The organism is Streptomyces ardesiacus, from assembly GCF_003112575.1.
In the GTDB taxonomy this organism is placed as follows: domain Bacteria; phylum Actinomycetota; class Actinomycetes; order Streptomycetales; family Streptomycetaceae; genus Streptomyces; species Streptomyces ardesiacus.
Genome location: NZ_BEWC01000001.1, coordinates 1,242,910 through 1,300,431, shown reverse-complemented (window position 1 = coordinate 1,300,431; position 57,522 = coordinate 1,242,910). Strand labels below are relative to the sequence as shown.

The 57,522-nt window shown below is 73.5% G+C and carries 44 protein-coding genes (2 of these 44 cut by a window edge); 26 read left to right on the top strand and 18 right to left on the bottom strand.

The genetic code is table 11. The features are described from left to right. From Sdi02f_RS05620 to Sdi02f_RS05605, 4 genes are all read left to right on the top strand, one after another. Positions 1-124 carry the final stretch of a LacI family DNA-binding transcriptional regulator gene (locus Sdi02f_RS05620; protein WP_030401279.1) on the top strand. Its footprint begins 920 nt before the window's first position, so 124 of the gene's 1,044 nt are visible here — the last part of the coding sequence; its start codon lies off the left edge, out of view; its stop codon occupies positions 122-124. A 65-nt stretch (positions 125-189) separates the two neighbouring features. Further along, complete coding sequence (locus tag Sdi02f_RS05615) at positions 190-2,124, top strand: glycoside hydrolase 5 family protein (protein ID WP_108932785.1); 1,935 nt, start codon at positions 190-192, stop codon at positions 2,122-2,124. After that, entirely contained in the window at positions 2,121-4,400 is a 2,280-nt protein-coding gene (locus tag Sdi02f_RS05610) for a glycoside hydrolase family 3 N-terminal domain-containing protein (protein ID WP_055468738.1), read from the top strand. Before Sdi02f_RS05615 ends, Sdi02f_RS05610 begins: the two co-directional genes overlap by 4 nt. A gap of 15 nt (positions 4,401-4,415) precedes the next feature. Then, entirely contained in the window at positions 4,416-5,234 is an 819-nt protein-coding gene (locus Sdi02f_RS05605) for a siderophore-interacting protein (RefSeq protein ID WP_167458123.1), read from the top strand. 61 nt (positions 5,235-5,295) lie between these two features. On the opposite strand, the gene Sdi02f_RS05600 is transcribed toward Sdi02f_RS05605, so the two are convergent. Then, positions 5,296-6,126, bottom strand: coding sequence for an alpha/beta fold hydrolase (locus Sdi02f_RS05600; RefSeq protein WP_053639633.1), 831 nt, complete (start codon positions 6,124-6,126; stop codon positions 5,296-5,298). Positions 6,127-6,250: 124 nt separating this feature from the next. Then, the gene (locus tag Sdi02f_RS05595; protein WP_108932783.1) at positions 6,251-7,222 is read right to left on the bottom strand and encodes a pirin family protein; all 972 of its coding nucleotides are present in this window, start codon (positions 7,220-7,222) and stop codon (positions 6,251-6,253) included. Between the two features lie 98 nt (positions 7,223-7,320). On the opposite strand from Sdi02f_RS05595, the gene Sdi02f_RS05590 reads away from it, so the two are divergent. The 3 genes from Sdi02f_RS05590 (at position 7,321) to Sdi02f_RS05580 (ending at position 9,498) form a co-directional block, all read left to right on the top strand. Further along, positions 7,321-7,833, top strand: a complete 513-nt coding sequence (locus Sdi02f_RS05590; RefSeq protein WP_030401284.1) for a carboxymuconolactone decarboxylase family protein — start codon at positions 7,321-7,323, stop codon at positions 7,831-7,833. A 76-nt stretch (positions 7,834-7,909) separates the two neighbouring features. Beyond that, complete coding sequence (locus Sdi02f_RS05585; RefSeq protein WP_108932782.1) at positions 7,910-9,022, top strand: P1 family peptidase; 1,113 nt, start codon at positions 7,910-7,912, stop codon at positions 9,020-9,022. Positions 9,023-9,105: 83 nt separating this feature from the next. Further along, positions 9,106-9,498: a VOC family protein gene (locus Sdi02f_RS05580; RefSeq protein ID WP_030401286.1), complete on the top strand. Its 393-nt coding sequence runs from the start codon at positions 9,106-9,108 to the stop codon at positions 9,496-9,498. 348 nt (positions 9,499-9,846) lie between these two features. Here the strand turns inward: Sdi02f_RS05580 and Sdi02f_RS05570 are convergent, their stop codons facing one another. Then, positions 9,847-10,920 (bottom strand): ferritin-like domain-containing protein, encoded by a 1,074-nt coding sequence (locus tag Sdi02f_RS05570; RefSeq protein ID WP_051783376.1) that lies wholly within the window; start codon positions 10,918-10,920, stop codon positions 9,847-9,849. A 483-nt stretch (positions 10,921-11,403) separates the two neighbouring features. On the opposite strand from Sdi02f_RS05570, the gene Sdi02f_RS05565 reads away from it, so the two are divergent. Together Sdi02f_RS05565 and Sdi02f_RS05560 are read left to right on the top strand one after the other, a co-directional pair. Then, positions 11,404-11,922, top strand: coding sequence for a lytic polysaccharide monooxygenase auxiliary activity family 9 protein (locus Sdi02f_RS05565; protein ID WP_031083976.1), 519 nt, complete (start codon positions 11,404-11,406; stop codon positions 11,920-11,922). A 121-nt stretch (positions 11,923-12,043) separates the two neighbouring features. Then, the gene (locus tag Sdi02f_RS05560; RefSeq protein ID WP_108932781.1) at positions 12,044-12,787 is read left to right on the top strand and encodes a chitinase; all 744 of its coding nucleotides are present in this window, start codon (positions 12,044-12,046) and stop codon (positions 12,785-12,787) included. On the opposite strand, the gene Sdi02f_RS05555 is transcribed toward Sdi02f_RS05560, so the two are convergent. Then, the gene (locus Sdi02f_RS05555; RefSeq protein WP_053639630.1) at positions 12,777-12,995 is read right to left on the bottom strand and encodes an MbtH family protein; all 219 of its coding nucleotides are present in this window, start codon (positions 12,993-12,995) and stop codon (positions 12,777-12,779) included. The two genes, Sdi02f_RS05560 and Sdi02f_RS05555, sit on opposite strands and share 11 nt — an antisense overlap. Before the next feature lie 88 nt (positions 12,996-13,083). On the opposite strand from Sdi02f_RS05555, the gene Sdi02f_RS05550 reads away from it, so the two are divergent. Further along, positions 13,084-14,196: an alpha/beta hydrolase-fold protein gene (locus Sdi02f_RS05550; RefSeq protein ID WP_108932780.1), complete on the top strand. Its 1,113-nt coding sequence runs from the start codon at positions 13,084-13,086 to the stop codon at positions 14,194-14,196. 46 nt (positions 14,197-14,242) lie between these two features. On the opposite strand, the gene Sdi02f_RS36970 is transcribed toward Sdi02f_RS05550, so the two are convergent. The 9 genes from Sdi02f_RS36970 to Sdi02f_RS05510 form a co-directional block, all read right to left on the bottom strand. Further along, positions 14,243-14,320: a 50S ribosomal protein bL37 gene (locus tag Sdi02f_RS36970; protein WP_370454205.1), complete on the bottom strand. Its 78-nt coding sequence runs from the start codon at positions 14,318-14,320 to the stop codon at positions 14,243-14,245. A 130-nt stretch (positions 14,321-14,450) separates the two neighbouring features. Next, positions 14,451-16,151 (bottom strand): ABC transporter transmembrane domain-containing protein, encoded by a 1,701-nt coding sequence (locus Sdi02f_RS05545; protein ID WP_167458122.1) that lies wholly within the window; start codon positions 16,149-16,151, stop codon positions 14,451-14,453. Continuing rightward, the gene (locus Sdi02f_RS05540) at positions 16,138-27,072 is read right to left on the bottom strand and encodes a non-ribosomal peptide synthetase (RefSeq protein ID WP_108932779.1); all 10,935 of its coding nucleotides are present in this window, start codon (positions 27,070-27,072) and stop codon (positions 16,138-16,140) included. Before Sdi02f_RS05540 ends, Sdi02f_RS05545 begins: the two co-directional genes overlap by 14 nt. Before the next feature lie 61 nt (positions 27,073-27,133). After that, complete coding sequence (locus tag Sdi02f_RS05535; RefSeq protein WP_053639626.1) at positions 27,134-28,933, bottom strand: ABC transporter ATP-binding protein; 1,800 nt, start codon at positions 28,931-28,933, stop codon at positions 27,134-27,136. Next, on the bottom strand, positions 28,930-29,988 hold the full coding sequence (locus Sdi02f_RS05530; RefSeq protein ID WP_030401295.1) for an iron-siderophore ABC transporter substrate-binding protein: 1,059 nt from the start codon (positions 29,986-29,988) through the stop codon (positions 28,930-28,932). Before Sdi02f_RS05530 ends, Sdi02f_RS05535 begins: the two co-directional genes overlap by 4 nt. 83 nt (positions 29,989-30,071) lie before the next feature. Then, a complete protein-coding gene (locus Sdi02f_RS05525; RefSeq protein ID WP_030401296.1) occupies positions 30,072-30,935 on the bottom strand; it encodes an ABC transporter ATP-binding protein in 864 nt (287 codons plus the stop codon). A 38-nt stretch (positions 30,936-30,973) separates the two neighbouring features. Next, entirely contained in the window at positions 30,974-32,065 is a 1,092-nt protein-coding gene (locus Sdi02f_RS05520; RefSeq protein ID WP_174843313.1) for a FecCD family ABC transporter permease, read from the bottom strand. An 11-nt stretch (positions 32,066-32,076) separates the two neighbouring features. Beyond that, positions 32,077-33,141, bottom strand: coding sequence for a FecCD family ABC transporter permease (locus Sdi02f_RS05515; RefSeq protein WP_030401298.1), 1,065 nt, complete (start codon positions 33,139-33,141; stop codon positions 32,077-32,079). 11 nt (positions 33,142-33,152) lie between these two features. Further along, positions 33,153-34,508, bottom strand: coding sequence for a lysine N(6)-hydroxylase/L-ornithine N(5)-oxygenase family protein (locus Sdi02f_RS05510; RefSeq protein ID WP_030401299.1), 1,356 nt, complete (start codon positions 34,506-34,508; stop codon positions 33,153-33,155). 178 nt (positions 34,509-34,686) lie between these two features. On the opposite strand from Sdi02f_RS05510, the gene Sdi02f_RS05505 reads away from it, so the two are divergent. Beyond that, positions 34,687-35,634: a methionyl-tRNA formyltransferase gene (locus Sdi02f_RS05505; protein ID WP_030401300.1), complete on the top strand. Its 948-nt coding sequence runs from the start codon at positions 34,687-34,689 to the stop codon at positions 35,632-35,634. Positions 35,635-35,721: 87 nt separating this feature from the next. Here the strand turns inward: Sdi02f_RS05505 and Sdi02f_RS05500 are convergent, their stop codons facing one another. Both Sdi02f_RS05500 and Sdi02f_RS05495 read right to left on the bottom strand, forming a co-directional pair. Further along, a complete protein-coding gene (locus tag Sdi02f_RS05500) occupies positions 35,722-35,961 on the bottom strand; it encodes a DUF5302 domain-containing protein (RefSeq protein ID WP_030401301.1) in 240 nt (79 codons plus the stop codon). 38 nt (positions 35,962-35,999) lie between these two features. Further along, a complete protein-coding gene (locus Sdi02f_RS05495; protein ID WP_031083998.1) occupies positions 36,000-37,862 on the bottom strand; it encodes a CocE/NonD family hydrolase in 1,863 nt (620 codons plus the stop codon). A gap of 263 nt (positions 37,863-38,125) precedes the next feature. Here Sdi02f_RS05495 and Sdi02f_RS05490 point away from each other — a divergent pair, with 263 nt between their 5' ends. The 11 genes from Sdi02f_RS05490 to Sdi02f_RS05440 all read left to right on the top strand — a co-directional run bounded on the left by Sdi02f_RS05490 (position 38,126) and on the right by Sdi02f_RS05440 (position 51,281). Beyond that, complete coding sequence (locus Sdi02f_RS05490; protein ID WP_108932778.1) at positions 38,126-38,560, top strand: PGPGW domain-containing protein; 435 nt, start codon at positions 38,126-38,128, stop codon at positions 38,558-38,560. Between the two features lie 143 nt (positions 38,561-38,703). Continuing rightward, positions 38,704-40,023 carry a DEAD/DEAH box helicase gene (locus Sdi02f_RS05485; RefSeq protein WP_108932777.1) on the top strand — a complete coding sequence of 440 codons (1,320 nt, stop codon included), beginning with the start codon at positions 38,704-38,706 and terminating at the stop codon, positions 40,021-40,023. 193 nt (positions 40,024-40,216) lie between these two features. After that, complete coding sequence (locus Sdi02f_RS05480) at positions 40,217-43,225, top strand: 3-keto-alpha-glucoside-1,2-lyase-like domain-containing protein (RefSeq protein ID WP_108932776.1); 3,009 nt, start codon at positions 40,217-40,219, stop codon at positions 43,223-43,225. A 135-nt stretch (positions 43,226-43,360) separates the two neighbouring features. Then, the gene (gene nadE, locus Sdi02f_RS05475) at positions 43,361-44,191 is read left to right on the top strand and encodes an NAD(+) synthase (RefSeq protein WP_030401306.1); all 831 of its coding nucleotides are present in this window, start codon (positions 43,361-43,363) and stop codon (positions 44,189-44,191) included. Between the two features lie 143 nt (positions 44,192-44,334). Beyond that, positions 44,335-45,858 carry a glycerol kinase GlpK gene (gene glpK, locus Sdi02f_RS05470; protein WP_030401307.1) on the top strand — a complete coding sequence of 508 codons (1,524 nt, stop codon included), beginning with the start codon at positions 44,335-44,337 and terminating at the stop codon, positions 45,856-45,858. Between the two features lie 49 nt (positions 45,859-45,907). After that, positions 45,908-46,561, top strand: coding sequence for a maleylpyruvate isomerase N-terminal domain-containing protein (locus tag Sdi02f_RS05465; protein WP_031084004.1), 654 nt, complete (start codon positions 45,908-45,910; stop codon positions 46,559-46,561). A gap of 403 nt (positions 46,562-46,964) precedes the next feature. Continuing rightward, positions 46,965-47,618: an ankyrin repeat domain-containing protein gene (locus Sdi02f_RS05460; RefSeq protein ID WP_108932775.1), complete on the top strand. Its 654-nt coding sequence runs from the start codon at positions 46,965-46,967 to the stop codon at positions 47,616-47,618. Further along, positions 47,615-48,790 (top strand): YncE family protein, encoded by a 1,176-nt coding sequence (locus Sdi02f_RS05455; RefSeq protein ID WP_108932774.1) that lies wholly within the window; start codon positions 47,615-47,617, stop codon positions 48,788-48,790. The genes Sdi02f_RS05460 and Sdi02f_RS05455 overlap by 4 nt, the downstream gene beginning before the upstream one ends. 215 nt (positions 48,791-49,005) lie before the next feature. After that, positions 49,006-49,464, top strand: a complete 459-nt coding sequence (locus Sdi02f_RS05450; protein ID WP_030401311.1) for a cyclic nucleotide-binding domain-containing protein — start codon at positions 49,006-49,008, stop codon at positions 49,462-49,464. Between the two features lie 302 nt (positions 49,465-49,766). Then, on the top strand, positions 49,767-50,360 hold the full coding sequence (locus Sdi02f_RS05445; protein ID WP_030401312.1) for a TetR/AcrR family transcriptional regulator: 594 nt from the start codon (positions 49,767-49,769) through the stop codon (positions 50,358-50,360). Between the two features lie 105 nt (positions 50,361-50,465). Continuing rightward, entirely contained in the window at positions 50,466-51,281 is an 816-nt protein-coding gene (locus Sdi02f_RS05440) for an SAM-dependent methyltransferase (protein WP_108932773.1), read from the top strand. A gap of 100 nt (positions 51,282-51,381) precedes the next feature. Here Sdi02f_RS05440 and Sdi02f_RS05435 read toward each other — a convergent pair whose 3' ends face one another. After that, entirely contained in the window at positions 51,382-51,585 is a 204-nt protein-coding gene (locus tag Sdi02f_RS05435; RefSeq protein ID WP_019330262.1) for a cold-shock protein, read from the bottom strand. 331 nt (positions 51,586-51,916) lie between these two features. On the opposite strand from Sdi02f_RS05435, the gene Sdi02f_RS05430 reads away from it, so the two are divergent. Then, positions 51,917-52,669 (top strand): L,D-transpeptidase family protein, encoded by a 753-nt coding sequence (locus Sdi02f_RS05430; RefSeq protein WP_108932772.1) that lies wholly within the window; start codon positions 51,917-51,919, stop codon positions 52,667-52,669. A gap of 36 nt (positions 52,670-52,705) precedes the next feature. On the opposite strand, the gene Sdi02f_RS05425 is transcribed toward Sdi02f_RS05430, so the two are convergent. Both Sdi02f_RS05425 and Sdi02f_RS05420 read right to left on the bottom strand, forming a co-directional pair. After that, positions 52,706-54,127 carry a Gfo/Idh/MocA family protein gene (locus Sdi02f_RS05425; RefSeq protein ID WP_030401315.1) on the bottom strand — a complete coding sequence of 474 codons (1,422 nt, stop codon included), beginning with the start codon at positions 54,125-54,127 and terminating at the stop codon, positions 52,706-52,708. Between the two features lie 203 nt (positions 54,128-54,330). Continuing rightward, positions 54,331-54,552 (bottom strand): hypothetical protein, encoded by a 222-nt coding sequence (locus Sdi02f_RS05420; protein WP_053664279.1) that lies wholly within the window; start codon positions 54,550-54,552, stop codon positions 54,331-54,333. Between the two features lie 372 nt (positions 54,553-54,924). On the opposite strand from Sdi02f_RS05420, the gene Sdi02f_RS05415 reads away from it, so the two are divergent. The 3 genes in view from Sdi02f_RS05415 to Sdi02f_RS05405 are tightly spaced (at most 37 nt apart) and all read left to right on the top strand, a layout consistent with a single transcriptional unit that may run on beyond the window. Next, positions 54,925-55,752 carry an endo alpha-1,4 polygalactosaminidase gene (locus tag Sdi02f_RS05415; RefSeq protein ID WP_030401317.1) on the top strand — a complete coding sequence of 276 codons (828 nt, stop codon included), beginning with the start codon at positions 54,925-54,927 and terminating at the stop codon, positions 55,750-55,752. Positions 55,753-55,789: 37 nt separating this feature from the next. After that, on the top strand, positions 55,790-57,118 hold the full coding sequence (locus Sdi02f_RS05410) for an ABC transporter substrate-binding protein (RefSeq protein WP_030401318.1): 1,329 nt from the start codon (positions 55,790-55,792) through the stop codon (positions 57,116-57,118). Positions 57,119-57,132: 14 nt separating this feature from the next. Next, positions 57,133-57,522, top strand: the 5' end (the start) of a protein-coding gene (locus tag Sdi02f_RS05405) for a carbohydrate ABC transporter permease (RefSeq protein WP_030401319.1). Its footprint extends 561 nt past the window's final position; only the first 390 of its 951 coding nucleotides appear in the window; its start codon is at positions 57,133-57,135; its stop codon lies beyond the right edge, outside the window.

Below are 57,522 nucleotides of genomic sequence, written 5' to 3'. Positions count from 1 at the left end.
GCGGGTCGGCGCGGCCGCCGCCCGCATGCTCCTCGCCCTGTGCGGCGAGGAGGTCGAGGACACCGCCCTCGCCGCACGGCCCCGCCTGGTCGTACGCGAGTCCACGGGGCCCGCCCCCACCTGACCACCACCGGGCCGCGGCGGACCGCGGCCACGCACCCTCCGCACCCCCACCACCCGAGAAGGACCATGCGACGCCACAGCGCCCAGCTCACCCACCAGCCCGACGTCCTGCCCTGGCTCGGCGCCAACTTCTGGTCCCGCACCGGCGGTCCGCTGATGTGGCGGAACTACGACCCGGCCGTCGTCCGTGACGAACTGCGTGTGCTCGCCGAGCACGGCCTGAACACGACCCGTTCCTTCTTCTACTGGCCGGACTTCCACCCGGAGCCGGACCGGATCGACGAGGAACTGTGCGCGCGGTTCGAGGACTTCCTCGACGCCCACGCGCAGGCCGGCATGGGGACCATACCGACCTTCATCGTCGGCCACATGTCGGGCGAGAACTGGGACCCCGCCTGGCGCGGCAACCGGGACCTGTACGAGGACGTGTGGATGGTCGGCCGCCAGGCCTGGTTCGTCTCCCGCATGGCCCGCCGCTTCAAGGACCACCCGGCGGTCACGGGCTGGCTGATCACCAACGAGATGCCCGGGTACGGCCGGATCTACCAGGTGGACCCGCCGTCCTCCGACGTGGTGACCGCGTGGGCGCAGGCCATGTGCAACGCGGTGCGGGCGACGGGCGCGACGCAGCCGGTGTCGCTGGGCGACGGGGCGTGGGGCATCGAGGTCACCGGCCGCGACAACGGCTTCTCGCTGCGGGAGACGGCCGAGTACGTCGACTTCGTCGGCCCGCACGTGTACCGCTCCGACACCGACCGGCCGCGCCAGCACTACCGTGCCGCGTTCGAGTGCGAGCTGGCCTCGGTGACCGGGCAGCCCGTCGTGCTGGAGGAGTTCGGGCTGTCGACCGACACCGTCTCGGCCGCCAACGCGGGCGTCTTCTACCGGCAGACCCTGCACAACTCGCTGCTGGGCGGGGCCACGGGCTGGCTCGCCTGGAACAACACCGACTACGACGACCTGTGGGACCGGTCCCCCTACGACCACCACCCCTTCGAGATGCACTTCGGCATCACCGACTCCGCCGGGGCACCCAAGGCTCCGTTGCGGGAACTGGCGTCCTTCGCCGAGGTGTTGAAGGCGGTGGACTTCACCCGCTGCGTCCGCGCGGACGCCGGCGCGGCCCTGGTCGTGCCCGCCTTCCTCGAACGCGGCTACCCCTACAGCCGCCCCGCCGACCGGCCGCTGATCTTCACGTCCCTGCACCAGGGTTACGTGACGGCGCGCGCCGCCGACCTGCCGGTGGCCCTCACCCGCGAGGCCGACGGACTGCCGGGCGAGGCGTCGCTCTACCTCCTCCCGGCCACCCGGCAGCTCACCACCCGCACCCGCAGGGAGCTGGCCCGCCGGGCCGCCGAGGGCGCCACCGTGTACCTGTCGTTCTGCTCCGGCGAGCACCCGGTCACCCGGGGCCCGTGGTTCGACGACCTCGACGGGCTCTTCGGCGTGGAGCTGCAGTTGTCGTACGGCGTCGCCGAGCCGATCGAGGACGACGAGCTGGAGATGACGTTCACCGAGGACTTCGGCGGCCTGCGCGCCGGCGAGGTGCTGCGCTTCCCGGTCGCCGGGAACGAGGACAGCCGCGCCTACCTGCCCGTCGTACCGCGTGCCGGACGCGTCGTGGCCGTGGACGCGCACGGCCGGCCGGCGCTGATCGTGCACGAGACCGGCGTCGGCCGCACGGTGCTGGCCACCTATCCGCTGGAGCACATGGCGGCCCGCACCGCGCGTGTCAACCCCGATGTCACGCACCGTCTCTACGCGGCGCTGGCCCGGGTGGCGGGCGTGCGGCGGCCCGTCACGGTCGAGGACCCGCACGTCTCGGCGGACGTCCTCGTCCACGCCGACGGCCGCCGTTTCGTGTGGCTGGTCAGCCAGAGTCCCGACCCGCTCGTGGTCCGTCCGGCCGCCGAGGGCACGCTGCACGGCCTGTTCGACGGCGCCCCGGTGCGGGACGTGGCGCTCGACGCGTACGGCGTGGTCGTGCTGGAGCTGCGATGACCCTCCCCCGCTACCGCGATCCGGCGGCCCCCGTGCCGGACCGCGTCCGTGACCTGCTGGACCGCATGACGCTGCCGGAGAAGGTCGGCCAGCTCAACCAGCGCATGTACGGCTGGGACGCCTACGAGCGCGCCGGGGACGGACACCGCCTCACCGACGCCTTCCGCGCGGAGGTCGCCGCCTTCGACGGCATGGGCGCGCTGTACGGGCTGCAGCGGGCCGACGCCTGGTCCGGCGTCGGCTTCGCGGACGGCCTCGACGCGCGGGACGGGGCCCGGGCGGCGGCGGCCGTGCAGCGGTACCTCGTGGACCACACCCGGCTCGGCATCCCGGCCCTGCTGGTGGAGGAGATGCCGCACGGCCACCAGGCGCTGGACGGCACGGTGCTGCCGGTGAACCTCGCGGCCGGTGCCACCTGGGACCCGCGGCTGTACGCCGATGCCGTGGCCGGGGCCGCGGGCGAACTGCGGGCCCGCGGTGCGCACATCGCGCTGGTGTCGGCGCTCGACCTGGTGCGCGACCCGCGCTGGGGACGCAGCGAGGAGTGCTTCGCGGAGGACCCGTACCTGGCGGCGCGGATGACCGAGGCGCTGGTCGAGGGCGCGGGACGGGCGGGGGTGGCCGTGGTCCTCAAGCACTTCGCCGGGCAGGGCGCCACGGTCGGCGGCCGCAACAGCGCGGCGACGGAGCTGGGGACGCGCGAACTGCACGAGGTGCATCTCGCGGCGGCCCGGGCGGGGGTGGCCGCGGGCGCGGCCGGGGTGATGGCCGCCTACAACGAGTTCGACGGCCTGCCCTGCGTCGCCAGCCGGTACCTGCTGACCGACCTGCTGCGCACCCAGTGGGGCTTCGAGGGCGTCGTCATGGCGGACGGCACGGCGGTGGACCGGCTGGTCCGGCTGACCGGCGATCCGGTGGCGGCCGGGGCGCTGGCCCTGGACGCGGGATGCGATCTGAGCCTGTGGGACGACTCCTTCACCCGGCTCGGCGAGGCGGTGGAGCGCGGTCTGGTGTCCGAGCCGGCGCTGGACGCCGCGGTGGCCCGGGTCCTCGCCCTGAAGTTCCGCCTGGGCCTGTTCGAGGCACCCGTGCCGTCGGCCGACGCCGAAGTCCTACCCGATCCTGGGGAGTTGAGCGAGCGTGTCGCCCGTGCCTCGGTGACGCTGCTCTCCCACGAGGGCGGCGTGCTGCCCCTGTCCCGCGGGCTGCGGCGGATCGCGGTCCTCGGGCCGAACGCCGACTCCCTGGCCCAGCAGATCGGCGACTACACGGCACCGCAGCGGCCGGGCTCCGGCATCACCGTTCTGGAGGGCGTCCGCGCGGCGGCCGCGCCGGGAACCGAGGTGGTGCACGGCCGCGGGTGCGACCTCGTGGGCGAGGACGTGTCACAGGTCCCGGCGGCGGTCGCGCTGGCGGCCGGATCCGACGTGGCGGTGCTCGTGCTGGGCGGGTCCAGCGCCCGCTCCCCGGACACGGTCTTCGACGCCAACGGCGCGGCCGTCACGGGGTCCGCACCGGCGACCGGGATGACCTGCGGGGAGGGCGTCGACCTGGCGGACCTGGCGCTGCCGTCGGCGCAACGGGCGCTGCTGGCGGCGGTGTCGGCGACCGGGACCCCGGTCGTGGTGGTGCTGGTCCAGGGCCGCCCGCACGCCCTGCCGGAGGCGGACGCGCCGGCGGCGGTGCTGAGCGCCTGGTACCCGGGCCCGCGCGGTGGGCGCGCCGTGGCCGAGGTGCTGTTCGGCGACGCCGAGCCGCGCGGCCGGCTGCCGGTCTCCGTGCCCCGGTCGGCGGCCCAACTGCCCGTCTTCTACAACGGCAAGGACCACCGCTATCGCGGGTACGTCGACCAGAGCGCCGGGCCTCTCCACGCCTTCGGGCACGGTCTGTCGTACACGAGCGTGGAGTACGGGGAGCCGCGCCTGTCGCACACGCGTGTCGGCGCCCGGGCGCCGCTCGCGACCTGCCGGGTCACGGTCCGCAACACCGGGCCCCGCCGGGCCGAGGAGACGGTCCAGCTCTATGTGCGCCGTCTGTCCGGGGGCACGTCCTGGCCGCGCGTGCGCGAACTGCGCGGTTTCGTCCGCCTGAGCATCGCGCCCGGCGCCGAGGCGGACGCGGTCTTCGAGGTGGGGCCGGACACGCTGGCGTCGGTGGGGCGCGACCTGCGGCTCGCGGTCGAGCCCGGGGTGGTGGAACTGGAGACGGGCCCGGCGTCCGACCGGACCCGGGGTGTCCGCCTGGAGATCACGGACTCGGCATCGCACGCAACTTAGGCTAGCCTTACCTTCATGGCAAAGGTTCGACGGCTCACGCCCCAGCACCCGCAGATGTTCCGCGCCCACGTCGTGCGGACCGAGCGGATCTCCCCGTCCATGCAGCGCGTCACGGTCACCGGTCCCGATCTGGGCGGCTTCCCGTGGCTGGGGTACGACCACTGGTTCCGTCTGTTCTTCCCGCTCTCCCACCAACGCGGCCTGCGGCTGCCGGAGTTCCGCGGTTCCCAGTGGTGGCAGCCGTATCTGGCGATCCCCGAGGAGGAGCGTCCGCACTGCGCCAACTACTCGGTGGCCGACTACCGCAGCGAGGCGGCCGAGCTGGACATCGACTTCGTCGTCCACCGCGGCCCCACGGGCGAGATCGAGGGCAGGGCCGCGATCTGGGCCTGCGCCGCCCGCCCCGGCGACGCGCTCGCCCTGCTCGACCAGGGCGTCCTCTTCGACTGCCCGCCGGGCGCCTCCGAGGTCACCGTGGTGGCCGACGAGACCGGACTGCCCGCCACGGCGAGCATCATGCGTTCGCTCCCCGAGGGCACCGTGGGACGCCTCATCCAGGAGATCCCCACCGACGCCGACCGCCGCGCACTGGACGCCCCGGCCGGGGTGACCGTCTCCTGGGTCGTGCGCCGGGCCGGCGCCTCGGTCCCCGGCGCCGCCGCGCTGCGTGAGCTGCGCCGGCTGACCCGCGCCGACGCGGCCGGATACGCCTTCGTCGTCGGCGAGTCGACCCTGGCCACCGAGGGGCGCAGGCACCTGCACCGCCTGGGCCTGCCGAAGGAGCGCATCACCTTCTCGGGGTTCTGGAAGCACGAGGCGATGGCGGCGGCCTGACGCGCCCGGGGCGGCCGCCCGCCCGGCCGCCCGCCTCCCCCCGGGGGCGCCGTGGCCCGGCTTACGACTTCACGAAGGCCAGGAGGTCGGGGTTGACGACCTCCGGGTGGGTCGAGAGCATCCCGTGCGGAAGTCCTTCGTACGCCTTGAGGGTGCCGTTCGCCAGGAGTTCCACCGACTTCGGAGCGGCGTCGGCGTAGGGCACGACCTGGTCGTCCGTTCCGTGCGCGACGAGGACCGGGACCTCGATCCGCTTGAGGTCCTCGGTGAAGTCGGTCTCCGAGAACGCGGCGATGCACTCGTAGTGCGCGTTGGCCGCGCCCGCCATGCCCTGGAGCCACCAGCGGTCGATCAGCCCCTGGGACACCGTCGCGCCCTCCCGGTTGAAGCCGTAGAAGGGACCGGACGGCACGTCGATGAAGAACTGCGCGCGATTGGCGGCGAGGGCCGTGCGGAACTCGTCGAAGACCTCGATCGGCAGGCCCTCGGGGTTGGACTCGGACCTCACCATCACCGGCGGGACGGCACTGACGAGGACGGCCTTCGCCACCCGGCCCGGCTCGGCGCGCGCCACGTAGCGCGCGACCTCGCCGCCGCCGGTGGAGTGGCCGATGTGCACCGCGTCCCGCAGGTCGAGGGCCTCGGTCAGCGCCGCGACGTCGGCGGCGTAGGTGTCCATGTCGTGGCCGGTGGCGGGCTGGTCCGAGCGTCCGTGGCCACGCCGGTCGTGGGCGATGACGCGAAAGCCGTGGGAGAGGAAGAACAACATCTGGTTGTCCCAGTCGTCGGCGCTGAGCGGCCATCCGTGATGGAAGACGACCGGCTGCGCGTCGCGCGGGCCCCAGTCCTTGTAGAAGAGGGTGGTGCCGTCGGAGGTGGTGACCGTGGCCATGGCTGATCCTTCCGCGTGGGGCACTGATCCGCGTCAGCCACGTTACGCCGATAACCGGCATACCTCATTTTCCGGCGGGCCCGGCCGCTTCGGACTCACGGCCGGCCAGGCCCTCCCGGCACGGTCAGCGCGCCCTGCGCCGCGGCTTGAGAGGCGTGTTCGGCAGCTCGGGTGCGGGCAGCGGAGCGCCGTCGTAACCGTGGACCTCGCCGAAGCGGTCGCCCTTCGTCCAGTCCTCGCGGGCCCGGACGATCTCCTCGTGCGAGCGCCCCACGAAGTTCCACCACATGACGATCTCCTCCGGGAAGGGGGGCCCGCCCAGGACCAGCAGCCGGGCGGGCGCGGGAGCCTCGTTCGTGAGGGCGAGGGTGCCGCGTCCCGGTGCGGTGTACGCCAGTTCGGCGGGGCGTACGGCCGTCCCCTCCAGGCGGACGTCGCCGCTGTCGACGAGGACGCCGTGCTCGAAGCCGGGGTCGACGTCCAGGGTCACGGCGGCGCCCGGGGCGAGGGTCACCTCGGCACCGAGCAGGGGCGTGAAGGTGCCGACCGGCGAGGTGTCCCCGGCGAGCGAGCCGAGGAAGACGCGCACCTCGCCGCCGTCCAGGGGGACCGGGGCGGGCACGTGGTGCTCGAAGGCCGGGGCGGTGTCGCGGTGCTCCGAGGGCAGCGCCACCCAGAGCTGCACGCCGTGCAGGATCGTGGTGTCCGGCGTGGACACCTCCGAGTGGCTGATGCCGAGGCCGCCCGTCATGAGGTTCACCTCGCCCGGCCTGACCAGCGCGTGGCTGCCCACGCTGTCCCGGTGCTCGATCGTCCCGCTGAACAGCCAACTGACGGTCTGCAGACCGATGTGCGGGTGGGGGGCCACGTTCATGCCGCCCGACCGCGAGACCTCGTCGGGACCGTAGTGGTCGGCGAAGCACCAGGCCCCGATCAGGGTCCGGGCCCGCTGGGGCAGCGTCCGGCGCACCGTCATCGCCCGCGGCCCGCCGAGCGGGACGTCCCGCGCGGTGAGGATCTCCACGCCGGCCGCGGGCGTCCCGTTCTCCGGTGCCCCGCACCTGACTTCGGCGGGGCGCGTCTCCGTGTTGCTCACCGCTCGGCCCTCCCACTCGACCCTGAAAGTTTCAATTTCAACTTCTATGGTTCGATGATAGGACGTGACGAACGCGACCGCGCGACGGAGGGCACCCCGTGACACAGACGCCTGTACGCCCCGATGCAGGGACCCCTGGAGGCACCGACGAGCGACGCGTGTTCGTCGACAAGCAGAGCCCCGACGCCTACGCGGCCCTGCGCGCCACGGCAGAGGCGGTCCGGGGCGTCGCCGAAGCGGCGGGACTCGACCGGACCCTCGTGGAACTGGTCAACATCCGCGTCTCCCAGCTCAACGCCTGTGCCTACTGCCTCAACGCGCACACCAGGGCGGCGCTGCGGGCCGGCGAGACGACCCAGCGGCTCGGGGTGCTGCCGGCCTGGCGCGACACCGAGCTGTTCTCGCCCGGGGAACGCGCGGCGCTGGCCCTCGCCGAGGCCACCACACACCCAGCCGACGCGGGCGCGCAGAGCGCCGCGTACTCCGCGGCCCGGGGCGTGCTGTCGGACGACGAGATCTCCGCCGTGATCTGGGTGGCCATCAGCATCAACGCCTTCAACCGGGTCTCCGTCCTGAGCAAGCACCCGGTGCGCGGCCCCTCGCGCGCCTGACCGCCGGCCGGGGCGTTCGCCGCCGACACCCCGCGGCCGTGGCGGGGCCCGTCGCCCGGGGCGTAGCGTCCGGACCATGGGATCACCACCTCGTCCGCCTTCCGCGTCCGGCCCCACCCGGCCCCGGGCGCGTGACCTCGGTGTCGTCGTCGGGTCCTGCGGCACCGGGCCCCTGAACGCCATCACCGACGTGCCGGGCGTCCGCGTCGGGCACACGACCGTGCGCCGGCCGCCGGACGTGCACACCGGGGTCACCGCCGTGGTGCCCGACCTCGCCGGTCCCGGCACGCCGCTGCCCGCCGGGGTGTTCACGGGCAACGGCTACGGCAAGCTGATCGGCACCACCCAGCTCACCGAACTCGGCGCACTGGAGACCCCGGTGCTGCTCACCTCGACGCTGTCGGCGTTCCGGGTGGCCGACGCCCTGGTCGGCTGGGTGCTGGAGCGGCCCGGGTGCGAGGAGGTGCGGAGCCTCAACCCGGTCGTGGGCGAGTGCAACGACGGCTTCCTGTCCGACATCCGGGCCCGGCCCGTCCACGAGGAGCACGTGCGGGGCGCCCTCGACACGGCCTCGGGCGGACCGGTGGCCGAGGGGTGCGTCGGCGCCGGGACCGGCACCGTCGCGCTGGGGTTCAAGGCCGGTGTCGGCACCGCCTCCCGCGTGCCGACGGTGGGGGACCGGCGCCGGACGGTGGGCGTGCTGGTGCAGGCGAACTTCGGCGGCACGCTGCGGGTGCTCGGCCGGCCCCTCGCCCCGCGCTCCCCGGCCGCCGGGCCGGGCGGTACGGGGCCGGACACGGACGTCGGTTCCTGCATGATCGTGGTGGCCACCGACGCGCCCCTCGACGCCCGGCAGCTCACTCGTGTCGCACGGCGCGCCGTGTTCGCGCTGGCCCGCACGGGCGCGGCGTACGGCCACGGCAGTGGTGACTACGCCGTCGCGTTCGGCACGCGCCCGGATGCCGGCCTCCCGGTGGCCGACGCGGATCTGGACCCCCTGTTCGAGGCCGTCCTGGACGGTGTGGAGGAGGCGGTGCTCAACTCCCTGCTGGCGGCGGTCCCGACGACCGGCCCCGGCGGCCGGACGGTGCCGGCGCTGCCGGTGGACGCCCTGGTCGCCGCCCTGGCCGGCCCGGCGCCGGGCTTCGGCGACGCGGGCCCGGCCGTTGCCGGACACGAGGGCACTTGATAGGCAGGTGGTGGCCCGGAGGGTTCCGACCCGCCGAGCACTCGTGGCCGCACGGCCCGGACCCACGCACCGGAGAGATCACCATGAAGATCCACCTGACCAGCGTCTTCGTCGACGACCAGGCCCACGCCCTGCGCTTCTACACCGAGACGCTGGGCTTCGCGAAGAAGCACGACGTGCCCGTGGGGGCGGGAGGGGACCGGTGGCTGACCGTGGTCTCGCCCCAGGCCCCGGACGGGACCGAGCTGCTGCTGGAGCCCGCCGGTCATCCCGCCGTGGGGCCGTACCGGACGGCGCTGGCCCAGGACGGCATCCCGGCCGCCTCGTTCTCCGTGGACGACGTGCGCGCGGAGTACGACCGGCTGCGCGGGCTCGGCGTGCACTTCACCCAGGAGCCGATGGAGATGGGCCCGGTCACCACCGCCGTCCTGGACGACACCTGCGGCAATCTGATCCAGATCATGCAGGTGGGGTAGGCGCGGGCGCCTCCGGCGGCGCGTCCCGGCCCTGCCCGGCCGTCGCGCCGCCGAGGCGGTCGGCCAGGGTCGCGGCGAACTCCTCCGCGCGCGCCAGCTGCGTCCGCAGGTCGGCGACCCGCTGCCGGGCCGCCCGTTCGAAGACGCGGACGCGCTCCAGGAGCCGCTCGCGCTCGCCGGCCGGCCGGCCGGCAGGGGGTCGTCGCCGCGGTCCAGGCGGTCGGTGGCCCCAAGTACGCGCAGCGCGGCAAGCGGGTCGAGATCGTCGGCCCGGACGAGCACAGCACCGTCCTGCGCGAAAGGCTCGCCGGCACCCTCACCGGGAGCCACTGACCCGCCCGGCCGGGGTCAGGCGCGGGGCGGCCGGAACTGGGGACCGTAGGTGCCGGAGCCGCCCCGGACGGGGATTTCCATCAGCTCCAGCGCGGGGGCTTCCAACGACCCCATGGTCCGGACGGCCGAGCGCAGGGTGCGGGCGTCGCCGTCGGTCCAGGCCGCTTCGAGGGTGCTGAGCACCTTGGCGTAGGCGGTGTCGAAGCGGTCGAGCAGGTCCTGGACGCGCTGCGGCGCGCCGCGCCAGCCACCGGCCGGAACCCGGGCCATGGGGCGTGCGTCGGGGAAGGGCACGGGAGCGCCGGTGAACCGCCAGCCGTCGGCCTCCTGGCGCAGTTGCCGGCCGTGGTAGATCTCGCCGAAGGCGTAGTAGTGGGCCGGGTAGTCGTCCCCGAAGGCGTCGTCGGGGGAGCTGGTGGTGCCCTCGCCCTGCTCCTTGATGATCTCGATGGCCCGCTCGACGCCGTCGAGGTCCGTCACGGGTTCCAGGACGTCGGCGCCGATGCGCTCGGACAGCTGCCCGTGGGACGACAGCTCGGGCGCCGTGGCCCGGAAGGCGTTCATGAGGTCGTCGTAGAAGTGGCCGATGCTGGGCGAGCTGTTCAGGCCGCGGGCGAGCGGGGCCTCGGGGGCTTCGATCGCCATCATCACGTCGCGCACGAAGGGCCTGTTGAGACCCGAGAGGTAGACGTTCACCTCCTCGCGCACCCCGCCGGGCAGGGGGCCCGGGTAGGCGAGGGCCGCGTCCGGGATCCGCGGCCGGCCGCCCACGGCCACCAGCAGGTTGCAGACGACGCCCATGTGGTACATCTCGTCGCCGACGATGCGCCGCACGAGCCGTGCGACGTGGCTGGTGCGGTCCCCCACGGACCACCAGCCGCACAGGTAGGGCGGAATGGTGGCGAGTTCGAGGGCCACGGCGACCTGGAGGGCCTCCCGCAGCCACTCCACGCCGCGGCCGGCGTGCGGGACGGCGAGCAGTCCCGCCACGGACCGGCAGCCGGGCACGGTGCCCTCGGTCCCGGCGGCCGCCCGTGCGGGTGCGGCGGCCGCGACGGGAGCGGCGGCCGTCAGGACGGCCGACGCCATGAAGGTCCTTCGCCCGAACGGGGCGCCCGTCCCCGACGATTCCTCGCGCACTCCAGTCACCCGTACTCCCTCTGCAAGCGATGCCCGCCTCCGACCGAGGCGTCCGCGTTTGTCCGACGGCTGGCGAAACTAGCAGCGTCGAGGCCGATTCCCGGGCGGGCGGCGCGGAGCGGGGCATCCTGTACCCGGTCGGCCCTACCGGCGGGGGCCGGCGATCACCTCCCCGGCACGGTCCCCGGACGCGTCGCCGACACACTCTTGACACGGTCACGTCGAGCGCTTGTATGGTCTAGTCCAACAGAACTCGCCGCTCCGCTTGCGGAGTTGAGCCTTGCCGGGGGTCCCACTCCCCCGCGAGGACGGTGAGCGCGCGTCACCTTCGCGCCTCCTGGCCCCACCCACGAGAGGCCGTACCCGGCGTGCGCGGTCACCCCCACACATGACCGCGCGTGCCCAGGGACGGCCGGATGTGAAGGAGTTCCCATGAACGTACGCCGGAAGACCGCTGCCCTGATCGGCGCGGCCCTGGCCCCCGTCGTCGCCGTGAGCCTCCCCGCCGCCTCGGCGAGCGCCCACGGCTACATCTCCGATCCGCCCAGCCGCCAGGCCCAGTGCGCGGCGGGCACGGTGTCCTGCGGCGACATCAAGTACGAGCCCCAGAGCGTCGAGGGCCCCAAGGGGCTGACCAGTTGCAGCGGCGGCAACAGCCGCTTCGCGGACCTGGACGACGACAGCAGGGGCTGGCAGGTCACCCCGGTGTCGAAGAACACGACGTTCTCGTGGCGGCTCACCGCGCAGCACGCCACCAGCACCTGGGAGTACTACGTCGGCGGTCAGCGGATCGCGCTGTTCGACGACGGCGGCGCCAAGCCGGGCGCCGTGGTGAACCACCAGGTCGACTTCGGCGGGCTCACCGGCCAGCAGAAGGTGCTCGCCGTGTGGAACGTCGCCGACACCGACAACGCGTTCTACGCCTGCATCGACGTCAACGTCGGCGGCTGACCGGCCGGTCGGGGGAGCACGGGAGCGGCGGCGCGCCCTTGCGGGGCCGGCCGTCGCTTCCCCTCCCCCGGCCGCCGCGCGTTCCCCCCTCCGTCGTTCCCGTCGAACAGGAGTCGACATCGTGCAGCACCGCACACTCGCACTGCTGGCCGCCACCGCCGCGGCGGCCGCCCTGTGCACCCTGACCGCGGCCCCGTCGGCCGTCGCCCAGAAGTCCGAGGAGCCCGCGGGCCGGGCCAGCGCCGCCGAATTCGTGGTGAGCGAGAGCCAGTTCAACGAGATGTTCCCGGACCGGAACTCCTTCTACAGCTACAGCGGCCTCACCGCCGCGCTCAGCGCCTACCCGGGCTTCACCCACACCGGCAGCGAGACGCTGCAGAAGCAGGAGGCCGCCGCCTTCCTCGCCAACGTCAGTCACGAGACGGGCGGGCTGGTGTACGTCGTCGAGCAGAACACCGCCAACTACCCGCACTACTGCGACGCCTCCCAGCCCTACGGCTGCCCGGCGGGCAACGACAAGTACTACGGGCGCGGGCCCGTCCAGTTGAGCTGGAACTTCAACTACAAGGCCGCCGGGGACGCCCTCGGCATCGACCTGCTCAACAACCCCGACCTGGTGCAGAACGACGCGGCCGTGGCCTGGAAGACGGGCCTGTGGTACTGGAACACCCAGTCCGGCCCCGGCACCATGACCCCGCACGACGCGATGGTCGACGGCGCCGGCTTCGGGGAGACCATCCGCGCCATCAACGGCAGCCTGGAGTGCGACGGGGGCAACCCCGCGCAGGTCCAGAGCCGGATCGAGAACTACGAGCGCTTCACCCGGCTCCTCGGCGTGGAGCCCGGCGACAACCTCAGCTGTTAGCGTCGGCGGACTCGGCCAGGGAACGGGGGCGCAGGTCCGTCCAGTTGGTCTCGACGTACTCCAGGCAGGCGTCCCGGGTGTTCTCCTCGAAGGCGACGGTCCAACCGCCGGGCACCTCGGCGAAGGAGGGCCAGAGCGAGTGCTGTCCCTCCTGGTTGACGAGGACGAGGAAGCGGCCGTCGGCGTCGTCGAACGGGTTGGTGCTCATACCCGATACCTCCCGGGAGATTAGGTTAGGCTCGCCTAATGCTCGATGAGCTTAGTCCTCGGGCTTCGCGCTCCACAAGGAGACCTTCATGGAGTTGGCGGGGGAAGAGCCGTTCGCCGGGTTCGGGCTGCCCGGCGCCCCTGGCACCGACGCCTTCTGGGCCGCCGTACGCACCCCCGCGCCGGTGGCGGACGGCGACGGCTGGACGACCCTGTTCCTGCGCCGCGGTTCCGAGGCGGCGGTCATCGGCTTCGAGAGTTGGTCGGAGCCGGTGCCGCTGCGCCGGTGGCGTGCCACGGACTGCTGGTACGCGCTGGTGCGCATGCCGGCGCGGCTGCGGGTGACCTACCGGTTCCTGGTGGGCGAGGCGGCGTACGCCGACCCGTGCAACCCGGCCGGTGCGGGCGGCGACCGGTCCGTGGCCGCGACCCCGGACGCGCCGCCCCAGCCGCACTGGCCCGCGGTCGGCGCCGACGACGTCCTGCCCCTGCCCCGCACCCGGCTGCGCTGGACGAGCCGGCGGCTCGGCGGCCGGCGGACCGTGCGGGTCCACCCGGCGGGCGGCGGCGGGCCCATGGTGCTGCTGCTCGACGGGGACGACTGGCTGTACCTGCACCCGGCCACGACCGCGTTCGACTCGGCCGTCGCGAGCGGTGACGTGCCACCGGTCACGCTCGTGTTCCTGCCCGCCAAGGACCGTGCGGCCGAGTTCGGCTGCCGGCCCGAGCTGTGGGAGGCGGTGCGGGACGAGCTGCTGCCCCTCGTCGCCCAGAGCGGTGTGCCCGCCGACCCGGACCGGCTCGTGGTCGCGGGGCAGAGCCTGGGCGGGCTGAGCGCGCTGTACGCCGCCCTGGAGTTCCCCGGTCTGGTGTCGCGGGTGGCCTGTCAGTCGCCGTCGGTGTGGTGGACGCCCGGTGCCCCGGACCTGGCGGACCCGCTGGGCGGCCCGCTCGGCGGTGCGCTCGCGGCCCGGCTGCGCGGGCGGCCGGACCTGTCCGGGCTGCGGGTGGCCTTCGACGTGGGTGAGCACGAGCGGCGGATGCTGCCGCACTGCGGCCTGGTGGAGGAGCTGACCGAGCGGGCCGGGGCGACCGTGCGGGTCTCCCGTTCGGCGTCCGGTCACGACCGGGCGGGCTGGCGGCACGCGCTCCTGCGGGACGTGGCCTGGGCACTGGAACGGAACCGGGCCCGCGGAACGTGAGGGTGGGCGGCTCGGCCGCCGCCCACCCGTCAGCGCCGGGGTGTCCTCAGCTCTGGGGACGCTTGCCGTGGTTCGCGCCGTTCTTGCGGCGGGCCTTCTTCTTGCGACGTCGTTTCGAGGACATCGGTACCTCCTTGCGGTTGTGTTTCCACGCGCTTCGCACCGGACGGTCGCCTCCGGTGATCACGGAGCCCCTTTCCCTTCGGCGCCGGACCAAACATCCGGCGCGGGGCACTTGGTCAACGGCCGGCCGGTCATCTGGTCACTGCCAGCCGGTACTCCTCGTCGGTGGCCAGGAGCCGGCGGTGGGTGTCCTCCGCGGTGACGACGCCGTCGTCCAGGACGAGCACGCGGTCGGCGACGTCCAGCAGCGCGGGGCTGCTGGTGATCACCAGGGTGGTACGGCCCCGGCGCAGCTCGGCGACGCCCCGCGCGATGAGCTGCTCGGTCACGGCGTCGACGGCCGTGGTGGGGTCGCGCAGCACCAGGACGTCGGCGTCGGCGGCCAGGGCGCGGGCCAGGGAGAGCCGCTGGCGCTGGCCCCCGGAGAGGTTGGCGCCGCGGTCGCGGACGGCGTGGTCGAGCCCTTCCCGGTGCAGGGCGACGACGTCGGTCAGCATCGAGGCCTCGACGGCTTCGGGAACCGTCCGGCTGGTGCCCGACGGGTCGATGTTGGAGCGCAGGGTGCCCGCGAAGATCTCGCCGTCGTACGGATTGACCAGCAGACGTTCACGGACCGCCTCCACCGCCAGGTCCGCGAGGTCCCGTCCGCCCAGGCGCACCGTCCCCCCGTACGCGTCGGGCGGGACGTTCAGGGCGAGGACCGCGGCGAGGTCGGCCGCCGCGCGGGGCTGGTACGCGGCGACGGCCACGAACTCGCCGGCCGCCACCTTGAACCGCACCTCGCGCAGCGCCCCGTGGCGGACGCAGTCGACCTCCAGGTCCGCGCCCCCGGCCGGCCGGGCGCGGCCCGGTGTCGTCACCGGCGCGGCGGTGAGCACGAGGGCCATCCGCTCGGCCGAGGCGCGCGCCATCATCACGTACTTCGGCATCTCCGAGAACAGCTTCAGCGGCTCCATGATGAACTGCGCGAGGCCCACGGCCGTGACGAGTTCACCGATGGTGATCCGCCCCTCGAAGGCCAGCCACCCCGCCGTCAGGGTCACGGCGGCGGCGAGCACCGCGTTGAGGGCGAGCGCGGTGCCCGCGTAGACGCCGTTGACGCGGGCGACGGTGACCGCCTGCCGCCTGGCGTCGGTGCTGACCCGGCGGTAGGACCGGAACGCCGCGTGGTTGCCGCCGAAGCCGTGCAGCGGGCGCAGGCCGGTGATGAGGTCGGCGACCTTGGCGCCCGCCCGCGCCACCCTGGCCTGCTGCTCCCGCGTGCTGGTGCCGATGCGCCGGGACATCACGCTCAGCACGGACAGGATCGCGACGGTTCCCACGATGACGAGCAGGCCGAGCCTGAGGTCGGCCAGGCCCAGGGCGACAGCCGCGATCAGCACCGCCACCAGCGAGCTGATCAGCAGCGGCACCACCTCGATGATGTCGGCGGTCTGGTCGGCGTCCTCGGTGGCGACGGTCAGCACCTCGCCGGACTTGAGGTCGACGTCCCGGGCGACCGGCTGGAGGCCCGCGCCCGCGACCCGGACCCGCCAGCGGTGCGCCTCGGTCGTGTTGGCCTTCTGCAGGATCCGCATCCCGAACCGCCAGGACAGCGACACGGTCGTGATGATGACGGCCAGCGCCGCGACGGAGAGGCCGAGCGCCTCGAGGCTCCGGTGGCGCATGGTGTGTTCGACGATCAGGCCGAGCGCGATGGGAAAGGCGGTCTCGCCGGCCTGGTAGAGGCCCATGAGGAGGGTGCCCCACGCCATCGCGCCGACGTTGCGCCGCAGGGCGGTACGGAGGATGCCGGACCCCGTGCGGGGCCGCTGGGTGTCAGGAGTGGTCATCGAGGTGGCGGGCAATCGCTTCCGGGGTGCGCAGGGTGAACAGGTCGCGGATCGTGATCACTGGACCGTACTCCCGGCGGAGCAGTCCGGTCAGCCGCACGGCCAGCATGGAGTGGCCGCCGAGGGCCACGAAGTCGCTCACCGCGCTCACCTCGTCGTCGTCCAGATCCATGGCCTCGGCGAAGAGTTCGCACACCGTCGTCTCCGTCTCCGTCTCCGGTCCGCGCTCCCCCGCCGTGGTCAGCGCGCCCAGCGGCCTGGCCTCCGGGAGTGCCTTGGTGTCGGCCTTCCCGTTGACGGTCAGCGGGATGCCGTCGACCTGGGCGTAGTGCGTGGGGCGGAGGAAGTCCGGCAGCGTGGCGCCGACGTCGGCGGCGACCCGGGCCAGGTCGGCGCCGTCCAGCACGAGGTAGGCGGCGAGCCGGTGCGCGCCGTCGACCTGCGGGTCGGGCTGGGCGACGGCGGCGACGAACCGCACCGCCGGGTGGGCGGCGAACGCCGCCTCGACCTCGCCGAGTTCGACCCGGTGCCCGCGGATCTTGACCTGCTGGTCGGTGCGGCCGAGGTAGGCCAGATTCCCGTCGGGGCGCCGCACCACCAGGTCCCCGGTGCGGTACATGCGCTCGCCGGGTGCGCCGAACGGGCAGGCGACGAAGCGGTGGGCGGTCTGGGCGGGCTGACCGAGGTAGCCGCGCGCGATGCCGACGCCCGCGACGTACAGCTCGCCGGGAACCCCGTCGGGCAGGGGTCGCAGCCAGGGGTCCAGCACGTACACGTCCGTGTTGTCGATCGCCACGCCCACCACGGGGTCGGCGCACTCGAAGGTGCCGACACCGAGGGTGTTGATGGTGTACTCGGTGGGCCCGTAGAGGTTGTAGCCGACGGTGCCCTCGGTCCCGGCCAGCCGCGTCCACAGCGCCGGAGTGACGGCCTCGCCGCCGAGCAGCACCAGCGCGGGCCGGCGGGCGGGGTCGTCGAGCAGTCCCTCGGCCACGAGTTGCTGCGCGTAGGTCGGGGTGACGTTGACGACGTCGATCCCGTGCTCCCGGCAGTAGGAGACCAGCCCGGGGGCGTCGCGGCGCAGTTCTTCGTCGCAGATGTGGACCTCGTGGCCGTCGGCGAGCCACAGCAGTTCCTCCCACGACATGTCGAAGGCGAAGGACACGGTGTGGGCGATGCGGAAGGTCCGGTGGCCGTGCTGTGCCAGCACCGGTTCGAAGATCCGGCGCCGGTGGTTGAGCAGCATGTTGGTGAGTCCGGCGTACTCGGTCACCACCCCCTTGGGCCGGCCGGTCGAGCCGGAGGTGTAGATCGTGTACGCGGGGTGCCGCAGCCGGTCGGGGTCGTCGGGCGCGAACGTCACGAACGGCTCGGCCTCGGGCAGCGGGCGGTCCAGCTCGACGGCACCGGCGGCGCCCCCTAGCCGGTGCGCCACCGTGCTCACGGTGAGTACGGCCTCCGGGCGGGCGTCCGCGAGGACGGCGGCGATGCGTTCGTCCGGGTGGTCCAGTTCCAGCGGCACGTAGGCGGCGCCGGTGCGCAGTACGGCGAAGAGCGCCACGATCGAGTCGAGGGAGCGCGGGAGTGCCAGGCCCACCGTCGACCCCGGGCGGATGCCGCGCCCGGTGAGGACACCGGCCAGCGCCCGGCTGCGGTCCCGCAGTTCGGCGAAGGTCATGCTCGCGCCGTGGGCGACCAGCGCCGTCCGTCGCGGGTCGCGGTCGGCCGCCCGGTCGAAGCGGTCCACGACGGTGTCCGTGCCGATGTCGGTGCGCGGCGCCGGCTCGGGCGCGGGGGCGAGGCCGGGGAGGGCACCGATCGGGACGGCCGGCCCGGCGGTCCCGGTGCGCGCGGTGAGGTCGTCGAGGACGCGCAGGTAGTCGTCGAGGAGGCGCCGGGCGCCTGCCGTGTCCTGGTCGCGGTACTCCAGTTTGACGGTGAGCCGGTCGCCGGGGGTGACCACCCACGTGAACGGGTAGTGGGTGGAGTCGTCGGCCCGCACCGAGGTGATGCCGTGCCGGGCGTTCATCTCGGCGAAGGCGTCCGGGTCCAGGAAGTTCTGGAGGACGAAAAGGTTGTCGAAGAGCGTGTCGTGGCCGCCCGCCCGCTGGATCTCGCCCAGTCCCAGGTGCTCGTGTTCCATGGCCTCGACCCGGGCCGCCTGTACGGCCGTCAGGTAGCCGCCGACCGTGTCGTGCGGCCGGGCGCGGGTCCACATGGGGACGGTGTTGAGCAGGACGCCGACGACGTCGGCCAGCCCTTCGCCGTCCCGGCCGGAGACGGTCACGCCGAAGACGGCGTCGGCGCGCCCGGTGCGGGCGCCGAGGAGGAGGCCGAAGGCCCCGGTCAGCACGGTGTTCAGCGTGACGCCGTGGGTCCGTGCCGCCGCGCGCAGGGCGTCCGACCGTGCGGCGGTCAGCGTGTGCACGAGGGCGCGCGGCAGGCCGTCGGGGAAGGCGGGCGACGGTCCGGCGAGCAGCGTCGGGCCGGGCAGGCCGGCGAGGTGCTCGGCCCAGAACCGTTCCGAAGCGGCGGGGTCCTTGGCGGCGAGGGCCCGGGCGTGGTCCTCGAAGCGGGGGGTGGCCGCTACCGCGTCCAGGGGGGTGCCCCGGAGGGCGGCCTCGTAGGCGGCGAACAGGTCGCGCAGCACGATCTCCCGCGACCAGCCGTCCCACAGCAGCAGGTGGTAGCTGAGCAGCAGGCCGTCGCGGTCGTCGGGCAGGCGGACCACGGTGAGCCGGATCAGCGGGGGCCGGCCGGGGTCGAATCCCGCCTCCCGGTCGCCGAGCCGCAGGGCGTCGGCCTCCGCCTCGGTCGCCGCCTCGGCCGTGCGGATCTCGACCCGCCGGCCGGCGGCGAGCACCTGGACGGGGTTCCCGTCCTCGTCCGTGGTGAAGCCCGCGCCCACGGCCGGGTGCCGGGCGAGGAGGTATTCCGCCGCCCGCGACAACGCGTCGGTGTCCAGGCGCCGTTCGAAGGTGAACCAGCTCTGGGCGACGTAGTGCCCGGCCGGTCCGGTCAACTGGGCCTGGAAGTACAGGCCCCGCTGGAGGGGGGTGACCGGCGCGGTGCGCTCGGCCGTCGACGCGGCCTCGGCGAGGTGTGCCAGCGCGCGGTGCCAGTGCTCGGTGATCTCGTCGGGGACGCCCTCGGCGAGGGTGAAGGCCGCGTGCAGGCTGCCGGTGGCGGCGTCGGTCCAGGCGTTCACCTCGACGGCGTACGGGCTGCCCGGGTCGGCGCCGGTGATCCGCGGTGCCTGTGACTCGGCGCCCCGGCCCAGGTAGTTGAACAGGACCTGCGGGTGGGCGGTGCCGAGCAGTGGCGCGGTCTGCGGGTTCAGGTACCTGAGCCCGCCGTAGGCGGCGTGCGCGCGGTCGTCCGGCTGGCGTTCGGCGACCTCGCGCGCGGCCGCGACGGGATCGGTGTGCGCGGTGAGCCGCACGGGCGCGACGGCGGTGAACCAGCCGACGGTGCGGGTGTAGTCGTGGTGGTCGAGGGCCGGGACCCTGCCGTGCCGCTCCAGGTCGACCGCCAGGTCGGTGGGCGTCGGCTGGACGCGGGTCAGCGCGGTGCGCAGCGCCCCGCACAGCAGCTCGGTGAGGCCGAGGCCCAGTGCGGCGGGCGCGGTCCGCGTGACGAGGTCGCTCGCGCCGGGTGCGAGGACGGCCGTCCGCTCGCGCCGCTTCCCCGCGGCGGGCAGCGGTGCGGGAGCCTGGAGGGTGGTGATCCAGCGGCCGACGTCGCCGGTCTCCTGGGCGGCGCGGTGGGTGAGTGCTGCGGCGTACTCGGCATAGGACGTGGTGGGCGGCGCCGGGGCCGCGCCGCGCATCGCGTCGGCGAGGTCGTCCAGCAGGATCAGCCAGGACACGGCGTCGACGGCGAAGTGGTGCACGGTGACGACGAGGGTCCGGCTCGTCTCCAGCCACGTGAAGGCGACGAGGTCGCCGGTCTCGGGGTCGAGGCGGCCGGCCGCCTCGTCGGCCGCGGCCGCCGCGTCGCCGCCGCTCGCGCGGACGACCGTGATCTCGCGGCCGGGCTCCGTGCGCAGGGACCACACGCCGTGGTCGGCGCGCAGCCGCAGCCGCAGCGCCGGGTGGGTGGCCACGACGGCCCGCGCGGCGCGCTCCGCGTCGGCGAAGTCGGTGCCCTCGGGGGCCGCCAGCGTCCTGGCCTGGGCGAACCGGGCGAGCGAGCCGCCGAGTCCCCGCTGGCGCAGGATGATCGGCGTGGGCGGCACCGGGCCGTCCTCGTGACGGGCGGGTATGGGTGCCGCGGCCCGGGGTGCGCGGGTGTCCAGGTGCTCGGCGAGCGCGCGGGGGGTGCGGAGCAGGAACACGTCGCGGGGTGCGATCGGCAGGCCGGCCGCCCGGGCCCGGTTGATCACGGTGATGGCGACGATGCTGTCGCCCCCGGCGGCGAAGAAGTCGGTGTCGGCATCCGGGTCGGAGCCGGGCAGTGCCTCGGCGAAGAGGGCGACGAGCAAGGCGAGGGCGGAGCCGTCCACGGTGTCCGGGGCCCTGCGCGCGGGCGGTGCCGAGGCCGCGCGTTCGGTCAGCGCCCTGCGGTCCAGTTTGCCGTTGACCGTCAGCGGCAGGGCGTCCACCGGCAGCACGCGGCCCGGGACCATGTGCGCGGGCAGGGTCGCCGACAGGCGCTCGGCGATGTCCGCGGGCACCCGGCCCACGACGTGGGCGACCAGGTGGTCCTCGGTGTCCGCCACGGTGACGGCGGCGTCGACCACGCCGTCGAGGGCGCGGATCGCGGACTCCACCTCGCCCGGTTCGATGCGGAATCCCTTGAGCTGCACCTGGTCGTCGGCGCGGCCGACGAACTCCAGCCCGCCGTCGAACGTGCGGCGGGCGAGGTCGCCGGTGTGGTACATGCGGGAGCCGTCGGTCCGGAAGGGGTCCGCCACGAACCTGCCCGCGGTCAGCCCGGGCCTGCCCAGGTAGCCGAGCGACACCTGGTCGCCGGCGACGTAGACGGCGCCCACCCGGCCGGGCGGCACCGGGCGCAGCCGGTCGTCGAGCAGGTGCGTGACAAGGCCGGGGACCGGGCCCCCGACCGGGCTGGCGGTGACGGAGCCGGGCGCGAAGTCGGCGTCGGTCAGCACTCGTCGGGTGACGTGGACGGTGGTCTCGGTGATGCCGTACATGTTGACCAGCTCGGGCGAGCCGGTGCCGTGGCGCTCGACCCAGTCGCGCAGCCGTCCGAGGTCCAGCGGCTCGCCGCCGAAGATGATCCGGCGCAGCGCGGGCAGCGGTTCGCCCGCGTGCCGGTCGGCCTCGGCGAAGCGGTGGAAGGCCGACGGGGTCTGGTTGAGCACCGTCACCCCGCGCTCGCGGACCAGGCGGTGGAAGTCGACGGGGGAGCGGGTCAGCGCGTACTCCGGCACCAGCAGCTCACCGCCGTGCACGAGCGCGCCCCACAGCTCCCAGACGGCGAAGTCGAAGGAGAAGGAGTGGAACTGGACCCACACGTCGTCCGGGCCGAAGCCCATCGCGGGCCGGGTGCGGGCGAGCAGCGTCACGACACTGGAGTGCGGGACGACGACGCCCTTGGGCCGGCCGGTCGAGCCGGACGTGTAGATGACGTACGCCGGGTCGTGCGGGCGTGGTGCGGGCCCGGGCCTGCCGGGGGCGGGCGGGTGCTCCTCCCCCGGCACGAGCACGCGGGCCGGTACGCCCGCGCGGGCCAGCAGCCGCGTGAACCGGTCGCGCTGCTCCGGTGCGACGAGGACGACCTGCGGGGCGGAGTCGGCGAGGACGTACTCCAGGCGCTCGTCCGGGTACGCCGGGTCGAGCGGTACGTAGGCGCCGCCCGCGCCGACCACGGCGACCAGGGCGACGACCTGCTCCACGGAGGGGGGCACGGCGACGGCGGCCCGCTTGCCGGGCCCGACCCCGGCCGCGCTCAGGTCGGCCGCCAACTCGTTCGTGCGGCGGGCGAGTTCGCCGTAGGTCAGGGACCGGGTGCCGCCGTCGAGGGCGCACTGGGTGACGGCGGTGGCCGCCGGGTCACAGCGCGCTGCCTCGTCGAAGAGTTCCCCCAGGGTGGCGGGGGCGACCGGTTCGAGGTGTCCGGTGCCGTCGGAGGCCAGGCCGGTGACCGGGGCGTCGGGCCGGGTGAGCAGGCCGGTGAGGTTGCGGGTGAACGTGCGCAGGATCTCGCGGGCGTCGGTCTCCCGCAGCAGTCCGGTGTCGTGGATCAGGTTGAAGCGGGCGGTGTCCTGCGGTGTGCGCTCCACCACCAGGGTGAGCGGATAGTGCGGGGCGCCCTCGTTGACGAGGCCGGTGACGAGGAGGGTGTCGCCGGGCCGCCGCAGTGCGTGCACGTCGGTGGCCACGTCGAAGACCACCAGGGTGTCGAAGAGGGCACCGGCACCGGCGCGGCGGGTGGTCCGCGCGAGCGGGACGTGCTGGTGCTCCAGCACCGCGCTCTGGTGTGCCCTGACGGAGGCGAGGAGGTCGCGGGCGGTGGTGTCGGCGGACCAGCGGGCGCGCAGGGGCACGGTGTTGATGAGCAGGCCCACCATGTCCTCGATGCCGGGCACGTCCGCGTCGCGTCCGGACACGGTGGAGCCGAACACGACGTCGTCGCTGTGCAGGATGCCGCCCAGTGTGAGCGCCCAGGCGCTGTGCACGGCGACGCTCAGCGGCACACCGGCCGACCGGGCCGCTGCGTCGACGTCGGTGTCGGCCGTGACGGCGGTGTCGGCGAAGTGCTCCGAGGGGGTGTGCCCTTCGGCGATCAGCGACGGGCCGGGCAGTGAGTCCAGTTGTGCGGCCCACACCCGGTCGCTCGTCCCGTCGTCGCGGGCCGCGAGACGGCGTACGTGGTCGGCGAAGCCGCCGCGCGCGTACCCGGTGCCCGGCGCGTGGTACTCGGCCAGCAGGGTGCGCAGCATGGGCGGCACCGACCAGCCGTCGGCGACGATGTGGTGCACGGTCTGCACCAGGACGTGGCGGCCGGATCCGGTGCGGATCAGTGTGTACCGCATCAGTGGACCGGTGGCCAGGTCGAATCCGGCGCGGCGGTCGCGCTCGGCCAGGGCGCGGATCTCGTCCTCGGTGATGCCGGGGCGGTCCAGCGTGGTGAAGGGTGCCTCGGTCCCGCTCTCCAGGACCGAGACCAGGCGGCCGTCGGCGAGGGGCACGAAGCGGGCGGCCAGGTTCGGGTGGAGGGTGAGCAGACGGGTGGCGGCCGCGGCGAGCCGGCCGGCGTCCACGTCGCCCTCCAGGGTGAGCAGTTGCTGTTCGACGTAGCTGCCGGTGGCCTCGCCGTCGTAGACCGAGTGGAAGTACAGGCCCTCCTGCAACGGGGTCAACGGGAGGACGTCCAGCAGCCTCGGGCCGTCCAGGGCGTCGACGTCGGACTGGGTGAGGGTGAGCGGGCGGAAGTCGCTGGGCGTGTGGCCGCCGGTCTCCAGCGCGGCCAGGCCGGTGAGCGCCTCCCGGTAGTAGGTGCCGAGGGTCGCGACGTCGGCGTCGGTGAACACGCCGTCGGGCCAGGAGACGGTGGTGACCAGCTCGTAGGAGCCGGTGGGGCCGGGTTCGGCGATCGCGTTGAATTCCAGGGCGCGGGGCAGGCGCATGCGCGGGTCGCGCTTCTCCCCCAGTTGCCCCGTGGTACGGGCGAGTTGCCAGTCGGCCGACGAGCCCGCGTCGAAGCGGCCCAGGTAGTTGAAGAGCACCTGGGGCGCGGGGGCGTCGAAGGCGACCCGGGCCAGGTGGCGCAGGGCGCCGTAGGACACGCCGTTGTCCGGGACTCGCGCGAGGTCTTCCTTGACGGCCTTCAGGGCGGCGGCCAGGTACGCGGGTGCGGTGGGGTCGGTGGCCGGGCCGGGATCGACGGTGACCGGGAAGAGGGTGGTGAACCAGCCGACGGTCCGGGAGAGTTCCGGCTCGAAGCCGGCGGAGGGGGCGACGAAGCCCGGTTCGCGGCCGTGGCCCTCGAGTTCGATGTGGGCGAAGGTCTGGTCCTGGCCGAGGTCGCGGCGCCATCGGGCGAGGGCGACGGCGAGGGCGGTCACCAGGACGTCGTTGACGCCCGCGTGGAACCTCGCGGGTGTGTCACCGAGGAGCGCGGCCGTGGTCCCGGCGTCGACCGCGACGGTCCGGATGCGCTCGTGTGCCACGGTGTCGTCCGGGGCCGGGGCACGTCTGCCCAGGGGCGCGTCCGGCCCCGGCAGCGGGCGGCGGAAGCAGGTGCTGTCCGCGTCGAAGGCCGCGCGCTCCAGGAGCTGGGTCCAGCGCCGGAACGAGGTCCCCGTCGGCGGGAGTTCGATCGCCGCCCCCGAGGCCAGCTGCCGCCACGCCGTGGCCAGGTCGTCCATCAGCACCCGCCAGGACACACCGTCGATCACCACGTGGTGGACGACGACGACCAGGTGGCGTGCCGCACGGCGCCAGACGGCGTGCAGCATCGCGCCGCCCGCCGGGTCGAGTTGGGCGGTGGCGAGGGCGACGCAGGCGTCGAGGGGCTGGTCGCTCTCCTGCCAGCGGGCCGCGTCGGGAGCCGCGTCCGCCTCCGGGATGTCGAATCCCCAGCGCTCGCCGCGCACCAGCCGGGCCCGCAGCATGGGATGACGGCGCACGAGGGCGGCCAGGATCGCGTCGAGCGCGTCGGCGGTCAGACCGGCGGGGGTGTTGAGCACAACGGACTGGACGAAGCCGTCGACGGCGTCGGTGGTCTCGCCGAGCCACTGCACCACCGGCGATCCCACGACGGTCCCGGTGGGGACGTCGCGGTGGTCCGTCCTCGTGGTGTCCTCGCGGCTCGCCACCGCCGCCAGGGCGCCCAGCGTGCTGTGGGCGAAGATCTGCCCGGCGCTCACGTAGAGCCCGGCGTCGCGCAGGGCGCTCAGCAGCGAGATCGCGAGGATGCTGTCGCCGCCGAGCCGGAAGAAGTCCTGGTCGACGCCGACCTGGTCGAGGTGGAGCAGCTCCGCGACCGCCGCGCACACCGCCCGCTCCTCGTCGGTGGCGGGCGGGACCAGCGCGGCCGTGCCCACGACCGGCTCGGGCAGCGCGTTCCGGTCGATCTTGCCGTTCGCGGTGAGCGGGAACTCGGCCGTCACGACGACGTGCGCGGGCACCATGTACTCCACCATGTGCTCGCCGGCCCACGCCCTGACCTCGTCCGCGCGCAGGTCCTCGTGCCCGGCGGCCGGAATCACGTACCCCACCAGGTAGGTGCCGCCCGCCGCGTTCTTCCTGGCGACGACGCAGGTGTGGCGCACGCCGGGATGCTCGGCGAGGCCGACCTCGACGTCCTCGATCTCCAGGCGCATGCCGCGGATCTTGACCTGGTTGTCCGCGCGGCCGAGGAAGTCGAGCGTGCCGTCGGGGGCGAAGCGCGCGAGGTCGCCGGTCCGGTACAGCCGGGAGCCGTCGTTCGCGAACGGGTTCGCCACGAACCGGGAGGCGGTCAGTCCGGGCGCGTTCACATAGCCGCGCCCGAGCAGCAGTCCTCCCGCGTACAGTTCCCCGCCGACCCCGACCGGGACCGGGCGCAGTTCGTCGTCCAGGACGTACAACTGGGTGTTGGGGTTGGCCCGGCCGATCGACGTCGACAGGCGCTCGGCCGCGCCCCGGTAGACGACGTGCGAGACGCCGATCGTCGTCTCGGCGGGGCCGTAGCCGTGGTAGAGGGGGATGTCGAGCCGGGTGCGGAAGCGTTCGTACAGCTCGGGCGTGAGGACCTCGCCGCCGCACCAGACGTGCCGGAGGCTGTCGAGGCGCCCCGAGTCGCCCGCCATCTCCAGCAGCACGTCCAGCATGGAGGAGACCAGGTAGGTGAAGGTGACGCGCTGTTCGGCGATGACGCTCAGCAGGTGGTGCGGGTCGCGTTCGCCGCCGGGCCGCAGGACCACGAGCCTGCCGCCGCTGACGAGGGGCAGGAAGATCTCGTTGATGGAGATGTCGAAGGACAGCGGCGCCTTGAACAGTGCCGCGTCGTCGTGGCCGAAGCCGAGGATCTCGTGGATCTGCCACAGCAGGCGCTCGCTGATCGCCTCGTGCCGGATCATGGCGCCCTTGGGCCGTCCGGTGGATCCGGAGGTGAAGATGACGTAGGCGAGCGCGTCACCGGGAGCGGTGACTCCGGTGTCCCCGGTGGGGTGGGAGCCGAACCGCCAGTCGTCGAGGTCCACGGCCACCGCGTCCGGCTCGTCCGGGGCGTGCTCGCCCGAGGAGTTGAGCTGGACGACGACCCGGGCGTCCTCGACGACGACCGCCCGGCGCTCGGCGGGCCAGTGGGGGTCGAGCGGGACGAAGGCGCCGCCCGCCCGGAGCACCCCGAGCAGGCCGACGACCATCTCGGCGGAGCGCTCCAGGGAGATGCCGACCACGTCCTCGGCGGTGAGGCCGCGGGCGATCAGGTGATGGGCCAACTGGGCGGACAACTCGTCGGCCTGACGGTAGGTCAGCGTGCGGTGTGCGTCGACGACGGCCACGGCGTCCGGCCGGGCGCGGACCTGCTCGCGGAACATCTCCACCAGGGTCGGGCGGTCCCGGTCGGCGCCGGTGTCGTTCCACCGGGCGAGGTCCTCCAGCCGCTGCGCCGGGCCGGACGGGCCGATGGTGCCGAGCGGCCGGTCCGGGAAGTCGGCCAGGTCGTCGAGGGCGAGCTGTGCCTCGTCCGCCGCGGTCCCGGCCGGGAGGGTGATGCTCCGGCCGTCCGCCGCGACGGCCCAACCGCCGGGCGCCGTACCGCCGTTGTCGGCCCAGGCGAGGACGTCGGTGAAGAGGGTGCCCGCGGTGAGGTCGAGGCCGGCGGGGCTGTGGCCCGAGGACCAGTAGGCCAGTCCGATGGCGCACGCCTCGGCGACGGCCCGGTCGGAGAAGTCGCCGGTGCGCCGGCGTATGCCGGTCAGGTGTCCAGGAGAGAGCCGGACGAGAGAAGCGGTCGGTTCCATCATCGAAGACTCAACGCCCCTTCCAAGGAATGAAGGCAGGCTAGCCTAACTAAGGCATGCCTAACTACCCCGCCCGGCCGCCCTCCCGCCAGGCCCGCCACAGCCGTGCGTAGCGGCCGCCCAGGGCCACCAACTCCTCGTGCGTGCCCTCCTCGACCACCCGTCCGGCGTCCAGGACGGCGATCCGGTCCGCCGCCACCGCCTGGGTCAGGCGGTGCGCCACGAACAGCGTGGTGCGGCCCGCGCAGGCGGCCAGCACGGCCCGTTCCAGCTCGGCGGCGCCCTCGCTGCCGGCCTCCGCGGTCGATTCGTCGAGCACCACCACCGGCGCCCGGCCCAGCACCAGCCGCGCCAGCGCGATCTGCGCGACCTTGGTCCCGTCCAGGCGTTCACCGCCCTCCCCGACCGGGGTGGCCAGTCCGTCGGGCAGGGCCTCGACCCACCCGGCCGCACCGACGGTGCGCAGCGCGTCCAGGAGTTCGGCGTCGGTCGCCTCCGGCGCGGCCAGCCGCAGGTCCTCGGCGAGCGGTCCGGAGAACACGTGGGTCTCCTGGGTCAGGATGCTCACCAGGGCCCGCGCCCCGGCCTCGTCCAGGTCCGCCAGATCGGCCGGCCCGACGCACACCGATCCCGCCTGCGGGGTCCCGATGCCCGCGACCAGCGCGGCCAGGGTGGTCTTGCCCGCGCCCGTCGCCCCCACCAGGGCGAGCGAGCCTCCCGCCGGGATCGTCAGGTCGACGTCCCTGAGGACCGGTTCGGCGGCCCCCGGGTAGGTGAACGTCAGTCCGCGCACCGTCACCGGGTACGGTCCGGCCGACGCCGGGGCGGAGGCGTCGCCCACCAGCCGGTCTGCCGCGTCCTCCCCCAGCACGCCGACCAGGCGGGTCAGGCTCGCGCCGGACTTCTGCGCCTCGTCGAAGGTGAACATGATGGCGCCCAGCGGGGTGAACAGCCGGTGGAACAGCAGCGGGGCCGCCGCCACCTCGCCCAGGGTGGCCGCGTCCGCCTCCAGCAGCGCGTACCCGACCACGATGATGAGGGTGAGTCCGATGAACTCGGCGCGGTTCTCCCGGCCGACGAAGCGGCCGAAGAAACGGAACACCTCGATGCCGAGGTCGCGCACCCGCCAGGACTCCCGGTCGACCCGCTCGCGGAAGGACTCCTCGAGCCGGTAGGCCCGGACCGTGTCGATGCCGTTCAGCCCGCTGATGAGGGCCTGCGCGCGGTCGGCCTGGGCCACCCGCTGTTTGCGGTACAGCGGCGCGGACCTCGGCAGGTACCAGCGCAGCGCCAGCGCGTACGCGGGCAGGGCCCCGGCGCCCGCGAGTCCGAGCCGCCAGTCGAGGCCGAACATGCCGGCCGTGGCGATGGCGACGAGGACGCCCGCGGAGAACACGGTGGGGACGGCCGTGCGGATGCCCGAGGAGATCACGGCGACGTCGTCGCCGACCCGGGACAGCACGTCGCCGCGCCCGACCTGCTCGACGCGTGCGCTGGGCATGCCGAGCACCGCGCGGACGGCGCCCTCCCGCAGCCGGGCGAGCAGATCGGCGCCCAGCCGTCCGACCAGGTAGGTGGACACGGCGGTCGCCGCCGCGCCGAGCAGCGCGGCGGCGACCATCAGGGCCCCGGTCACGACCAGGACCGACTGCGACTCGCCCGCGGCCACCGCGTCGACCACGCGGCCGAGCAGCAGCACCGGGAGCACCTGGAGCGCCGCTCCGGCCACCGTGCCGAGGACCGTGGCGGCGGTCAGCCACGGCACCTCGCGGCAGTGGGCCGCGACCCAGCGGCCGGCCTCGCGGCCGGTCGCGGTGCGCAGGACGGCCGGGGCGGCGGCGACGCGCGTGTCGGTGACGGTCACCCCTGCCCGGCCGCCTTGACGAGTTCGTCGACGGCGTACGGCATGGACAGCAGGGTGCCCTGGGAGATGGCCGCGCCGACCGCCGGGCCCTCGCTGTCCAGCAGGTACGACACCTTGCCGTTCTTGACGGCGTCCAGGTTGGTGAAGAGTTCGAACTTCTTCAGCGCGTCCTGATCGGCCTTGTCGTTGACGACGAAGACGCGGTCGACGTCGACCAGGTCGACGCGCTCGGGCGAGAGCGTGGTGTAGAAGTCACCGCCGGCGACCTTGTCGATCTCGGTCTGGTACGCGAAGCCGATGCCGGTCACGAGCCGTCCGCGTACGTCGGTCGAGGTGAAGGGCGCCACGGAGTCCTTGTACCAGGACAGGACGACCGCGGTCTGGTCCGCGAACTCGGGGTGGGCCTGCTTGGCGGCGTCCAGCTTGCCCTGGATGCCGGCCACCCTCTCCTCGCCCTCCCCGGCCTTGCCGAGCGCCTTGGCGATGTGCAGCGCGTTGTCCTGCCAGGGCGCGCTGAACGGCTCCTTCTCGCCCTTGGTGCGGGCCACCGTGGGCGCGATCCTGGAGAGCTTGTCGTAGGCGGCCCGGTCGATCTCGGAGTAGACCGCGACGATCAGGTCGGGGCGCAGGGCGGCGATCTTCTCGTAGTTGGGCCCGGAGTCGCCGTTCTTCATGACGACCTCGGGCTCGGTGTCGCCCCACTTGTCCTTCACCCAGGGCCACTGGGTGTTGACGTCGGGGCTCTGGCCGGCCGGGTTCGGGTACTGGTCGACCATGCCGACGGGCTTGATGCCGAAGGCCAGGACGGTCTGGTCGTCGGTGTAGCCGACGGTGACGACCCGCTCGGGCGCCTTCTCGACCTTCGTCGTTCCGAACGCGTGCTCCACGGTGACCGGGAAGGCGCCGGCGGCGGCCGGGGTGCCGTCGCCGGCCCGGTCCTTCGCGTCGTCGGAGTCGGAACCGCATCCCGCGAGGAGTCCGACGCCGAGTGCGGCGGCGGACAGGGCCGCCGCGAGTCGTCGCCAGGGCTTCATACGCGTCGTTCTGAGGAGCATCCGGAGATCCCTTTGCTGTCGCGCCGTCCACTGCGCCCGTCCGAGGGCGGGGAGCCCGCCACCCATGTGAGGTTAGCCTATCCTCACCGCGACAACTCCGGTTCCCTTCGGTCGAGTTCGACGTGCGTGCGACCGATCGGCACGATCAGCGGACGGTCCCCGACCGGGTCGTCGATCACCTTGGCCCGCAGCCCGAACGCCTCGTGCAGCAGGTCGGCCGTGATCACGTCGCGCGGGTGCCCCTGGGCCAGGACCGCGCCCTCCCGCATGACGACGAGGTTGTCGCTGTAGCGCGTGGCCAGATTCAGGTCGTGCAGCACCATGACCACGGTGCGCCCGGACTCGTGCAGGTCGTCGACGAGGTCGAGCACGTCGACCGCGTGCGCCAGGTCCAGGTAGGTGGTCGGCTCGTCCAGCAGGAGCAGGTCGGTGCCCTGGGCCAGGGTCATCGAGATCCAGACCCGCTGGCGCTGCCCGCCGGACAGCGAGTCGACCGGGCGGTCCGCGAGGTCGGCCACACCGGTCATGGCCAGCGCGCGTCGTACGACGTCGGCGTCGTCCGACGACCACTGCCGCAGCCAGCTCTGGTGCGGATGGCGGCCCCGGGCGACCAGGTCGGACACCGTCAGTCCCTCGGGCGCCACGGGTGCCTGGGGCAGCAGGCCGAGCTTCTTCGCCACGTCGCGGGTCCTGAGCGCGGCGATGTCCTCGCCGTCCAGCACGACCGTGCCGCCGGTCGGCCTGAGCAGCCGCGACAAGGTGCGCAGCAGGGTCGACTTGCCGCAGCCGTTCGGCCCGATGATGGTGGTGATCACGCCGGGCGGGATCGCCACGTCGAGGCCGTCGATGACGGACCGGGTGCCGTACCCGACGCTGACGCCGCGGGCCGCCAGCCGTGCGGCGCCGTCAACTCCCGTTCCGGTGGCGGTGATGGACTGAACGACCACAGGGCCCCCTCGATTAGGCTCGCCTTACTTTGTACCAGCTATCTGCGGTTCGCCCGCACCAGGAGATGGACGAGGAAGGGTCCGCCGATCGCCGCGGTGACCACGCCGACCGGCAGCGAGACGGGCAGCGCGGTGCGCGCGAGGAGGTCCGAACCGGTCAGCAGCACCGCGCCCACCAGGCCCGAGGCGACCAGCGGCGGCGTCGGACACCGCGCCAGCCGCATCGCCACCTGCGGCGCCACCAGCGCGACGAACGGCACCGGTCCCGCCGCGCTCACCGCCACGCCGGCCAGCAGGACCGCGCACAGCAGCAGCACCGCGCGCACCGCCCCGTACCGGACGCCGAGCCCCGCGGCGACCTCGTCGCCGAAGTGCAGCGGTTTGAACTGGAAGGCGACGCAGGCGACGACGGCCAGCAGGGCGAGCGTGCACCACAGGGCGACGCGGACCTCGTCCCACGACCGGCCGTCCAGGGAGCCGACCAGCCACGCCTGGGCCCGGGCCACGTCCCTGATGTCGGCGGTGACCAGCAGCCAGGTGGTGAGCGCCTGCATCACGGCGTTGACCGAGATGCCGATGAGGATGAGCCGGAAGCCGTCGATGCCCCGGCGCCACGCCATGAAGTACACCAGCAGACCGGTGCCGAGCCCGCCCGCGAGCGCCGCCGCCGACAGGCCCACGGCGTCGGTCACGGCCGTCGCGGCACCGCCCGAGACGGTCACCAGGAACACCGCGACGGCCCCGGCACCACTGGTGATGCCGAGGACGTCCGGGCTGGCCAGCGGGTTGCGGGCGATCGACTGGGTGAGGGCGCCGGAGACGCCGAGCGCGACGCCCACGACGAGCCCGGCGAGGGCACGGGGCATCCGCAGGTCCATGATCACGAACTGGTCGACCTGCTCGCCCCCGCCGAAGACGGTGGCGACGACCCGGGGCAGGGCGATGGGGAAGTCCCCGACGCCGATGGACAGGCAGAACAGCAGGAAGCCCGCCACCGCCAGGAGCAGCGTGACGCCCGCGACCCAGGGCCGCCAGACGAACGACATGCCGCCGAACCGCACCCCGGGCGCCACGGACGCCCGCGCCCGCGCCTTCACGTCCCCTGCCGCTTGCGCCCCGTCCGCCTTCATGTCCGCCCCGTTCACGCGTTCTTGAACTTTCCGCGCCACACCAGGACGGCGAAGAACGGCGCGCCCAGCAGCGAGACGACGACTCCGGCGTCCAGTTCCCCCGGCCGCACGACCAGGCGCCCCACGATGTCGCAGACCAGCAGCACGACGGCCCCGAGCAGACCGGCGTACGGCACCAGCCAGCGGTAGTCCGGGCCGGTGAGGTACCGGGCCACGTGGGCCACCATGAGCCCGAGGAAGGCGATGGGGCCGCAGGCCGCCGTCGCCGCCCCGGCCAGCAGCGTGATGGCGACGACGCCGACGGTGCGGGTCCGCGCGATGTGCACACCGAGCCCCCGCGCGACGTCGTCGCCGAGGTTGAGCAGGTTGACGGACGGCAGCGTCGTCAGCGCCAGCAGCAGCCCGGCGGCGACGAAGACGGACACGGGCCCGATGACGTCGAACCCGACACCGGTCAGCGAGCCCGCGTTCCAGAACCGCAGCGCGTTCAGCGAGGCCTTGTCCGTCAGCGCGACCGCCGTGGTCATCGCGGCGAGGAACACCGTGACGCCCTGTCCGGCCAGCGCGAGCGTCAAGGGGTTGCCCGCGCCCCGGCCGATGCTCGACAGCCCGAAGACGACGGCACCGGCGACCGCCGCACCCGCGAAGCCGAACCAGACGTACTGGAACGGGCTGGTGAACCCGAAGGCGGCGATCCCCGACACCACGGCGAACGAGGCGCCGGAGTTCACCCCCAGCAGCCCCGTGTCGGCGATGGGGTTGCGCGTGTACCCCTGGATCAGGGCCCCGCCGACGCCCAGCGCGACGCCGGCCACGACCGCGAGCACCGTGCGGGGGACCCGCACGGTCTGCACGATGAGCCGGATCTCGGTGAGCCGCTGGTCGGGCTCGGGCGCCGCGAACAGCCCGTGCCAGACCTCGGCGGGACTGAGCGCACGCGCGCCCACGGCCAGCGACGCCGCCGCCGCGACCACGAGGAGCGCCGCGAGCAGGCCCAGTCCGGCAACGCGGCGTCCCCGGGCCCCTGTTGTGCCCCTCGGCGCGGGCGCGGGGCGCTGGACGGCAGTCGTGGTCATGGCGTCGTACACTAACGCGCGCCGGTGCCGGTCCCGTCGGCGACCGTACGGGCCTCGTCGGACGCGGACTTGAGGCCCCGGTCGAGGAGGGATTCGAGGATCTCGCCGACCCGGACGGCGGTGTTGGAGAGCAGCGACGACGTGATGCCGTGGGTGTGCTCGGTGCCGCCCTGGAGGTAGATGCCGCAGCGCAGGGCGGGATCGGTGGCGACGCGGTAGTCCCGCTCGACGCGCACCCTGCCCTCGTCGTCGCGCAGGCAGCGGTCGGCGGCCTCGCCGAGCAGGCCGAGGGGGTCGGCCGGGCCGTAGCCGGTGGCGAGGACCAGGACGTCCGCGTCCAGGGCGGTCTCCTCGCCGGTGACCAGGGAGGTCACGGTGGCGCGCACCCGGTCCGGCGTCTCCTTGACCTCGCTGAGCCGGGAGACGTTGAGGAAGCGCAGCCGCTCGGTGCCGAGGACCTTCTCCCGGTACATCTGCCGGTACAGGTCGTCGATCAGGTCGATGTCCACCACCGAGTAGTTGGTGTTGCCGTGGTAGTCCATCAGCCGGCGCTTGACGCTGCCGGGCGCGGTGAAGTATTCGTCCACCGCCGCCGGGTCGAAGATCCGGTTGGCGAACGCGCTGTCGTCGGCGGGGCTGTAGCCGTAGCGGGCGAAGACCGCGCAGACCTCCGCCCGGGGGAAGCGGCGGTGCAGGTAGGCGACGTTCTCGGCGGCGCTCTGCCCGGCGCCGACGACGATGAACCGGGAAGGCGAGGTGCCTTCCAACGCGTCGACCCGGGAGAGCAGTTCGGAGTTGTGCCAGACCCGCTCGCCGCGCTCCACGCCGTCCGGGACGAGGGGGCGCAGCCCGGTGCCGATGACGAGGTTGCGCGCCCGGTGGATCTCCAGCCCCTCCCCCGAACGGACCGTCACCTCCAGGTGGTCCACGGCTCCGTCCCGCGCGACGGGTGCGACTCCGACGACCTCGTGGCCGTAGGAGACCAGGTCGTCGACCTTGGCCGCGGCCCACTCGAAGTAGTCGTGGAACTCGACCCGCAGCGGGAAGAGGTTCTTGTGGTTGATGAAGTCGATCAGCCGTCCCTTGCTCTGCAAATAGCACAGGAAGCTGTATTCGCTGGCCGGATTCCGCAGGGTCACCAGGTCCTTGAGGAAGGACACCTGCATGGTCGCGTCGTCGATCAGCATGCCGCGGTGCCAGCCGAAGCGTGGTTGCTGCTCGAAGAAGCGGGCGTCGAACGCCTCCTGCCCGCCGGCCCGTGCGTTGTGTTCGCGGATCGCGATCGCCATGGCGACATTGGACGGCCCGAAGCCGATTCCAATGAGGTCGTGGACCAGCGTGGTGTCACCAGGATGAACCTGTGACATGTCACTCCCCTCATGCGCCGGAAACTTAGGTGAGCCTAAGCTAATGAGGTGCGACTGTCGATAGGGCGGCGCGGGGGGCGTTTCCGGCCAACTTGGGTACGACACGGGGGTGTTGCGCACTAAGGTAAGCCTTGCTTAACTGCCCGGGTCCGGTCCCCTGTGTCGAGGAGGAACGCCCATGCGGGTCGTCATGTTCGGTTACCAGACCTGGGGGCACCGCACCCTGCGCGCCCTGCTGGAGTCCGAACACGACGTGGTCCTGGTGGTGACGCATCCCAGAAGCGATCACGCGTACGAGAAGATCTGGAGCGACTCCGTCGCCGACCTCGCCGAGGAGCACGGCGTCCCGGTCCTGATCCGCAACCGGCCGGACGACGACGAGCTGTTCGAGCGCCTCAGGGCCGCCGACCCGGACATCATCGTGGCCAACAACTGGCGCACCTGGATCCCCCCGCGCATCTTCAATCTGCCGCGCCACGGCACGCTCAACGTGCACGACTCCCTGCTGCCGAAGTACGCCGGGTTCTCCCCGCTGATCTGGGCGCTGATCAACGGCGAGCCGGAGGTGGGCGTCACCGCGCACATGATGAACGACGAGCTGGACGCCGGCGACATCGTCCGGCAGGAGGCCGTGCCGGTGGGCCCCACCGACACCGCCACCGACCTGTTCCACAAGACCGTGGACCTCATCGCCCCGGTCACCGTCGGCGCCCTCGGACTCATCGCTGCCGGGCAGACGGAGTTCACCAAACAGGACCGCTCCCGGGCGAGTTTCTTCCACAAGCGGTCCGAGGAGGACATCCGCATCGACTGGAACTGGCCCGCCGAGGACCTGGAGCGCCTGGTCCGGGCCCAGTCGGAGCCCTACCCCAGCGCCTTCACCTTCCACCGGGGCAGGCGGCTCGAAGTCCTCGCCGCCGTGGTCTCCGAGGGGCGCTACGGCGGTACGCCCGGCCGGATCTTCTACCGCGAGGGCGAGGGCGTGGTGATCGTCGCCGGGGCCGACGCCCGCCGGGGACGCAACCACGGCCTCGCCCTCACGCGCGTACGCACGGAGGACGGGCGGGAGCTGGCCGCGACGGAGTACTTCACCTCCATGGGCGGCTATCTGACCGCACGCCCCTGAACTCCCCCGGCGCGCAGGGGAGACGGGCGGGGCCCGGCCGTGCTGCCACGGCCGGGCCCCGCGCGGCGCGCTCGTGCGTGCGCGGCCTCAGCCGCTCTTGCGCCGGAACGAGCGCTGACTGGCGGCGGGACCGTGCGCGCCGCGGATCTTCGCCGTGTCGGCATGCGCGGCCTGGGCCGCGGCCTCCGCCTGTTTGCCGCGCTTGCGCTCCAGGGCCTGGCGGAACTTGTCCTTCAGGTCGTACTGACCGTCGGCGTCGGGCGTCAGGGCGGAGCCCTCCTCCTGTGCCGGTTCCGAACCTGCCTGCGCTGAAGACTCTTCCGTCATGACGACCTCCTGGGCTCGGACAACAGGAGCACAGCTTGTCACGCCCGGCCGCCCGGAACCACCGAGAATGTGCCGGGGCCGGCCGGCAGGTCCACCGTGTACTGGCGCAGGTACGTGTCCAGGTACGGCGACCGGTCGCCGGGGGTGGCGACGTCGTCGGCCGGGTCGTCCAGGGCGAGCCGCAGCTGGGCGCCCCTGACCTGGACGGTCTCGCCGGACGGCGTGTCGCGCCAGGAGCCGGTCTGGATGGACCCGATCTCCACGGCGAGGACGTGCCCGGCGGCGAGGGTCCAGTCGGTCGCCTTCAGATCGACGCTCATCCGGCCGGACTTCACCAGGGAGACCTGCTCGTCGAACATGACGGCGGTGCCGTCGGGGGCGACGTCGTACAGCTTGAGCATGACGTTGCCCTCGCCGCGGGCGGTCAGGGACACCTGCGGGGTGCCGGTGACGCGGGTGTCCTCGCGCAGCGGCTTCGACCAGACGAAGAAGCTGGAGGCGACCTCACCGGCGTGCTGACGCCTCGCCAGTTCCGCGGCCAGCCCGGCCGGGGCCGGCTGCTCGGTGGCGGGCGCGTTCTCCATGTCCCACTTCCCGGCCGGCTGCGGCGCCTTCGGAGCCGGGCGGCCGGACGCGGTCAGCGCCGCGCGGGCGGAGGCGCCGCCGTCGTCCACGTAGGAGCCGCCGCCGAGCGGGACGGTGACCGACCGCTCGGTGACCGGCCAGGTGCGCTGGGCCCGCCAGGCACCGGTGGAGTCCTCGACGGCGTAGGCCGGGTAGCGCACCGTCGGCCTGATGCCCTTCAGGTACTGGTCGTAGAAGGAGAGGGTCTCCTCGTACCAGCCCTCGCGGCCCATGGCCAGGCGTCCGTCCCCGACGCGGTCGCCGCCGCGCACGTGGTCCCACTGGCCGAGCCAGCCGCGCTCGGGGCCCCGGTGGTTGTCGAGGTACTCCTGCATCTCCTCGGGCTTGGTGTTGTTCTCGATGAAGCCCTGCGTCACGAAGAGCGGGGTGTCGCTCCCCTTGGCCATCCTCGCCAGGTCGCGTGAGGTCCAGTGCTCGTCCCGCTGGTCGGATATCCGGTAGCCGGCCGAGTTCTCCGTCAGGCACTCCGGGTGGCTGTCCTCGTAGCGGGCCGCGGCCTGGTACTCGGGGTCGTCGTCCGCCATCGGGGGCATCGTGGCGATGGAGTTGTAGGCACCGGCGGTGCCGGTCACGTTCGGGCGGGGCACGCCGTTGGAGTAGATGTACTGGTACATGTCCCACACGGGTTCCTGGGCGACGACGGCCTTGAGCGCGCGCTGGTCCAGGTTGTTGCCGATGAGGCCCGTGACGGCGTCGTACGACTTGCCGTACATGCCCACGGCGCCGGTGGACCACGGCTGCTTCGCGGCCCAGTCGATCGCGGCCTTCACGTCGGCCTGCTCGCCCGGTCCGCCCCAGTCCAGGCAGCCGGTGGAGCCGCCGAAGCCGCGCAGGTCCACCATGACGAAGGCGTAGCCCCGGTCGAACAGGTCGGTGCCCTCGATGAAGTCCTGGAACCGGGCGGAGGGGCCGGTGCGGGTCCAGCCCTCGGGTCCGGTCTGGCCCGCGTGGGCGAAGTAGGGGCCGATCGACAGGATGACCGGCACCTTCTCCTTGCGCCCGAGTCCCTCGGGGAGCAGGACGTCGGCGTGGAGGCGGGTGCCGGAGCGGTCGGAGGACGGGAAGTAGTGCTGGGTCCAGACCGAGCCCTCGGGGACGCGGTCGTTCTCCTCGTGCGTGACGGGTCCGGTCCCGGTGGTGGCCGGCCCGGCCTCCGTCTCGCCGGCCGCGACGGCGGGACCGCCGAGTCCGGCGGTCAGGGCGAGGGCGGCGACGAGCGCCGAAGCGGTCCGGACGACCGCGCGACGGGGTCTCACATGCTCCTCCTTGAACGGCGGGTGCAGGTGGTACGGGTGGTGCAGGTCTAGCAGCCAAGTCCGCGCGCGTCGATGGGGCGTGCCTGCAACTGCCCGCCCGACAGCGGGCATTGGGGACAGGACGGGACGGACCGGCCCGCCCGCGCGGCGCGGGGCGCCGGTCGGCGGCTCGTCGCCGAAATCGCCCGTGCGCCGATCGCTGCCTAAGGTGGGGCGGGCCGACGGAACCGGAGGTCTTCGCGACCGCAGGAGAGTGGGGCGCCATGGCGCTGGGTGTCGACTCGATCCGGCGGACCGCCCTGGGCGTGCTCGGGGCCGTCCTGCTGCTGGTCGGCGTCGCGCTGCTGGTGCTGCCCGGTCCGGGCCTGCTGCTCGTCTTCGCCGGGGTGGCGCTGCTCGCGCGGGCCGTTCCCGCCCTGGACCGGTTCGTCGCCCCGGTCCGCGTCCGGGCGATGCGTGCGGCGCAGGAGAGCGTCTCCTCCGGATGGCGGACCGCCGGTTCGGTGCTGGTGGGGCTGTGCCTCCTCACCGCCGGGGTGGTGTGGGGCCTCGTTCCCGAGGTGCCGTACTCCGGCTGGGCCGCGGGGGCGAGCCTGATCGTCTCCGGCCTGGTGCTGTTCGCCCTGCTCGTGTGGAGCCGACGCCGTGTCCTGGCGGCCCGGCGCGACTCACCGCCGGATGCGGGACGGGCGGGCTGAGCCGGCGGGAGGGCGCTTCGCGCACCCGGCCGGGGGCGGCGCGTCCGCGGGTAGGATGGGCCCACGCTTTGAGGCGCCCGGGTCCGTACCGAGGGGTACGGACCCGGGCGCGTTTCCGGGCGCCTGATCAGAAAGGTCCCCCCATGAACGCGCAGCCGACCCCTTCCTTCGACGCCCTCGGGCTGCCGCCGGCGCTGGTGGAGACGATGACCGGCCTCGGGGTGAGGGAACCCTTCCCGATCCAGGCGGCGACCCTGCCCGACGCGCTGGCCGGGCGGGACGTGCTGGGCCGGGCACGCACCGGATCGGGCAAGACACTGGCCTTCGGGCTCGCCCTGCTCGCCAGGACCGCCGGCCGGCGCGCGGACGCGAGGCGTCCGCTCGCCCTCGTCCTGGTGTCGACCCGGGAACTGGCCCAGCAGGTGAGCGACGCGCTGACGCCGTACGCGCGGGCGCTGGACCTGCGCCTGACGACGGTCGTGGGCGGGCTGTCGGTCAACCGGCAGGCCCAGGCGCTGCGCGACGGCGCCGAGGTGGTGGTCGCGACGCCCGGACGCCTGGCCGATCTGGTGGCCCGCCGGGACTGCCGGCTGGACCAGGTGCGGATCACGGTGCTGGACGAGGCGGACCAGATGTGCGACATGGGGTTCCTGCCCCAGGTCTCCGGCATCCTCGACCAGGTGCCCTCCGACGGGCAGCGGCTGCTGTTCTCGGCCACCCTCGACCACGACGTCGACCAGCTGGTGCGGGAGCGCCTCCACGACCCGGTGCTCGCGTCGGTCGATCCGGCGTCGGCCTCGGTGACGGCGATGGAGCACCACGTGCTGGTGGTCCACCCCGCCGACAAGTACGCGACCGCGACCGAGATCGCCGCCCGCGAGGGCCGGGTGCTGATGTTCCTCGACACCAGGGCCGGGGTCGACCGCTTCACCCGGCATCTGCGCGCCGCCGGGGTGCGTGCGGGCGCCCTGCACAGCGGGAAGTCGCAGCCGCAGCGCACCCACACCCTCGCGAGGTTCGCTGAGGGCGAGGTCTCCGTGCTGGTGGCCACCGACGTCGCGGCGCGGGGCATCCACGTCGACGACCTCGATCTCGTCGTCAACGTCGACCCGCCGGCCGGTGCCAAGGAGTACCTGCACCGCGGCGGGCGCACGGCGCGCGCCGGCCGGGCGGGGACGGTGGTCACGCTCGTCACCCCCGAGGAGCGGCGCGACCTGAACCGGACGACGTCCGAGGCCGGGATCCGGCCGACGGTGACGCCGGTGCGCTCGGGGGAGCAGAAGCTGACGGACCTCACCGGCGCCAGGCGCCCGCCGTCGGGGTCCGGCAAGGAGGGCGGCAACGCGCCGTTCCGCGGGATGGGCACCCGCCCGGGCCGCCCCGCGAAGGGATCGCGCAAGGCCGCCGAGGCGCGCAAGGCCGCGGAGGCCCGCGCGGCGGCCCGGGTGCGCCGGGGCCGCTGACCGCGGGCGTCCGGCTCCGGCCGTGCGTCAGGAGCAGGGGCCCTCCCCGGCGCCCGGGAACTTTGAACACACCGATGACAAAGTATGGACATGTCAAGCGGAAGTCTCCTACCTTGGCGGCGGAACAACCGTCACACCGCACAAGACCGGAGCGATTTCCGGCACGGTCCGGTCCCCACCTTTCGGAGGACCAATGCGCCAACGGCTGTTATCGCGTGCCCGAAGACACCTCATCCTCCTGCTGACGTCGGCCGTCGCGGTCGGCGGTGCCTGGACCGCCCCGGCGTCCTCGGCGGCCCCGGCCGGCCTCCCGCCGCAGGAACCCGGCGTCACGCTGCGCGTGTTCGACGTGCAGACGCCCCTGAACGAGCTGTGCACCCTCAAACCGGGCCAGACCCCCAACCACGACAAGCTGATGCCGACGGTCGACTGGTCCACCACCGACGACTTCGGCGGCATCGCCGACAACTTCGTCTCCGAGGCGTCCGGTCACCTGATCGCCCCCCGGGCCGGCACCTATGTGTTCCGGCTGGTCAGCGACGACGGCTCCCGGCTGACCCTCGACGGCTCCACGGTGATCGACCACGACGGGCTGCACGGTGCGGAGCCCAAGGACGGCACGGTCGAGCTCACCGCGGGGGCGCACGCGCTGCGCATCGAGCACTTCGACCGCGGCGGCGGCCAGCAGTTGCAGCTCTCCTGGATGCCGCCGGGCGAGAGCGCGTTCACCGTCGTCCCCACCGAGGCGCTGAGCACCGACGCCGGGGTCGTCCGGGTGACGGCACCGGGCCGCAAGGAGTGCGAGGCCGGGCGCGACTCCCCCGGCGACGGTCTGCCGCTGACCTCCGTACGCCCCGACCTCGACCTCACCGACCTGCGCCCCGACGGTTTCGAACCGCAGGTCACCGGCATGGACTGGCTGCCCGACGGCCGCCTGGCGATCAGCACCTGGGGCGGCACCGACAACGTTGCCGGAGAGGTGTACCTCCTGGACCACGTCACCGGTGACACCAGCCGCGACAAGGTGACGGTCGAGAAGGTGGCGAGCGGGCTGCGCGAGCCCATGGGCATCAGGTACGTGGACGGCTCGCTCTACGTCTCCCAGAAGCACGAGCTGACCCGACTGGTCGACAGCGACGGCGACGACGTGACCGACGAGTACCGCACGGTCGCCACCTGGCCCTACGGCGGCAACTTCCACGAGTTCGCCTTCGGTCTGCTCTACCGCGACGGCTTCTTCTACGTGAACCTCTCCGTCGCCATCGACTTCGGCGGCGCGACCACCGTCCCGCAGCCCGCGCCGAACCGCGGGACGACGTACAGGATCAGCAAGAAGACGGGGAAGATCAGCCCGGTCGCGGGCGGGCTGCGCACCCCGAACGGCATCGGCTGGGGGCCGGGCGGCGACCTGTTCGCCACCGACAACCAGGGCGGCTGGCTGCCCGCCTCGAAGCTGGTCCAGATCAAGCAGGACCGCTTCTTCAACCACTACACCGAACCCGCCGGCCCCTTCGAGGGCTCCCCGGTCACCCGGCCGGTGGTGTGGCTGCCGCAGAACGAGATCGGCAACTCGCCCTCCACCCCGCTGTACCTGACCAAGGGCACCTTCGCCGGCCAGATGCTGATCGGCGACGTCACCTACGGCGGCCTGCAGCGCGCCTACCTCGAAAAGGTGAAGGGCCAGTACCAGGGCGCCGTCTTCCGCTACACGCAGGGCCTGGAGGCGGGCGTCAACCGGGTCTCCCTCGGCCCCGACGGCGCGATCTACACCGGCGGTCTGGGGGCCGACGGGAACTGGGGCCAGGAGGGCAAGCTGAAGTTCGGCCTGCAAAAGCTCACGCCGAACGGCGGCAACACCTTCGACGTGCAGAAGATGCGGGCCGTGCCGGGCGGCTTCGACCTGACGTACACCCAGCCGGTGTCCGAGGAGACGGCCGCCGCTCTCGCGGCCGCCTACGAGGCCGAGCAGTGGCGCTACACACCCACCTCCGCCTACGGCGGCCCGAAGATCGCCGAGGAGAGGCTGGCCGTGCGGTCCGCGACGCTCTCGCAGGACGGCCGCACCGTCCGGCTGCGACTGGACGGCCTGAAGCCCGACCGCGTGGTGCACGTGCGCTCCCCCCGCCCGTTCACCTCCGCCTCCGGCGAGACGCTGTGGAGCACGGAGGCCTGGTACACGCTCAACGAGATGCCCGGCAAGCAGCCGCCGCCGGCCACTTCGTACGAGGCCGAGGAGGCGCGACTGACCGGGACGGCGGGCATCAACACCGACCACACCGGCTACTCCGGCAGCGGTTTCGTCGACCGTTACGCCACCGAGGGCAAGGCCACCACGACCTTCGACGTGGCCGTCCCGAAGCCGGGCACCTACGACGTCGGCCTGCGCTACTCCAACGGCCCGAACCCCTTCCAGGGCACCAAGTCGCTCTCCCTGTACGCCAATGGGGAGAAGGTGCGCCAAACCCTGCTCCCCTCCACCGGGGACTGGGACACCTGGTCCACCCGGACCGAGAGGGTGAAGCTGCGCGCGGGGCACAACACGGTCGCCTACCGGTACGACCCCGGCGACACCGGACACGTCAACCTCGACCTGATCACCGTGCACCCGCACGGCGCCGAGGTCACCCTGTTCGACGGCACCGCCGCCTCGCAGGAGCAGTGGCAGCACACGGACGGACGGCCGGTGGCGTGGCCGCTCGCCGCGGAGAGGTCGATGGAGGTGTGCTGCGGCGACATCCGCACCAAGGACGCCTACCAGGACTTCAGGCTCCACGTGGAGTTCCGCGTGCCCCTGCTGCCGGACGACGTGACGGGGCAGGACCGCGGCAACAGCGGCATCTACCTCCAGGACCGCTACGAGCTGCAGATCCTCGACTCCTACGGCGACACCACCCCCGGCACGGACGAGGCCGGGGCGATCTATCTGAAGAAGGCGCCCGACCTCAACGCGGCGACGGCCCCGGAGACCTGGCAGACGTACGACGTCGTCTTCCGTGCCGCCCGCTTCGACGAGAAGGGTGCCAAGACCGCCGACGCGCGGGTGACGGTGGTGTGGAACGGAAGGACGGTCCACGACGACGTCGCCCTCGACGGGCCCACCGCGGCGGGCCGGGCGGAGACGCCTGCCGCCGGTGCGATCCGGCTCCAGGACCACGGCAACAAGGTCCGGTTCCGCGACATCCGGATAGAACCGCTCGGGTGACCCGGGGCGGTGCGGGACGGTCCTGAACGCCGCCCCGCACCGCCCGTCCACGGATCGGGCGGGCAGGCCGGTGCCGCGGGTGCCTCTGGGTAGGCTGAAAAGGGAAACCCCCTGCCCGTCGAACAAGGAGCGGAATTGAGCGAGCCGGCGTCCATCGCCCTGCAGAAGGAGATCGCCCGGGAGCTGGAGGTCGCGGAGACCTTCGACGCCGAACGGGAGATCGAGCGCCGAGTGGCCTTCCTCGCCGAGCGCCTGACCTCCACCGGGCTGCGTGCCCTCGTGCTCGGCATCAGCGGCGGTGTCGACTCGACCACCGCGGGCCGCCTGTGCCAGCTCGCCGTGGAGCGGGCCCGCGCCGCGGGCCACGAGGCCCGTTTCTACGCGATGCGGCTGCCGCACGGGGTCCAGGCGGACGAGCACGACGCCCAGCGGGCGCTGTCCTTCATCCGGCCCGACGAGGTGCTGACCGTGGACGTCAAGCCCGCCAGCGACGCGTCGCTGGCCGCCCTGCTCGCGGCCGACGTGGCCTTCCGCGACGCCGGCCACCAGGACTTCGTGCTCGGCAACATCAAGGCCCGGCAGCGCATGATCGCCCAGTACGCCGTGGCCGGTGCGCACGGCGGCCTGGTCGTCGGCACCGACCACGCGGCCGAGGCGGTCTCCGGCTTCTTCACCAAGTTCGGCGACGGCGCCGCCGACGTCGTGCCGCTGACGGGCCTCACCAAGCGCCGGGTGCGCGCCGTCGCGGACGTGCTGGGTGCCCCCGCCGAGCTGGTGCGGAAGGTGCCGACGGCCGATCTGGAGACCCTCGACCCCGGCAAGGCCGACGAGGACGCCCTCGGAGTCACCTACGACGAGATCGACGACTTCCTGGAGGGCAAGCCCGTGAAGGAGGAGACCTTCCGGACGATCGTCACGCGCTACCGGCAGACCGACCACAAGCGCCGCCTGCCGATCGCCCCCTGACCTCGCGCCGGTGGCGGCCCACGCCGCCACCGGCGGCCACGGCGGCAAGCATGCCCATTATGTGCGGTTTGCCGGAAGCCGTCTTAGTCTGGCCGAGGGGTGCCCGAACCAGGACCCACACCGGCCGGAGAGGCGGAGCGGACATGGCGGACTTCATCGGCGCGGTGGATCAGGGGACCACCAGCACCCGGTTCATGATCTTCGACCACGGGGGCAACGAGGTCGCGAAGCACCAACTGGAGCACGAGCAGATCCTTCCGCGCTCCGGATGGGTGGAGCACGACCCGGTGGAGATCTGGGAGCGCACCAACTCGGTGATGCAGAACGCCCTGCGCAACGGCGGCCTGTCGGGGACGGACCTGGCGGCCATCGGCATCACCAACCAGCGCGAGACCACCGTGGTCTGGGACCCGCGCACGGGCCGCCCCTACTACAACGCCATCGTCTGGCAGGACACCCGCACCGACGCCATCGCGGCGAACCTGGAGCGCACCGGCCGGGGCGACGTCATCCGCCGCAAGGCCGGGCTGCCGCCCGCGACGTACTTCTCCGGCGGGAAGATCCAGTGGATCCTGGAGAACGTCGACGGTGTCCGTGAGGCGGCCGAGCAGGGCAACGCGGTCTTCGGCAACACGGACGCCTGGGTCCTGTGGAACCTGACCGGCGGTCCCGAGGGCGGCATCCACGCCACCGACGTGACCAACGCCAGCCGCACCATGCTCATGGACCTGGAGACGCTCGACTGGGACGACGAGCTGCTCGGCTTCTTCGGCATCCCGCGCAGCATGCTGCCCACCATCAACCCCTCCTCGCACCCGGAGGCGTACGGCACGACCCGGACCTCCCGCCCGCTGCGCGCCGCCGTCCCCATCACCGGGGTCCTGGGCGACCAGCACGCGGCCACCGTCGGCCAGGTCTGCTTCTCCCCCGGCGAGGCCAAGAACACCTACGGCACCGGCAACTTCCTGGTCCTCAACACCGGCACCGAACTGGTCCGCTCCCAGCACGGCCTCCTGACCACCGTGGCCTACCAGTTCGGCGACAACCCGCCGGTCTACGCGCTGGAGGGCTCCATCGCGGTGACCGGGTCCGCCGTGCAGTGGCTGCGCGACCAGATGAAGATCATCAAGACGGCGGCCGAGAGCGAGGAACTCGCCCGCACGGTCGAGGACAGCGGCGGCATGTACTTCGTCCCCGCCTTCTCCGGCCTGTTCGCGCCGTACTGGCGCTCCGACGCCCGGGGCGCGATCGTCGGCCTCGCCCGGTACAACGACAACGCGCACCTGGCCCGGGCGACGCTGGAGTCGATCTGCTACCAGAGCCGTGACGTGGTCGAGGCCATGGAGCAGGACTCCTCGGTCCACCTGGACGTGCTCCGCGTCGACGGCGGGGTGACCGCCAACGACCTGTGCATGCAGATCCAGGCCGACGTCCTGGGCGTCCCGGTCAGCCGCCCCGTCGTCGCGGAGACCACCGCGCTGGGCGCCGCCTACGCGGCGGGGCTCGCCACGGGCTTCTGGCGGGACACCGACGAACTGCGCACCCACTGGAGCGAGTCCAGGCGCTGGGAGCCGCAGTGGTCCGAGGAGCAGCGGGCGCAGGGGTACGCCGGCTGGAAGATGGCGGTGGAGCGCACGCTGGACTGGGTCAAGGTCCCCGAGAGCTGATCCCGAAACCGGTCGCGGCCGGGCGGGCGGCGGTGTTTGGCTGTCGGGCATGGATGCCTTCTCCCGTTCCTGGTCCGCTCTGCTCGCCGCGGTCGCCGGCCTCTCCGACGAGGACTTCGCCCGGCCGTCCGGCTGCACCGGCTGGCTCGTCCGGGACCTCGTGTGCCACCTGGTCGTCGACGCCCAGGACGTCCTGATCACCCTCGCCACCCCGACCGCCGGGGAAGCGACCCGGGACGCGGTCACCTACTGGCGGGTCGTCGAGCCACCCACGGGGGACGACCCGCTCGACGCGCTGACCGTCCGGCTGGCAGCCGCCTACGAGCAGCCGGAGCTGCTCCGGTTCCACCTCGACGACGTCGGCTCCGCCGCGGGCCGTGCCGCCGCGCTCGCGGATCCCGCGGGCCGGGTCGCCACCCAGGGTCAGACGCTCACGGCGGGCGACTACCTCTCGGCGTACGTCCTGGAGTGGACCCTGCACCACCTCGACCTGATCGCCCACGTCCCGGAGGCGGCGCCCCCGCCGGCGGAGGGGCTGAGGCACTCGCGGGAACTGCTGGAGGGCGTCGTCGCGGCGAGGTTCCCCCCGTCGTTCACCGACCAGGACGCCCTGCTGACCGGCACGGGCCGCCGAACCCCGACCCCGGCGGAGACGACCACCCTGGGCGACTTGGCGACGCGACTCCCGTTCCCGGTCGGGTGACCGGGGCCGCCCGACGGGGGCGGGGGTGAGCGGGGGGCGGGTGGAGCCGACGGGGCCGGTGTGGGGCGGGCGGACGGGCGGGGGTGACCGGCCGGGGACGAGGGGTTGGGGCCGAGGGGTCGGGCGGTCGGCCGGAGGCCAGGGGCGGAGGGCGGAGGCCAGGGGTCAGGGGCCGGTGTCCACATGGGACAGCAGAACAACGGGCGACCGGGAAGCCGGGAGGCCGGGAGGGCGGGCCAGGAGGCCGGGCGGGCCCGTCGGAGGCTCAGTGGGTCGTCCGATCGGACGACCTCGGCGTCGTCCGTCCGGCAGGGATGGGGGAGCCGGAGCGTCGACCCGCACCGGTGCGACGGTGCTCCAAGCTGGAGGTACACGTCCCCGACCCCCGCGGAGCTGTCCCCTCATGACCGCCAAGCCACCCACCCCCGCCGACCTCGCCCTGTCGGACGCCGTTCGCCGCGGTGACGCCGACGCCGCCCGGGCCGCGCTGCGGGCCGGTGCCGACCGGGAACGACGCGACGAACAGGGCCGCACACCGCTGCTGCTGGCGGCCCTGGCCGACCGGGTCGCGGTCGCCGGGGTGCTGGTCGCGGCCGGTGCCGACGTCAACGCCCAGGACGCGCGTGACGACAGCGCGTGGCTGGTCACCGGGGTCACGGGCAGCGTCGCGATGATGCGGACGCTGCTGCCCGGCGGGCCGGACGTCACGCTGACCAACCGCTTCGGCGGCGTCGCGGTGATCCCGGCGAGCGAGCGCGGCCACACGGCCTACGTACGGGCCGTGCTCGCGGAGACCGACATGGACGTCGACCACGTCAACCGGCTCGGCTGGACGGCGCTCCTGGAGGCGGTGGTCCTCGGGGACGGCGACCGCACGCACCTGGACGTCGTGGCGGCCCTGCTCGACGCGGGCGCCGACCCGTCGCTGCCCGACGGCGACGGCGTCACGGCCCGGGCCCACGCGGAGCGCAGGGGGTTTTGCGCCATCGCGGACCTGCTGCGGGGGGCCGAGCCGCACGACGGCGTCGGTCCCCGCCCGGAGGGCGGGCGGCGGTGAACCGGCGTTCCCTCGGGAGCCGCCTGGCCGCGCTGGCCGCCGTCACCGCGGCCCTGGCCGGATGCGCGTCGGACGACGGCGACGATGCCGCGCCCCCTGCGTCCGCCGCGCCCTCCACCGCGTCCTCGCGCCCGCCCGGCTCCGGCGGCACCCCGGCACGCACGCCGGACGGCACCCTGCTGGTCACCGACTTCGGCGCCGACACCGTCACCTTCGTCGACCCCGCCGCGCGGGACGGTGCGGCCGGCCTCGGCTCGGTACGGGTCGGGACGGCGCCGTACGGGATCGCCCTCGGCGCGGACGGCACGGCGTGGGTGGCGACCGCGGAGGGTGTGGCCGCCGTGGACACCCGCACCCGCGAGCGCACCGCCCTCATCCCCTACCGGACGGACACGGGCCCCGTGACGACCGGCGAGTACCGGGGCGGCGGCATGGGCATCGCCCTCTCCCCCGACGGCGGCCGGGTCTACGTCGGCGTCAACGTCCCCGGCGGCAACGGCACCCTGGAGGTCGTCGACACCCGGCGGCGGGAGGTGACGCGGGTCGTCCCGGTCGGCCGCCGCCCCTTCGACGTCGACGTCTCGCACGACGGCCGGCAGGTCTACGCCACCAACCACGACTCGTTCGACGTGACCGTCGTCGGCACCGGGGACTGGACGACGCGCCGCATCGAGGTCGCCCCGTACGGCACCGAGGGCGGCCTCGGCTCCTGGCTCAAGCCGCACTACACCGCCGTACGCCCCTCCGACGGCGCCCTGCTGCTGCCGTTCGAGGGCGAGCGCCTGGCGGTGGTCGACCCCGGCACCGGACGCGTCCGGATCGAGGACATGACCGCCAACACCCACCAGCACGGCGTCACGGCGGGCGCCGACGGCACGCTCTACGTCGTGGGCACCGGTCCGATCGACCCGTCCCGGGACGACGGCCCGTCCCTGACCGTCCGCACGCCCGACGGCGACGAACGGATCATCCCCCTGGACGGCCCGCACGAGACCGTCGCCCTGTCGGCCGACGGCCGCACCGCCTACGTCACGGGCGGCTTCACCCGCGCCGGCTCCTGGGACGGCCTGAGCGTCGTCGACCTCGGCTCCGGCGGGGTGACCCGGCTGCCGGTGGGCGAGCGCCCGCTGGCCGTCGCGGTCCTCGGCGAGGGGGCGCCGCGCCGGGCGTGAGCCCACCGGAGCCGACCGGCCCGGGGCCGGGGCCGAGCGGCCCCTGGTGTCCCGCGCCGGTCGGCGGGACCCTGGAAGGGACAGCCCCCGGCGTGCACCCGAAGGGAACGGCGAGCGGTGGCCGGTCCGCGGTCCAGGACCGCCGGGCCGTCCGCCCCGCCGAGCGGTTCCCTCGCCGTCCGTCCGCGGTGACCCGCGCGAAAGGAGCCGGAGCGATGACCTCTGCCACCACCCTGTCCGCGGCCCTCCACGGCGACCACCGCGAACGACTCATGCGGATCGCGCGGGAGGTCTCCCTCGCGCAGGGCACCCGCCTCTTCGAGGAAGGACGGCGCGCCGACCGGTTCTGGATCGTCCGGACCGGCACGGTCAGTCTCGACCTGCGCGTCCCGGGCCGCAGGCCCCCCGTCATCGAGACGCTCGGCCACGGGGAACTCGTCGGCTGGTCCTGGCACTTCCCGCCGCACCTGTGGCAACTGGGCGGCGAGGCCAGCACCCCGGTGCGGGCCTGGGAGTTCGACGCGGGCGCCACGCGGGAGATGTGCGCCCGCGACGCCGAGTTCGGGCGCGCGGTCGCCGTCTGGGTCGGCAAGGTGGTCGCCCACCGCCTGCAGGCCGCCCGGATCCGGCTCCTCGACCTGTACGGACCGTACGGCAGCGGCGGACTGCTCTGACCGAGCGCCGGTCCCCCGTCCACCGCCTGCGGCACCACTCGGCCGGAATACGGGCTGCCCGGTGATACGGAGATACGTAGACGGCTCCCTGTATCACGATTCCTCGCGCCCCATCCTTCACGGGAGGTTCCATGCCCTCCGTAGAGTCCGCGTGCCGGAGCGCATCGCGCACGAGCACGTCCGAGGTCTCCCACCTGCTCCTCGACGGCGTCCGCCACGGTGACGAGCTGGCCCTGTCGGCCCCGGGCCCCGCGACGGAACGGCGAGCATGACAGTGGCTGTCCTCGCGTAGACTCCGCGCCATGGGTCGATGGGAGCCGAACGCGCGCGGCCGCCTGGAGCAGGCGGCGCTGGAGCTGTACGCGGAGCGCGGCTACGAGCAGACCCCGGTGGCCGAGATCACCCGGCGCGCGGGACTGACGGAGCGGACGTTCTTCCGGCACTTCGCCGACAAGCGGGAGGTCCTCTTCGCGGGCTCCGGCAGGCTGGCGGAGCTGTGCGCGGGCGCCGTCGCCGCGGCACCCGCGGCGGCGACGCCGATGGACGCGGCGGTGGCCGCCCTCTACGCCGCCGCGGGTGTCTTCGAGGAGCGCGGTGATCTGGTGCGCCTGCGGCAGAGCGTCATCGACGCCAACGCGGAGCTGCAGGAGCGGGAGCTGACCAAGCTCGCGACCCTCTCCGGTGCGCTGGCCGAGGCGCTGCGCGACCGCGGGACGGACGACCTGACCGCGCGGCTGACCGCCGAGGCGGCCGTCGCCGTGCTCAAGGTGGCCTTCGAGCACTGGATCCACGGGTCCGGCGAGCAGACGCTGCGGCATCTCCTGGGCGAGTGCGTCGACTCCCTCGGCACCGCGGTCGCCCGCGGTCCGGGCGCTGCGGGGAGCGTCTCCGGCTGAGGACGGCCGCCCGGTCCTGCCCTTCAACCGCCCTACGGTGACGGGCCCTTGCGTCGTAGGTTGGCATCAAGCACCCACGCCTCGGCCGAAAGACGGACCCCACCCATGAGCGACCCCTCGACGACCCCCGGCAGCGCCGTGCAGCAGAAGATCGACACGTCCGTGCCGCACTCGGCCCGGATCTGGAACTACTGGCTGGGCGGGAAGGACAACTACCCGGTCGACGAGCGGGCCGGTGACGCGTACACCGCCGTCTTCCCCGGCATCGTCACCATCGCCCGCGGCAGCCGCGCCTTCCTGCGCCGCACCATCACCCATCTGGTCGCCGAGGAGGGCATCCGGCAGTTCCTCGACATCGGCACCGGACTGCCGACCGCCGACAACACCCACGAGGTCGCCCAGCGCCTGGCGCCCGAGGCGCGGATCGTCTACGTCGACAACGACCCGATGGTCCTCGCCCACGCCCGCGCGCTGCTGTACTCCACTCCCGAGGGCGCGACCGCCTACGTCGACGCCGACGTGCTCGACCCCGACACCGTCCTGGCGGCCGCCGCCCGCACGCTGGACTTCGACCGGCCCGTCGCCCTGGTCCTGAGCAACGTCCTGGGCCACGTCCCCGACTACGACCGGGCGCGCTCCGTCGTCTCGCGGCTGGTCGACGCGCTGCCGTCCGGCAGCTTCCTGTCGGTCAACGACGGCTCGCGGGGCGTCGACCCGGATTTCGAACGGGCCCAGGACGCCTACAACGAGAGCGGCGCGGCACCGTACGTCCTGCGCACCGTCGACCGGATCACCGCGTTCTTCGACGGTCTGGAGCTGCTGGAGCCCGGCGTGGTCCCGGTGACCCTGTGGCGTCCGGAGGCGGGCGCCGGGGACCCGGAGCCCATCGGCGAGCACGGCGGACTCGCCCGCAAGCCGTGACGACCCGCCCCGCGCGCGTGCCGCGGGGCCGCATGCCACAGGGCGGGGCCCCGGGAAACCTGCGGCTCCCGGGACCCCGCCCTGCTCGGCGACCTTCCGGTCAGGCGGGGGTGATGTTCTCCGCCTGCGGGCCCTTCTGGCCCTGGGTGATGTCGAAGGTGACGGCCTGGCCTTCCTGCAGCTCGCGGTAGCCCGTGGCGTTGATGTTGGAGTAGTGCGCGAAGACGTCGGGGCCGCCGCCGTCCTGCGCGATGAAGCCGAAGCCCTTTTCAGAGTTGAACCACTTGACGGTTCCGCTGGCCATGCCTTTTGCCTTTCAGCCGTGATCGGATCCGCACCGCGCGAACCCGGAGGTGGTCGTCCTGGTCCTCCGGCATTGCACAGCAAACCGCCCGCACTCCGGCGCGGGCGGTCTGGGCGAACCACGACATCTGCTGCTGACGCTACACGGCATGTCCGAGCCCCACCAGTGAGTAAGGGGTGTGAGCGGCAACCATGTTGCCCGGCGGAGCCCTCGGGCGACCGCCGTACGGGTCCCCGCTGCGCCATCCGGGGGAGAGGGCGAGGCGGCCGCACAACCCGGTTCCCCCCGTGGTCTAGCTATGAAGAGACCACTCACGGAGTCGGAGATCGATATGACCGTCAGGAAAGCGCTGGCTCTGGTGACCGGCGCTGTCATGTGCGCCGGCGTGCTGGCCACCGGCTGCGCCCGGGAGCGCACGGGCGCCACCTCCCAGGACGCGCACGCACCCGCGAGTTCCGCGGCCCCGCGCCCCGCTCCCCCGCGTTCCTTCCCCCGGCCGCTGCCCGGGGTCGGGCCGCTCATGCGGGAGCGGCTCCCGGACGGCACCCGGCAGGCCCTGGTGGTCACCGGCGAGACCGAGGACTCGTCGCGGGCCCGGGTGGTGCTCTACGAGCAGTACCCGGCCGAGGGCTGGCGCGCGGTCGCCGGTCCGTGGCCCGCCCACAACGGCCTGCGCGGCTGGACCGAGGACCACGAGGCGGGCGACCTGCACACGCCCATCGGTGTCTTCGGGCTCAGCGACGCGGGGGGCCGGCTGCCCGACCCGGGCACCCTGCTCCCCTACGACGAGGACCCGGAGTTCTCCGTGTCGGGCACCGGGTACCTGGGCGAGCCTCTGGAAGGGTCCTTCGACTACGTGGTCGCCATCGACTACAACCGGGTGCCCGGCACCTCCCCGCTGGACAAGGCCCGCCCCCTGGGCGAGGAGAAGGGCGGCGGCGTGTGGATCCACGTGGACCACGACGGGCCGACCAACGCCTGCGTGTCCCTGAGCGAGGAGCACATGCGGGCGTTGCTGACCGCACTGGACCCGGGCAAGGAGCCGGTCGTCGTCATGGGCCCGCGGGACGTCCTGGCCCGGTAGGACGCCCCGCGGGAGGCCACGACCGGTGTGCCGTGCTCAGCCGACGGGCGGCATGTCGGCGGGCTCCGAGTCGAGCCCCGCCCTGCGCTGCCGCCAGGCGCCGCGGGTGAAGTCCGGTATCTCCACGGGCCGGCCGCCCCGGGCCAGCGACATGACGCTCAGGGGCACGGACGAGCACCAGGCGGCCGAGTCGTAGACGTCGATGTCCGGAACCAGGCCCGCGCGCATCGACTGGACGGTGCGCCACTGCAGGACGTAGTCCATGCCGCCGTGGCCGCCGTTGTTCGCGGCGTCGTCGCCGACCTTCCGCCACAGCCAGTGGTCGTACTCCTTGCGGTAGGTCTCGAAGTCGCGCCAGGTGTGGCCGTCGTGGTCCGGTTCGACGTAGACGCGGGCGCCGGTCGGGCCGGATCCGGCGTAGTCCTCGACGATGCCGCGGCTGCCGGCGAGGGTGTTGATCCTGCTGTAGGGCCGGGGCGAACTCACGTCGTGCTCCGCGCGGATGGTCCTGCCCCGCGCCGTTTCGATCAGGCAGGTGACCAGGTCACCGTTGACGTAGGTCTCCTTCCAGGACGGGTGGTCGCGCGGGACGAACCGGGCCCGGTAGTCGGCCAGGCCCTTGGGGGCCGTCGCGGTGGCGCGCAGGGTGGTCATGCGGTCGCCTCGGTTGACGTCCATCGCCGCCGCGATCGGGGCCAGCCCGTGCATGGCGTAGAAGGAGGCGGTGCTGCGGGTGTGCCACAGGCGCCGCCAGGAGTCGGTGTAGTAGGTGTCGGAGAAGAGGAGTTCGCGCAGGTCGTGCAGGTAGCCGCCGTGGCCGTTGGTGAGGTCTCCGAACAGGCCGTCGTGCGCCGCCCTCAGCATGGCCAGTTCGTTGCGGCCGTAGCTGCAGTTCTCGGACAGCATCAGGTGCCTGCGGGTGCGTTCCGAGGTGTCGACGAGGTCCCACAGCTGGCGCAGTTCCGTGGCGACGGGGAGTTCCACGAGGGCGTGCCGGCCGCTGAGCAGCGCGGCCCGGCCGTGCTCGTAGTGGAACTCCCAGGGCGTGGCGACGTACACGAGGTCGATGTCGTCGCGGCGGAGCATCCGGGCGTAGGAGTCGGCGGAGCCGCCGTACTCGGCGGGGCGCGGGCTGCCCTTGCTCTCCAGCCGGTCGGCGGCGCGCTTGGCCCGGTCGGCGCGGATGTCGCAGACGGCGGTCACGGTGCAGCCGGGCACGGCCGCCCAGCCGGTGATCATGCCGGAGCCTCGGTTGCCGAGGCCGATGACGCCGACGCGTACGGTGCGGTGGGCGGCGAAGGGCACCCCGGTCATCGACTTCTGGCCGGGCTTGCGGCGGGGCGCCTGCTCGGCCGCCGAGGCGGAGGGGGCGGCGGCCCCGATCCCGGTCGCGAGGGCGCCGGTGGCGGCGGCGGAGCCCAGGAGCAGTCGGCGGGAGACAGCGGGCGTTTCGGACATGACGGCAACACTCCTCGTGGCATACGCATCACGGTCGGGGCGCGGTCGGGCGTTGTCGGGCAACGTCGAGCTGTCGAACGGTCGAACACTGTCGGGGCATGACTCTGCGGGCTCTGCCGTGACATGTCAATATGTGCTCGATGCGCGCCCGTTCCGAGCACGTCCGCGCACCCGGAGGCGGGAACGGCACACCTGCGGGGCAGTCAGAAAAGCCGCTCCTGGGCGGCCGGGGGCCGTCCGCGGCCCTTGCGGCGCGGGGCCGGGGGAACGGGCATGCTCTCGCCGAACAGGGGTGCGGTGCCGTACTCGTCCGGCTCGGCCGGGACGGTGGCGGGGCCGGTGCTCACGTTGAGGACCAGGGGGGCGTCCCGGTCGAAGTCGCCCGGCGTCATCGCCGCCCACTCACGGCCCTGCCGCTCTCCCACGCACCGACACCTCTCTCGCGCCGCCCGCCGCGACCACGCGACGCTACCAGCCCCGCGACAGCCGTGTGATCACGGCTGCCACCTGGCACGCCTTCATCGTTCCCGGACGGTCGAAGGTCGACGCCTCATGCTTGTTCCTGCATGGAACAAGCACGTTCCAATCAGCTTCGCGCATCACTTCTCTCCCTTCGCACCCTTGACAGGGCCTGGATCCGGTCGATTTACTCCCGATCAACGCCGATGCCGTGTGATCGGCGACAGAGGTACGCCCAGCCGGTAGCTGGCCCCGCGCCAGGAGCCCGGACTGAGTCGCCAGGACGGCCACGCGCGTCCGAGGCGGGGACGTGCCCACCACCCTCCGGAGCTCGAACCATGAGCCGTACGCAGGCGCACACCCGCAGGAAGCCGGTACTGGCCGGCATCGGGGCCACCGCCGTCCTCGTCACCGCAGCCGCACTCGTCCCCGGCGGCGCCCGGGCCGAGGCGGCCGCCTACTCCCCGCCGCCCGCGCACGCGGGCTTCGACTACCAGATCGGCGGCGCCTACACCCCGCCGGCGGGGGTGGAGGTGGTCAGCCGCGACCACACGGCCTCCCCCGCCCCGGGCCTGTACAACATCTGTTACGTCAACGCCTTCCAGGCCCAGCCCGGCGCCGAGGACGACTGGGACGACGACCTGCTGCTGCGCGACGCCAACGGCGACGTCGTCTACGACACCGACTGGGGCGAGGCCTTCCTCGACATCCGCACCGCCGACAAGCGCGAGCGCGTCGCCGAGAAGGTCGGCACCTGGATCGACGGCTGCGCGGACAAGGGCTTCCAGGCCGTCGAGCCGGACAACTACGACAGCTACACCCGCGCGGGCGACCTGCTGGACGCCGCCGACGCCCAGGGTCTCATCAGGCTGCTGGCGGAGCGCGCGCACTCCGACGGGCTGGCGATCGGGCAGAAGAACACCGTCGAACTGGCCCCGAACCGCGAGGCGAACGGGCTGGACTTCGCCGTCGCCGAGGAGTGCGGCGAGTGGGACGAGTGCGGCGACTACACGGCCGAGTTCGGCGACCGCGTGATCGTCGTCGAGTACACCGCCAAGGGACTGTCGAAGGCGTGCGCGGGCTTCGGCGACGAGCTGAGCATCGTCCGGCGCGACCTGGACGTGTCGCCGAAGGGCAGCAACGGCTACGTCCGTGAGACCTGCTGACACCGCGCGACGGCCAGTCCAGTCCTTGGAGGTACAGATGGATGCGGTCCGACGTGCCGCGCGTCCCTCGCGCAGGGGCGTGCTGCGGGCCGGCGGGGGCGCCGCCCTCGCGGCGGTGGCCGGCACCGCGGTGAGCGGCTGCGGGACCGGTGCGGACGACGGCGTCGCGGCCGACGGCACGGTCACCGTCGAGATGTGGCACGGCCAGGCCGACACGGCGAAGAAGGTCCTGGAAGGGCTCGTCGCCGACTTCGAACGGTCGCACCCGAAGATCAGGGTGAAGCTGGGCGGCGGTGTGCTCGCCGACGTGATGCTCCAGAAGGTGACGGCCGCCCTCGCCGCCGGCTCGTACCCGGACATCGCGTACGTCTTCGGCTCCGACCTGGCCCGCGTGGCCCGCAGCCCGCAGGTCGTCGACCTCACGGACATGGTCGCCACCGGTCCCGTGCCGTGGAAGAACTACTGGGCCGCCTCCAGGGACGCCGTCACCCTCAACGGCAGGGTCAGGGCAGCACCCGCGGTGCTCGACTCACTCGCCGTGGTGTGCAACAAGAAGCTGTTCCGCGAGGCCGGTCTGCCCCTTCCCGAGGCCGGCTGGACCTGGGCGGACTTCGTCTCCTGCGCGCGCACGCTCACCCAGTCGGGCCGGGGCCGGTTCGGCACCGGCTGGCCGGGCACCGGCGACGAGGACACCGTGTGGCGCCTGTGGCCGCTCATCTGGGACCTGGGCGGCGACGTCGTCGACGACGACGGCAAGAGCATCGGCTTCGCCGGCACCGGCGCCCGGGCGCTCCAGGTGGTGGCCGACCTGGCCCGGGACAAGAGCGTCTACGTCGATCCCAAGCCCGGCAGCGAGCAGATGTACCAGGTGTTCCAGTCCGGCCGCATGGGCATGGCGGTCACCGGGCCGTGGCAGTTGCCCGACATCGAGACCGCCGGGATCGACTACCACGTCGCGCCCCTGCCCTCCTTCAGCGGACGCCCCGTCACCATCTCGGGGCCCGACACCTGGACTGTGTTCGACAACGGCGAGGCCCGCTCCGAGGCCGCCCGTACCTTCCTGACCTGGCTGGCCCGGCCCGAGCAGGACGTGCGCTGGGACATCGAGGCCGGCAGCCTGCCGCTGAGCCGCCGCACCGAGGCCCTGCCCGCCTGGCAGGACAAGGTCGCCCGCACCGAGGGCCTGGCCGTGTTCACCCAAGCCCTGGAGACGGCGCGCGTACGCCCCGTCCACCCGGCGTACCCGGAGGTCTCGCAGGCGCTCGGGCAGGCGATCGTCGCCGTGCTCCTGGGGCGCAGCACCCCCGAGAAGGCGCTGCGTGCCTGCGCCGACGACGCCAACGCCGCCCTGCTCATACCGCGTTGAGGAGCCACACCGCCATGCCGCGCCTCCCCCGCCCCCTCACCGTCGAGGGGCCGCCGCCCGACCCTCGGCCCCTGCGCCGCAAGCGCCGCCGCGAGACCTCCGCCGCCTGGGTGTTCGTCTCGCCGGCCGTCCTGATCGTCCTCGGCCTGAGCATCGTCCCGGTGATCTGGTCGCTGCTGCTGTCCTTCCAGGCCAGCGACCTGGTCACGCCCAGCCGCTGGGTGGGCGTGGACAACTACCGCGCCCTCGCCCAGGACCCCCACTTCAGCCAGGCGGTCCGCAACACGCTGCTCTACACGGTCCTGTACGTGCCGCTGAGCCTGCTGTTCGGCCTGGCCCTCGCCCTCGTGCTCAACCGGCGCATCCGCCTCGTCGGCCTCTACCGCACCCTGATCTTCGTGCCG

What these genes read in the sequence shown, in the direction of transcription:
- Sdi02f_RS05585 (WP_108932782.1), top strand. Translation starts at nt 7,910, where the DNA reads ATGGGATCACCACCTCGTCCGCCTTCCGCGTCCGGCCCCACCCGGCCC.
- Sdi02f_RS05510 (WP_030401299.1), bottom strand. Translation starts at nt 34,508, where the DNA reads ATGTCACAGGTTCATCCTGGTGACACCACGCTGGTCCACGACCTCATT.
- Sdi02f_RS05605 (WP_167458123.1), top strand. Translation starts at nt 4,416, where the DNA reads ATGGCAAAGGTTCGACGGCTCACGCCCCAGCACCCGCAGATGTTCCGC.
- Sdi02f_RS05610 (WP_055468738.1), top strand. Translation starts at nt 2,121, where the DNA reads ATGACCCTCCCCCGCTACCGCGATCCGGCGGCCCCCGTGCCGGACCGC.
- Sdi02f_RS05540 (WP_108932779.1), bottom strand. Translation starts at nt 27,072, where the DNA reads ATGATGGAACCGACCGCTTCTCTCGTCCGGCTCTCTCCTGGACACCTG.
- Sdi02f_RS05500 (WP_030401301.1), bottom strand. Translation starts at nt 35,961, where the DNA reads ATGACGGAAGAGTCTTCAGCGCAGGCAGGTTCGGAACCGGCACAGGAG.
- Sdi02f_RS05565 (WP_031083976.1), top strand. Translation starts at nt 11,404, where the DNA reads ATGAACGTACGCCGGAAGACCGCTGCCCTGATCGGCGCGGCCCTGGCC.
- Sdi02f_RS05410 (WP_030401318.1), top strand. Translation starts at nt 55,790, where the DNA reads ATGGATGCGGTCCGACGTGCCGCGCGTCCCTCGCGCAGGGGCGTGCTG.
- Sdi02f_RS05460 (WP_108932775.1), top strand. Translation starts at nt 46,965, where the DNA reads ATGACCGCCAAGCCACCCACCCCCGCCGACCTCGCCCTGTCGGACGCC.
- Sdi02f_RS05445 (WP_030401312.1), top strand. Translation starts at nt 49,767, where the DNA reads ATGGGTCGATGGGAGCCGAACGCGCGCGGCCGCCTGGAGCAGGCGGCG.
- Sdi02f_RS05515 (WP_030401298.1), bottom strand. Translation starts at nt 33,141, where the DNA reads ATGACCACGACTGCCGTCCAGCGCCCCGCGCCCGCGCCGAGGGGCACA.
- Sdi02f_RS05505 (WP_030401300.1), top strand. Translation starts at nt 34,687, where the DNA reads ATGCGGGTCGTCATGTTCGGTTACCAGACCTGGGGGCACCGCACCCTG.
- Sdi02f_RS36970 (WP_370454205.1), bottom strand. Translation starts at nt 14,320, where the DNA reads ATGTCCTCGAAACGACGTCGCAAGAAGAAGGCCCGCCGCAAGAACGGC.
- Sdi02f_RS05465 (WP_031084004.1), top strand. Translation starts at nt 45,908, where the DNA reads ATGGATGCCTTCTCCCGTTCCTGGTCCGCTCTGCTCGCCGCGGTCGCC.
- glpK (WP_030401307.1), top strand. Translation starts at nt 44,335, where the DNA reads ATGGCGGACTTCATCGGCGCGGTGGATCAGGGGACCACCAGCACCCGG.
- Sdi02f_RS05430 (WP_108932772.1), top strand. Translation starts at nt 51,917, where the DNA reads ATGACCGTCAGGAAAGCGCTGGCTCTGGTGACCGGCGCTGTCATGTGC.
- Sdi02f_RS05415 (WP_030401317.1), top strand. Translation starts at nt 54,925, where the DNA reads ATGAGCCGTACGCAGGCGCACACCCGCAGGAAGCCGGTACTGGCCGGC.
- Sdi02f_RS05485 (WP_108932777.1), top strand. Translation starts at nt 38,704, where the DNA reads ATGAACGCGCAGCCGACCCCTTCCTTCGACGCCCTCGGGCTGCCGCCG.
- Sdi02f_RS05570 (WP_051783376.1), bottom strand. Translation starts at nt 10,920, where the DNA reads ATGGCGTCGGCCGTCCTGACGGCCGCCGCTCCCGTCGCGGCCGCCGCA.
- Sdi02f_RS05435 (WP_019330262.1), bottom strand. Translation starts at nt 51,585, where the DNA reads ATGGCCAGCGGAACCGTCAAGTGGTTCAACTCTGAAAAGGGCTTCGGC.
- Sdi02f_RS05490 (WP_108932778.1), top strand. Translation starts at nt 38,126, where the DNA reads ATGGCGCTGGGTGTCGACTCGATCCGGCGGACCGCCCTGGGCGTGCTC.
- Sdi02f_RS05555 (WP_053639630.1), bottom strand. Translation starts at nt 12,995, where the DNA reads ATGAGCACCAACCCGTTCGACGACGCCGACGGCCGCTTCCTCGTCCTC.
- Sdi02f_RS05520 (WP_174843313.1), bottom strand. Translation starts at nt 32,065, where the DNA reads ATGAAGGCGGACGGGGCGCAAGCGGCAGGGGACGTGAAGGCGCGGGCG.
- Sdi02f_RS05440 (WP_108932773.1), top strand. Translation starts at nt 50,466, where the DNA reads ATGAGCGACCCCTCGACGACCCCCGGCAGCGCCGTGCAGCAGAAGATC.
- Sdi02f_RS05480 (WP_108932776.1), top strand. Translation starts at nt 40,217, where the DNA reads ATGCGCCAACGGCTGTTATCGCGTGCCCGAAGACACCTCATCCTCCTG.
- Sdi02f_RS05615 (WP_108932785.1), top strand. Translation starts at nt 190, where the DNA reads ATGCGACGCCACAGCGCCCAGCTCACCCACCAGCCCGACGTCCTGCCC.
- Sdi02f_RS05580 (WP_030401286.1), top strand. Translation starts at nt 9,106, where the DNA reads ATGAAGATCCACCTGACCAGCGTCTTCGTCGACGACCAGGCCCACGCC.
- Sdi02f_RS05545 (WP_167458122.1), bottom strand. Translation starts at nt 16,151, where the DNA reads ATGACCACTCCTGACACCCAGCGGCCCCGCACGGGGTCCGGCATCCTC.
- Sdi02f_RS05425 (WP_030401315.1), bottom strand. Translation starts at nt 54,127, where the DNA reads ATGTCCGAAACGCCCGCTGTCTCCCGCCGACTGCTCCTGGGCTCCGCC.
- Sdi02f_RS05550 (WP_108932780.1), top strand. Translation starts at nt 13,084, where the DNA reads ATGGAGTTGGCGGGGGAAGAGCCGTTCGCCGGGTTCGGGCTGCCCGGC.
- Sdi02f_RS05530 (WP_030401295.1), bottom strand. Translation starts at nt 29,988, where the DNA reads ATGCTCCTCAGAACGACGCGTATGAAGCCCTGGCGACGACTCGCGGCG.
- Sdi02f_RS05450 (WP_030401311.1), top strand. Translation starts at nt 49,006, where the DNA reads ATGACCTCTGCCACCACCCTGTCCGCGGCCCTCCACGGCGACCACCGC.
- Sdi02f_RS05600 (WP_053639633.1), bottom strand. Translation starts at nt 6,126, where the DNA reads ATGGCCACGGTCACCACCTCCGACGGCACCACCCTCTTCTACAAGGAC.